General features: G+C 61.4%; 52 protein-coding genes and 4 tRNA genes (1 of these 56 running past the window's edge). 10 read left to right on the forward strand and 46 right to left on the reverse strand.

The window, feature by feature from the left end; genetic code table 11:
- Positions 1–179: integrase core domain-containing protein (locus MHX52_RS02620; RefSeq protein ID WP_239316564.1), on the forward strand; the 179-nt coding region annotated here is incomplete at its 5' end.
- Positions 180–295: 116 nt separating this feature from the next.
- Here MHX52_RS02620 and rpsQ read toward each other — a convergent pair.
- From rpsQ to rpsJ, 11 genes are read right to left on the reverse strand one after another with little or no spacing between them, the layout of a single operon-like run.
- Positions 296–589: a 30S ribosomal protein S17 gene (gene rpsQ, locus MHX52_RS02625; protein ID WP_239316430.1), complete on the reverse strand. Its 294-nt coding sequence runs from the start codon at positions 587–589 to the stop codon at positions 296–298.
- Positions 586–819 (reverse strand): 50S ribosomal protein L29, encoded by a 234-nt coding sequence (gene rpmC, locus MHX52_RS02630; RefSeq protein WP_005291954.1) that lies wholly within the window; start codon positions 817–819, stop codon positions 586–588. The genes rpsQ and rpmC overlap by 4 nt, the downstream gene beginning before the upstream one ends.
- On the reverse strand, positions 819–1,235 hold the full coding sequence (rplP, locus tag MHX52_RS02635; RefSeq protein ID WP_005291957.1) for a 50S ribosomal protein L16: 417 nt from the start codon (positions 1,233–1,235) through the stop codon (positions 819–821). Before rplP ends, rpmC begins: the two co-directional genes overlap by 1 nt.
- A 5-nt stretch (positions 1,236–1,240) precedes the next feature.
- Positions 1,241–1,984, reverse strand: coding sequence for a 30S ribosomal protein S3 (gene rpsC, locus MHX52_RS02640; RefSeq protein ID WP_005291959.1), 744 nt, complete (start codon positions 1,982–1,984; stop codon positions 1,241–1,243).
- Entirely contained in the window at positions 1,984–2,346 is a 363-nt protein-coding gene (gene rplV, locus MHX52_RS02645) for a 50S ribosomal protein L22 (RefSeq protein WP_005291960.1), read from the reverse strand. Before rplV ends, rpsC begins: the two co-directional genes overlap by 1 nt.
- A gap of 2 nt (positions 2,347–2,348) precedes the next feature.
- Complete coding sequence (gene rpsS / locus MHX52_RS02650) at positions 2,349–2,627, reverse strand: 30S ribosomal protein S19 (RefSeq protein ID WP_005291963.1); 279 nt, start codon at positions 2,625–2,627, stop codon at positions 2,349–2,351.
- Between the two features lie 16 nt (positions 2,628–2,643).
- Positions 2,644–3,486 carry a 50S ribosomal protein L2 gene (gene rplB, locus MHX52_RS02655; RefSeq protein ID WP_049048976.1) on the reverse strand — a complete coding sequence of 281 codons (843 nt, stop codon included), beginning with the start codon at positions 3,484–3,486 and terminating at the stop codon, positions 2,644–2,646.
- A 38-nt stretch (positions 3,487–3,524) separates the two neighbouring features.
- On the reverse strand, positions 3,525–3,830 hold the full coding sequence (gene rplW / locus MHX52_RS02660) for a 50S ribosomal protein L23 (RefSeq protein WP_011274165.1): 306 nt from the start codon (positions 3,828–3,830) through the stop codon (positions 3,525–3,527).
- A complete protein-coding gene (rplD, locus tag MHX52_RS02665) occupies positions 3,827–4,480 on the reverse strand; it encodes a 50S ribosomal protein L4 (protein ID WP_011274166.1) in 654 nt (217 codons plus the stop codon). Before rplD ends, rplW begins: the two co-directional genes overlap by 4 nt.
- On the reverse strand, positions 4,477–5,133 hold the full coding sequence (rplC, locus tag MHX52_RS02670; protein ID WP_011274167.1) for a 50S ribosomal protein L3: 657 nt from the start codon (positions 5,131–5,133) through the stop codon (positions 4,477–4,479). Before rplC ends, rplD begins: the two co-directional genes overlap by 4 nt.
- A 46-nt stretch (positions 5,134–5,179) precedes the next feature.
- The gene (rpsJ, locus tag MHX52_RS02675) at positions 5,180–5,485 is read right to left on the reverse strand and encodes a 30S ribosomal protein S10 (RefSeq protein ID WP_010120790.1); all 306 of its coding nucleotides are present in this window, start codon (positions 5,483–5,485) and stop codon (positions 5,180–5,182) included.
- 756 nt (positions 5,486–6,241) lie between these two features.
- Here rpsJ and MHX52_RS02680 point away from each other — a divergent pair.
- Positions 6,242–6,589 carry a hypothetical protein gene (locus MHX52_RS02680; RefSeq protein ID WP_239316432.1) on the forward strand — a complete coding sequence of 116 codons (348 nt, stop codon included), beginning with the start codon at positions 6,242–6,244 and terminating at the stop codon, positions 6,587–6,589.
- Positions 6,590–7,348 (forward strand): GntR family transcriptional regulator, encoded by a 759-nt coding sequence (locus MHX52_RS02685; protein WP_239316434.1) that lies wholly within the window; start codon positions 6,590–6,592, stop codon positions 7,346–7,348. It begins immediately after the preceding gene.
- A 127-nt stretch (positions 7,349–7,475) separates the two neighbouring features.
- Here MHX52_RS02685 and tuf read toward each other — a convergent pair whose 3' ends face one another.
- The 4 genes from tuf to rpsL form a co-directional block, all read right to left on the reverse strand.
- Entirely contained in the window at positions 7,476–8,666 is a 1,191-nt protein-coding gene (gene tuf / locus MHX52_RS02690) for an elongation factor Tu (protein ID WP_035003019.1), read from the reverse strand.
- Between the two features lie 462 nt (positions 8,667–9,128).
- Positions 9,129–11,243, reverse strand: a complete 2,115-nt coding sequence (gene fusA / locus MHX52_RS02695) for an elongation factor G (protein WP_239316436.1) — start codon at positions 11,241–11,243, stop codon at positions 9,129–9,131.
- A gap of 244 nt (positions 11,244–11,487) precedes the next feature.
- The gene (gene rpsG, locus MHX52_RS02700; RefSeq protein WP_005291999.1) at positions 11,488–11,958 is read right to left on the reverse strand and encodes a 30S ribosomal protein S7; all 471 of its coding nucleotides are present in this window, start codon (positions 11,956–11,958) and stop codon (positions 11,488–11,490) included.
- Between the two features lie 3 nt (positions 11,959–11,961).
- The gene (rpsL, locus tag MHX52_RS02705) at positions 11,962–12,333 is read right to left on the reverse strand and encodes a 30S ribosomal protein S12 (protein ID WP_034986217.1); all 372 of its coding nucleotides are present in this window, start codon (positions 12,331–12,333) and stop codon (positions 11,962–11,964) included.
- Positions 12,334–12,716: 383 nt separating this feature from the next.
- Here rpsL and MHX52_RS02710 point away from each other — a divergent pair, with 383 nt between their 5' ends.
- Both MHX52_RS02710 and MHX52_RS02715 read left to right on the forward strand, forming a co-directional pair.
- Positions 12,717–13,727 carry a hypothetical protein gene (locus MHX52_RS02710; protein WP_239316438.1) on the forward strand — a complete coding sequence of 337 codons (1,011 nt, stop codon included), beginning with the start codon at positions 12,717–12,719 and terminating at the stop codon, positions 13,725–13,727.
- Between the two features lie 40 nt (positions 13,728–13,767).
- Positions 13,768–16,185 carry an ATP-dependent RNA helicase gene (locus MHX52_RS02715; RefSeq protein WP_239316440.1) on the forward strand — a complete coding sequence of 806 codons (2,418 nt, stop codon included), beginning with the start codon at positions 13,768–13,770 and terminating at the stop codon, positions 16,183–16,185.
- Here MHX52_RS02715 and MHX52_RS02720 read toward each other — a convergent pair.
- The 6 genes from MHX52_RS02720 to rplJ all read right to left on the reverse strand — a co-directional run bounded on the left by MHX52_RS02720 (position 16,182) and on the right by rplJ (position 26,687).
- A complete protein-coding gene (locus MHX52_RS02720; RefSeq protein ID WP_034986220.1) occupies positions 16,182–16,376 on the reverse strand; it encodes a DUF4236 domain-containing protein in 195 nt (64 codons plus the stop codon). The two genes, MHX52_RS02715 and MHX52_RS02720, sit on opposite strands and share 4 nt — an antisense overlap.
- Before the next feature lie 158 nt (positions 16,377–16,534).
- A complete protein-coding gene (locus tag MHX52_RS02725; RefSeq protein WP_049048963.1) occupies positions 16,535–20,506 on the reverse strand; it encodes a DNA-directed RNA polymerase subunit beta' in 3,972 nt (1,323 codons plus the stop codon).
- 134 nt (positions 20,507–20,640) lie between these two features.
- Positions 20,641–24,153, reverse strand: a complete 3,513-nt coding sequence (locus MHX52_RS02730; protein WP_239316442.1) for a DNA-directed RNA polymerase subunit beta — start codon at positions 24,151–24,153, stop codon at positions 20,641–20,643.
- A 289-nt stretch (positions 24,154–24,442) separates the two neighbouring features.
- Positions 24,443–25,495: a DUF3068 domain-containing protein gene (locus tag MHX52_RS02735; RefSeq protein ID WP_239316444.1), complete on the reverse strand. Its 1,053-nt coding sequence runs from the start codon at positions 25,493–25,495 to the stop codon at positions 24,443–24,445.
- 195 nt (positions 25,496–25,690) lie between these two features.
- Positions 25,691–26,077, reverse strand: a complete 387-nt coding sequence (gene rplL / locus MHX52_RS02740; RefSeq protein WP_005292020.1) for a 50S ribosomal protein L7/L12 — start codon at positions 26,075–26,077, stop codon at positions 25,691–25,693.
- A gap of 94 nt (positions 26,078–26,171) precedes the next feature.
- On the reverse strand, positions 26,172–26,687 hold the full coding sequence (gene rplJ / locus MHX52_RS02745) for a 50S ribosomal protein L10 (RefSeq protein ID WP_005292022.1): 516 nt from the start codon (positions 26,685–26,687) through the stop codon (positions 26,172–26,174).
- Positions 26,688–27,152: 465 nt separating this feature from the next.
- On the opposite strand from rplJ, the gene MHX52_RS02750 reads away from it, so the two are divergent.
- Positions 27,153–28,073, forward strand: a complete 921-nt coding sequence (locus MHX52_RS02750) for a triacylglycerol lipase (RefSeq protein WP_035003010.1) — start codon at positions 27,153–27,155, stop codon at positions 28,071–28,073.
- On the opposite strand, the gene MHX52_RS02755 is transcribed toward MHX52_RS02750, so the two are convergent.
- The 17 genes from MHX52_RS02755 to MHX52_RS02835 form a co-directional block, all read right to left on the reverse strand.
- Positions 28,070–30,751: a choice-of-anchor M domain-containing protein gene (locus MHX52_RS02755; protein ID WP_070488762.1), complete on the reverse strand. Its 2,682-nt coding sequence runs from the start codon at positions 30,749–30,751 to the stop codon at positions 28,070–28,072. The two genes, MHX52_RS02750 and MHX52_RS02755, sit on opposite strands and share 4 nt — an antisense overlap.
- Positions 30,744–31,622 carry an anchored repeat-type ABC transporter permease subunit gene (locus MHX52_RS02760; protein ID WP_070488765.1) on the reverse strand — a complete coding sequence of 293 codons (879 nt, stop codon included), beginning with the start codon at positions 31,620–31,622 and terminating at the stop codon, positions 30,744–30,746. The genes MHX52_RS02755 and MHX52_RS02760 overlap by 8 nt, the downstream gene beginning before the upstream one ends.
- Positions 31,619–32,338 carry an anchored repeat-type ABC transporter ATP-binding subunit gene (locus MHX52_RS02765; RefSeq protein ID WP_070488768.1) on the reverse strand — a complete coding sequence of 240 codons (720 nt, stop codon included), beginning with the start codon at positions 32,336–32,338 and terminating at the stop codon, positions 31,619–31,621. Before MHX52_RS02765 ends, MHX52_RS02760 begins: the two co-directional genes overlap by 4 nt.
- Positions 32,335–33,390, reverse strand: coding sequence for a choice-of-anchor M domain-containing protein (locus MHX52_RS02770; RefSeq protein ID WP_070488771.1), 1,056 nt, complete (start codon positions 33,388–33,390; stop codon positions 32,335–32,337). Before MHX52_RS02770 ends, MHX52_RS02765 begins: the two co-directional genes overlap by 4 nt.
- An 86-nt stretch (positions 33,391–33,476) precedes the next feature.
- Positions 33,477–34,982 (reverse strand): anchored repeat ABC transporter, substrate-binding protein, encoded by a 1,506-nt coding sequence (locus MHX52_RS02775; RefSeq protein WP_239316446.1) that lies wholly within the window; start codon positions 34,980–34,982, stop codon positions 33,477–33,479.
- A 62-nt stretch (positions 34,983–35,044) separates the two neighbouring features.
- The gene (locus MHX52_RS02780; RefSeq protein WP_239316448.1) at positions 35,045–36,814 is read right to left on the reverse strand and encodes a TIGR03773 family transporter-associated surface protein; all 1,770 of its coding nucleotides are present in this window, start codon (positions 36,812–36,814) and stop codon (positions 35,045–35,047) included.
- A 140-nt stretch (positions 36,815–36,954) separates the two neighbouring features.
- The gene (locus tag MHX52_RS02785) at positions 36,955–37,839 is read right to left on the reverse strand and encodes an NgoMIV family type II restriction endonuclease (protein ID WP_011274187.1); all 885 of its coding nucleotides are present in this window, start codon (positions 37,837–37,839) and stop codon (positions 36,955–36,957) included.
- Positions 37,836–38,861 carry a DNA cytosine methyltransferase gene (locus MHX52_RS02790; protein ID WP_011274188.1) on the reverse strand — a complete coding sequence of 342 codons (1,026 nt, stop codon included), beginning with the start codon at positions 38,859–38,861 and terminating at the stop codon, positions 37,836–37,838. Before MHX52_RS02790 ends, MHX52_RS02785 begins: the two co-directional genes overlap by 4 nt.
- Positions 38,862–39,061: 200 nt before the next feature.
- Positions 39,062–39,772 carry a 50S ribosomal protein L1 gene (rplA, locus tag MHX52_RS02795; protein ID WP_005292043.1) on the reverse strand — a complete coding sequence of 237 codons (711 nt, stop codon included), beginning with the start codon at positions 39,770–39,772 and terminating at the stop codon, positions 39,062–39,064.
- 85 nt (positions 39,773–39,857) lie between these two features.
- Positions 39,858–40,298: a 50S ribosomal protein L11 gene (gene rplK / locus MHX52_RS02800; RefSeq protein WP_034986238.1), complete on the reverse strand. Its 441-nt coding sequence runs from the start codon at positions 40,296–40,298 to the stop codon at positions 39,858–39,860.
- A gap of 155 nt (positions 40,299–40,453) precedes the next feature.
- Positions 40,454–41,404, reverse strand: a complete 951-nt coding sequence (gene nusG / locus MHX52_RS02805) for a transcription termination/antitermination protein NusG (protein WP_239316450.1) — start codon at positions 41,402–41,404, stop codon at positions 40,454–40,456.
- Positions 41,405–41,489: 85 nt separating this feature from the next.
- On the reverse strand, positions 41,490–41,834 hold the full coding sequence (secE, locus tag MHX52_RS02810; protein ID WP_239316452.1) for a preprotein translocase subunit SecE: 345 nt from the start codon (positions 41,832–41,834) through the stop codon (positions 41,490–41,492).
- A gap of 40 nt (positions 41,835–41,874) precedes the next feature.
- Positions 41,875–41,947 (reverse strand) — tRNA-Trp (locus MHX52_RS02815).
- A gap of 305 nt (positions 41,948–42,252) precedes the next feature.
- Positions 42,253–42,326, reverse strand: a tRNA-Met gene (locus tag MHX52_RS02820).
- A gap of 73 nt (positions 42,327–42,399) precedes the next feature.
- Positions 42,400–42,472 (reverse strand) — tRNA-Thr (locus tag MHX52_RS02825).
- A gap of 466 nt (positions 42,473–42,938) precedes the next feature.
- Positions 42,939–43,020 (reverse strand) — tRNA-Tyr (locus MHX52_RS02830).
- A gap of 123 nt (positions 43,021–43,143) precedes the next feature.
- Positions 43,144–44,154 carry a polyprenyl synthetase family protein gene (locus MHX52_RS02835; RefSeq protein ID WP_239316454.1) on the reverse strand — a complete coding sequence of 337 codons (1,011 nt, stop codon included), beginning with the start codon at positions 44,152–44,154 and terminating at the stop codon, positions 43,144–43,146.
- A 175-nt stretch (positions 44,155–44,329) separates the two neighbouring features.
- Between MHX52_RS02835 and MHX52_RS02840 the strand changes: the two genes are divergently transcribed.
- Positions 44,330–45,769: a geranylgeranyl reductase family protein gene (locus tag MHX52_RS02840; protein WP_239316456.1), complete on the forward strand. Its 1,440-nt coding sequence runs from the start codon at positions 44,330–44,332 to the stop codon at positions 45,767–45,769.
- Between the two features lie 34 nt (positions 45,770–45,803).
- On the opposite strand, the gene MHX52_RS02845 is transcribed toward MHX52_RS02840, so the two are convergent.
- The 5 genes from MHX52_RS02845 to MHX52_RS02865 all read right to left on the reverse strand — a co-directional run bounded on the left by MHX52_RS02845 (position 45,804) and on the right by MHX52_RS02865 (position 51,411).
- Positions 45,804–46,490 carry a demethylmenaquinone methyltransferase gene (locus MHX52_RS02845; protein WP_239316458.1) on the reverse strand — a complete coding sequence of 229 codons (687 nt, stop codon included), beginning with the start codon at positions 46,488–46,490 and terminating at the stop codon, positions 45,804–45,806.
- A gap of 28 nt (positions 46,491–46,518) precedes the next feature.
- Entirely contained in the window at positions 46,519–47,841 is a 1,323-nt protein-coding gene (locus MHX52_RS02850) for a glycosyltransferase family 1 protein (RefSeq protein ID WP_239316460.1), read from the reverse strand.
- Positions 47,842–47,933: 92 nt separating this feature from the next.
- On the reverse strand, positions 47,934–48,410 hold the full coding sequence (locus MHX52_RS02855) for a DUF3592 domain-containing protein (RefSeq protein WP_239316462.1): 477 nt from the start codon (positions 48,408–48,410) through the stop codon (positions 47,934–47,936).
- A complete protein-coding gene (menD, locus tag MHX52_RS02860) occupies positions 48,407–50,188 on the reverse strand; it encodes a 2-succinyl-5-enolpyruvyl-6-hydroxy-3-cyclohexene-1-carboxylic-acid synthase (RefSeq protein ID WP_239316565.1) in 1,782 nt (593 codons plus the stop codon). Before menD ends, MHX52_RS02855 begins: the two co-directional genes overlap by 4 nt.
- 104 nt (positions 50,189–50,292) lie before the next feature.
- Positions 50,293–51,411 (reverse strand): o-succinylbenzoate synthase, encoded by a 1,119-nt coding sequence (locus tag MHX52_RS02865; RefSeq protein WP_239316464.1) that lies wholly within the window; start codon positions 51,409–51,411, stop codon positions 50,293–50,295.
- A 44-nt stretch (positions 51,412–51,455) separates the two neighbouring features.
- On the opposite strand from MHX52_RS02865, the gene MHX52_RS02870 reads away from it, so the two are divergent.
- Positions 51,456–52,418, forward strand: a complete 963-nt coding sequence (locus MHX52_RS02870; RefSeq protein WP_239316466.1) for a 1,4-dihydroxy-2-naphthoyl-CoA synthase — start codon at positions 51,456–51,458, stop codon at positions 52,416–52,418.
- A gap of 657 nt (positions 52,419–53,075) precedes the next feature.
- On the opposite strand, the gene MHX52_RS02875 is transcribed toward MHX52_RS02870, so the two are convergent.
- From MHX52_RS02875 to MHX52_RS02885, 3 genes are all read right to left on the reverse strand, one after another.
- On the reverse strand, positions 53,076–54,353 hold the full coding sequence (locus tag MHX52_RS02875) for an ABC transporter permease (RefSeq protein ID WP_005292072.1): 1,278 nt from the start codon (positions 54,351–54,353) through the stop codon (positions 53,076–53,078).
- On the reverse strand, positions 54,346–55,137 hold the full coding sequence (locus tag MHX52_RS02880; protein ID WP_239316468.1) for an ATP-binding cassette domain-containing protein: 792 nt from the start codon (positions 55,135–55,137) through the stop codon (positions 54,346–54,348). Before MHX52_RS02880 ends, MHX52_RS02875 begins: the two co-directional genes overlap by 8 nt.
- A gap of 185 nt (positions 55,138–55,322) precedes the next feature.
- Positions 55,323–56,264, reverse strand: a complete 942-nt coding sequence (locus MHX52_RS02885; protein ID WP_239316470.1) for an RluA family pseudouridine synthase — start codon at positions 56,262–56,264, stop codon at positions 55,323–55,325.
- A gap of 81 nt (positions 56,265–56,345) precedes the next feature.
- On the opposite strand from MHX52_RS02885, the gene MHX52_RS02890 reads away from it, so the two are divergent.
- On the forward strand, positions 56,346–57,344 hold the full coding sequence (locus MHX52_RS02890) for a DoxX family protein (protein ID WP_239316472.1): 999 nt from the start codon (positions 56,346–56,348) through the stop codon (positions 57,342–57,344).
- A 205-nt stretch (positions 57,345–57,549) separates the two neighbouring features.
- A protein-coding gene (locus tag MHX52_RS02895; RefSeq protein WP_035002994.1) for a hypothetical protein crosses the window boundary here: on the forward strand, positions 57,550–57,671 show its 5' end (the start). It continues 235 nt past the right edge of the window; the window shows 122 of its 357 coding nt (coding positions 1–122); its start codon is at positions 57,550–57,552; its stop codon lies off the right edge, out of view.

Below are 57,671 nucleotides of genomic sequence, written 5' to 3' on the forward strand. Positions count from 1 at the left end.
TCTTTGGACACTTGAAGACAGAGATGTACCACGGTGAAGTCTTCGACACGGTCGCAGAGTTCAATCAAGCGATCGACGAGTACATCAGGTGGTACAACACCGAACGCATCCAACAACGACTAAAGGGCCTGACCCCGATGCAATATCGGAATCAGACCCTTGAACCCCTCACCGCCTAGAATTAAACCAGTCCAACTTTCGGGGGCTAGTTCAAAGTGCGGGAGGGGGTCTAGCGCTACAGCCGCCTAAGCAGCCGTAGCTGCCATAGCAGGCTGAGCTCTCAGAGCTGCTAGGACTAGCGAGCCTTCTCGATGACCTCGGTCAGGCGGAAGTGCTTGTCCTTGGACAGCGGGCGGGTCTCCTCGATGCGAACGCGGTCGCCTACGCCGGCGGTCTCGTTCTCATCGTGGACCTTCACGCGGGAGTTACGGCGCATGATCTTGCCGTACAGAGCGTGCTGCTTGCGGTCCTCAAGCTCGACCACAATGGTCTTGTTCATCTTGGTGGAAACAACGTATCCGGAGCGGACCTTGCGGGCGCCCTTTGCGTTGTCCACAGCTGCGTTGTCATTCACGGTTGCCTCACTCATGCTGCGTCACCACCTGGGTTGGTAGACAGCCCGAGCTCGCGCTCGCGCAGGACGGTGTAGATGCGGGCGATGTCGCGCTTGACAACACCCAGACGACGGTTGTTGGTCAGCTGGCCGGTCGCAGCCTGGAAGCGAAGGTTGAACAGTTCTTCCTTCGCCTCACGCAGGCGGGTGGTCAGCTCTTCGTTGTTGAGCTCGCGGAGCTCATGTGCCGGAGTTCCGGTAGCCATTAGAACTGATCCTCCTTCTTCACGATGCGAACCTTGCAGGGCAGCTTGTTACCAGCACGGCGCAGTGCCTCCAGGGCGACCTCTTCGTTCGGGTAAGAGGCCTCGAAGAGGATACGACCCGGCTTGATGTTGGCAACCCACTTCTCCACGGGGCCCTTACCGGAACCCATACGCACGCCGAGCGGCTTCTGGGTCAGCGGACGGTCCGGGAAGATGTTGATCCACACCTTGCCGCCACGCTTCATGTGGCGGTTAATGGCGATACGAGCGGACTCGATCTGACGGTTGGTGATGTAGGTCGGCTCCAGGGCCTGCAGGCCGTAGTCGCCGAACGTTACGCGGTTACCGCCCTTGGATACGCCACGACGGGTCGGGCGGTGCTGGCGACGGTACTTAACGCGCTTCGGGATAAGCATGTGTCTTAGCCCTCCTGCTTCTGCTCAGCGCGCTGGCGACGTGCGCCACCGCGACGTGGACGCTCACGACGACCGCGAGACGGGCGCTCGTCGCGTGCATTCATCAGGCTCTCGCGACGGCCGCCGACGACGTCACCCTTGTAGATCCACACCTTGACGCCGATGCGTCCGAAGGTGGTGTGGGCCTCGTAGGTGCCGTAGTCGATCTCAGCGCGGAGGGTGTGCAGCGGAACGCGACCCTCGTGGTAGCGCTCGGTGCGGCCCATCTCCGCGCCGCCCAGGCGACCGGAGCAAACAACCTTGATGCCCTTGACCTGTGGCTGGCGCATAGCGCCCTGGATTGCCTTGCGCATAGCGCGACGGAAGGCAACGCGGTTGGTCAGCTGCTCAGCGATGGACTGTGCCACCAGCTGTGCGTTGGCATCGATGTTCTTGACTTCGAGGATGTTCAGCTGAACCTGCTTGCCGGTGAGCTTCTCCAGCTGGCCGCGGATGCGGTCAGCCTCGGAGCCGCGGCGGCCAATCACAATGCCCGGGCGGGCAGTGTGGATGTCAACGCGAACCCGGTCGTGGGTGCGCTCGATGACAACGTTGGCGATGCCGGCGCGGTCAAGACCCTCGGACAGGAAGTCGCGGATCTTGATGTCCTCGGCGAGGTAGTCAGCGTACTGCTTGTCGGCGTACCAGCGGGAGCGCCACTCGGAAGTGATACCCAGCCGGAGGCCGTGGGGGTGGATTTTCTGGCCCACTACTGAGCACTTCCCTTCTGGCTCTCGACGACCACAGTGATGTGGCTGGTGCGCTTGCGGACGTGGAATGCACGACCCTGGGCGCGGGGGCGGAAACGGCGCATGGTCGGGCCCTCGTCGGCGTAAGCCTCAGAGACGACCAGCGTCTGCGGGTCCAAGCCGAAGTTGTTCTCGGCGTTGGCGGCGGCCGAAGCAACGACCTTCGCGACCGGCTCGGAAGCGGCCTGCGGAGCGTACTTCAGGATCGCCAGTGCGTCCTCGACGGACTTGCCACGGATCGTGTCGATCACGCGGCGTGCCTTCATCGGAGTGACGCGGACGAAACGCGCGGTAGCGCGTGCGGTGGTTACGGTGTCAGACATGATTATCGACGACCCTTCTTGTCGTCCTTGACGTGACCCTTGAAGGTCTTCGTAGGAGCGAACTCACCTAGCTTGTGACCGACCATGGAATCATCGATGAACACCGGCACGTGCTTGCGACCGTCGTGGACGGCGAAAGTGTGGCCGATGAAATCGGGGAGAATGGTCGAGCGACGGGACCACGTCTTGATGACGTTCTTGTTGCCCTTTTCGTTCTGAGCGTCCACCTTCGCAAGGAGGTGTTCGTCGACGAATGGGCCCTTCTTCAGGCTGCGTGGCATTCTCTACTACCTCCTCTTAGCGCTTCTTGTTCTTGTTGGAGCGACGACGGCGAACGATCATCCGGTCGCTGGGACGGTTCGGCTTGCGGGTGCGTCCCTCAGGCTGACCCCAAGGAGACACAGGGTGACGACCACCGGAGGTCTTACCCTCACCACCACCGTGCGGGTGGTCAACCGGGTTCATAACAACACCGCGGACGGTCGGGCGTACGCCCTTCCAGCGCATACGGCCGGCCTTGCCCCAGCGGATGTTGATCTGCTCCTGGTTGCCGACCTCGCCGATGGTGGCGCGGCAGCGAATGTCTACGCGACGGATCTCGGAAGACGGCATACGCAGAACTGCGTACTTACCTTCCTTACCCAGCAGCTGGATGGAGGCACCAGCGGAACGAGCCATCTTGGCGCCGCCGCCCGGCTTCAGCTCCACAGCGTGAATGGTGGTACCGGTCGGGATGTTACGCAGCGGCAGGTTGTTACCAACCTTGATGTCGGCGTTCGGGCCGGACTCCAGCAGCGCACCCTGCTTCAGGCCGCGGGGGGCGATGATGTAACGCTTCTCGCCATCGCGGTAGTGCAGCAGCGCAATGTTAGCGGTGCGGTTCGGGTCGTACTCGATGTGAGCGACCTTGGCGATCACGCCGTCCTTGTCGTTACGACGGAAGTCGATAACGCGGTAGCGGCGCTTGTGGCCACCACCCTTGTGACGGGTCGTGATGTGGCCGTGAACGTTACGGCCACCGGTCTTCGACAGCGGGCGCAGCAGAGACTTCTCGGGAGTCGAACGGGTAATTTCCGCGAACTCGGAGACAGAACTCTGGCGGCGACCCGGCGTAGTCGGCTTGTACTTACGAATAGCCATACTTTTGCTTCCTCTTTACCTTTCGGTGTCCGGCCGCCTTAGGCGGTCGCTCCACCGAAGATGTCGATCGGATCGCTGCCGGCGACCAGGGTCACCATGGCGCGCTTGGTTGCCTTGCGCTGGCCGTAGCCGGTGCGGGTGCGCTTACGCTTGCCCTCACGGTTAACGGTGTTAACGCTGGCGACCTTCACACCAAAGATCTGCTCGACGGCAATCTTGATTTGGGTCTTGTTAGAGCTGGGGTGAACCAGGAACGTGTAGACGTTCTGCTCCATCAGGCCGTAGGACTTCTCAGATACGACCGGGGCGATGATGATATCGCGAGGATCAGCTACAGTGCTCACTTTGCCTCCTCCTTGGTCTTATCAGCGGCGTTGATGAAAGCGTTCAGTGCCTCCACGGAGAACACAACGTCGTCCGCGTTCAGAACGTCGTAGGTGTTCAGCTGGTCGTTGACCAGGGTGTGCACCTGCGGCAGGTTGTTCACGGACTTCCATGCGGTGACGTCTTCGCGGGTCAGAACGACCAGCACGGACTTGCGGTCCGTCAGACGCTCGATGAAAGCGCGTGCAGCCTTGGTGGACGGGGTCTGGCCCGGGACCAGCTCCTCGACCACGTGGATGCGGTCGTGGCGCACGCGATCGGTCAGGGCGCCGCGCAGAGCGGCGGCCTTCATCTTCTTCGGGGTGCGCTGGGAGTAGTCACGCGGCTGCGGGCCGTGAACCGTGCCACCACCGGTGAAGTGGGGAGCGCGGATGGAGCCCTGACGTGCGCGACCGGTGCCCTTCTGGCGGAACGGCTTACGGCCACCGCCGGACACCATGCCACGAGTCTTCGTAGCGTGGGTACCCTGACGCTTTGCTGCGAGCTGAGCGGTAACGACCTGGTGCATCAGTGCGACGCTGGCCTCTGCATCGAAGATGGATGCGGGCAGCTCGACCGTGCCGTTGGTCTTACCGTCAGCGGTGTGGACATCAAGCTTTAGATTGCTCATGCGTGTGCACCGCCCTTCACTGCGGTCTTGACAACGACGAGGCCGCCGTTGACACCCGGAACTGCACCCTTGATCAGGAGCAGGTTGGACTCTGCGTCGACCTTGGCCAGCTTCAGGTTCTGCTGGGTAACGCGGTCGTTACCCATGCGGCCTGCCATGCGCTTGCCCTTGAACACGCGGCCGGGGGTGGCTGCCTGTCCGATGGAGCCCACGCGGCGGTGAGCGGCCTGGTTACCGTGAGCAGCACCCTGGCCGGCGAAGCCGTGGCGCTTCATGCCGCCGGCGTAGCCCTTGCCCTTGGTGGTGCCCGTCACGTCGACGAACTTGACATCGTTGAAGATGTCTACGGTGACGTCCTGGCCAACCTCGTAGCTGGATGCGTCTGCAACGCGGATCTCAGCAACGTGGCGGCGCGGAGTCACGCCAGCCTTCTTGAAGTGACCTGCTGCAGGCTTGTTTACCTTGCGCGGGTCGATCTCGCCGAAGGCGATCTGTACGGCCTCGTAGCCGTCGGTTTCCTTGGAACGCACCTGGGTTACGACACAGGGCCCAGCCTCGACGACGGTAACCGGTACAACACGGTTTTCCTCGTCGAAGATCTGAGTCATGCCGAGCTTCTTGCCCAGGATGCCCTTGATCTCAATATCACTCATAGTTTCTCTTCCGCTGCCGTTTCAGTAGTTCAGACTCGTTTGCCGCTTACTGAATGTTGACGTCGACGCTGGCCGGAAGATCGATGCGCATGAGGGCGTCAACGGTCTTCGGGGTTGGGTCGAGAATGTCGATCAGACGCTTGTGCGTACGCATCTCAAAGTGCTCGCGCGAGTCCTTGTACTTGTGCGGAGAGCGGATGACGCAGTACACGTTCTTTTCAGTTGGCAGTGGCACTGGGCCGACAACACGAGCGCCGGTACGGGTAACCGTCTCGACGATCTTCTTGGCAGAAGCGTCGATAGCCTCGTGATCGTAGGCCTTGAGCCTAATGCGGATCTTCTGTCCCGCCACGCTTGTCCTCTTCCTTCAAAGCGCTTCCCTGCTATTTAAAACAGCTGGTAGTCACGCTTCTTATCTGTCTTAGTCTTAACGCTGTCCGGCCTTGGGGCCTGGTCCAGTCGCCAGTGTCGCTTGTGTCTTACATTTACTTGTTTGTGCCATCGACGGATAGCGGGTCATTCGGTTTTAATGAACACACGCCATACGCACTTGGTTTATCAAGTGATGTAACAACACCCGGTTCCCGCCCCTTGCTCGCTCCATGGCCGGATTCGTTTTACCGAGGCCTTATATACGAAATATATGGAGTACAAGCTTGGAAACGTGTTCCGCGCCTTGTCGGAAGGGAATCCCTTCGCTTACTGCCGCTGTTCATTTACCATGCCCCATCCTCCGGCACCCGCGGTCGGGCGTGTCGCCTTTCCGCTTTTTAAGTACCGCACAGCAAAGCAGCCCCGCTGTGCTCCTTTCGGATCACTTTCGCGAGGTTCTTCACCGACGATGGATCATGCTCACTTCACCATCGACACCTTCTTGGTTCAGCCTCGCTGCTGCGCTGCTGGCCTCATGTGCCGTGTTAAAGCAACGTCAAGTATTCAACCACACCGGGCGCGCCGAAACCAAATCACTTCTGTCTTTTTCTTTTTGACGCCCCTACGCGCCGGTTACCTTTTACTTCCGTAGCCTTTTGAGCACTAGAATCGCCACGTAAGTCCAGACTTCACGTGCATGGCCTCGAGGCGGCGTCATAAATAAGGAGAGACAGCCATGAGCGACTACCGCAACAACCCCGAATACCAGCGGCAACGGCGCGCCCTGGTGCGGAAACACCACCCCGACGCGGGAGGGACGGATGCCGAGCTGATTGACGCTCTGCGCGCCCTCGACGAGGCCTGGGACCGGCGCGCACGCCTACGCCGCCAAGTCCGCGAGCACCGGCCCAGCTTCATCCCCGAGGACAAGGCCGAGCAGGCGATGGACGTGGCCGAACAAGCCATGGGCGTGGCCGAGAACTTCGCCCGCAGCGCCGGACGCTTAGCCGGCAACCTCCGCCACACGCTGCTACACAAGCTGCCGCAGGAGTTCCGGCGCGGCTACCGCGAGGGAGACAAGTAGATGTCCACCCGCTACGAGCAGATCGCCCGAGAACTGCGCGAAGACATCCGCAACGGGCGCTTCCAGGTAGGCGAGCCCATCCCCAGCGAAAGAACCCTGGCCGACCGTTTCGACGTCGCTCCCGGCACCATGCGCCAGGCGCTGAATCAGCTAGTTGACGAAGGCACCCTCAGCTCTAAGCGGGGTGCGCGGAAGGTCGTGCTGCGCATGCCCGCCCGCTTCCCCGAGATTTCGAAGTTCCGCAGTTTCGCCCAGTGGGCCTACGGGCGCGGTCGCACCCCGGGCGGTCACGTGATCCACCAGGAATGGGTGGAACAGACTGATAAGGATGCCGAGCTGCTGCGCGTGCCCGCCGGCGAGAAAGTTTTGAAGGTTCTGCGAGTGCGCACCATCGACGGCTCCCCCATCATGCTGGAGCGCACCCGCTACCCCGCCTGGGTCGGCGCCAAGGTCGAGCCGATGGATCCCACCTGCCCGTCTGTGACCAACGAGCTGGCCTCCCGCCACAACATTCATTTCTTCGCCGCCGACAACGTGTTCTCCGCCGCTAAGGCCGGGGAAGTTGATGCGCGGTGGCTGCCCCTCGAGGCTGGCGATCCTGTTCTGGTACACCGGCGCCTGTCGCGCGATGCGAAGGGTACGCCGTTGGAGATGAGTGAGGATCGCTATATTGCGGACGCCCTCAGTATCGCCGTGCCCACGTCTGGCAAGAACAACGTGCTCAGCTGGACTACGTTGAATCGCTTCCCCTGGGGATAGTTCCAGGACCGGTCCGGGGGCTAGCTCTCCAGGACATGCAGAAGGCCCCGGACTCCTTGAAGGAGCCCGGGGCCTTGAACCGTTTAGCGCCTAAAGCGCTAAGCGGTGATCATGTGAGTAGTTAAAACTACTTGTTGATCTTGGTAACGCGACCAGCGCCAACGGTGCGGCCACCCTCACGGATAGCGAAGCGCAGGCCCTCGTCCATAGCAACCGGCTGGATCAGGGTGACGGACATGTCAACGTTGTCGCCCGGCATAACCATCTCGGTGCCCTCCGGCAGCTTCACAACACCGGTAACGTCGGTGGTGCGGAAGTAGAACTGCGGACGGTAGTTGTCGAAGAACGGGGTGTGGCGGCCGCCCTCGTCCTTGGACAGAACGTAGACGGAGCCCTCGAACTCGGTGTGCGGGGTGTAAGCGCCCGGCTTAGCAACGATCTGACCACGCTCAACATCTTCGCGCTTCAGGCCACGCAGCAGCAGTGCGGCGTTGTCGCCAGCCTCTGCGGTGTCCAGCAGCTTGTTGAACATCTCGATGGAGGTAACGGTGGTCTTGGTGGACTTCTCGCGGATGCCCAGGATCTCGACCTCGTCGTTCAGGTTCAGGACGCCACGCTCAACACGGCCGGTAACAACGGTACCGCGGCCGGTAATGGTGAAGATGTCCTCAACCGGCATCAGGAACGGCTTGTCGGTCTCGCGCTCCGGATCCGGGATGGAGTTGTCGCAAGCCTCCATGAGCTCCAGGATCTGCTTAGCCCACTTCTCGTCGCCCTCCAGGGCCTTCAGTGCGGAGATGTGAACAACAGGTGCTTCCTCGTCGAAGTCCTGCTCAGCCAGCAGCTCGCGGACCTCCATCTCGACGAGCTCCAGCAGCTCCTCATCGTCAACCATGTCGCACTTGTTCAGTGCAACCAGGATGTACGGAACGCCAACCTGGCGAGCCAGCAGAACGTGCTCACGGGTCTGCGGCATCGGGCCATCGGTTGCAGCAACAACCAGGATGGCGCCGTCCATCTGAGCAGCACCGGTGATCATGTTCTTGATGTAGTCAGCGTGGCCCGGAGCGTCAACGTGAGCGTAGTGGCGCTTCTCGGTCTCGTACTCAACGTGGGAGATGTTGATCGTGATGCCACGCTCCTTCTCCTCCGGCGCCTTATCGATGGCGTCGAAAGCGAAGGACTTGTTGGCCTCGGGGAATGCGTCAGCCAGAACCTTGGTGATCGCGGCAGTGGTGGTGGTCTTGCCGTGGTCGACGTGACCAATGGTGCCGATGTTTACGTGCGGCTTGGAACGCTCGAACTTAGCCTTCGCCACTTTGTGTCCTCCTGGACTGCTCGGTGGCTACGACTCTCGCAGCCACATTAACTTTTATTGCCAACCAGTTGCTTCCCCGCAGTTTACGGGTCGCCCACTGGCTAGTTTTCTTACTTCTTGCCGAATATCAGATTATCCGTGTAACGAACATCTTCGCCTCGACTTTGTGCTTCGAGGCCAGTCGCGCTACACGCGAACTGGGTAACGGCCAGCACACCGCATCCTACGTCACTTTTGCCATCTAGAAAAATTTGCCTCTGGGAGCAAACCTAAAACCCCACGAACATTGGGGTAATCAAGTTTTCTATGTGGTTGTTTATTGACGCAGGGCTACGCCGTGCTGACCCCTACCCCGCAAGGCCCTTGGGCCCGTAGTGCCCCGCGACAGGCGCCCGGGGTGGTGGGCGCCCGAGGGGGCGTCACAAAGCTAAAGGAACCTTGCTTGGGGTCTTGCTTTAAGGATTAAGCGTTGCCGCCAGTGCGCTCCGCGATGATCTCGGATGCGACGTTGGTCGGAACCTCGCCGTAAGAGTCGAAGATCATGGAGAAGTTCGCACGACCGGCGGTGCGGGAACGCAGGTCGCCGATGTAGCCGAACATCTCGGACAGCGGCACCTTAGCCTTGACAAGCTTGGCGCCGGCGCGGTCGTCCATGGAGGAAACCTGGCCACGGCGGGAGTTGATGTCGCCGATGACGTCGCCCATGTACTCCTCAGGGGTGATGACCTCAACGGCCATCAGCGGCTCCAGCAGAACCGGCTTTGCCTTGGCAACAGCTTCCTTCAGTGCCTGGGAACCAGCCAGCTTGAAGGCCATCTCGGAGGAGTCAACCTCGTGGTAAGCACCATCCAGCAGGGTGGCCTTGATGTTCACCAGCGGGAAGCCAGCCAGGTAGCCGTACTGCATAGCGTCCTGGATACCGGCATCGACAGACGGGATGTACTCCTTCGGCACGCGGCCACCGGTGACCTCGTTGACGAACTCGTAGGTCTGGTCGGAGCCCTCTTCCGGCTCGTAAGGCTCGAGCGCGATGATGACGCGCGCGAACTGACCGGAACCACCAGTCTGCTTCTTGTGGGTGTACTCCAGCTTCTCGACCGGCTTGCGGATGGTCTCGCGGTAAGCAACCTGCGGGTTACCAATGTTCGCCTCGACCTTGAACTCGCGGCGCATGCGGTCAACCAGAACGTCCAGGTGCAGCTCGCCCATACCGCCGATAACGGTCTGGCCGGTCTCCTCGTCCAGCTTGACGGTGAAGGTCGGGTCCTCTTCCGCCAGCTTCTGAATGGCGGTACCCAGCTTCTCCTGGTCGGACTTGGTCTTCGGCTCGATGGCCACCTCGATCACCGGATCCGGGAAGTCCATGGACTCCAGGATGACCGGATCCTGCGCGTCACACAGAGTGTCGCCGGTGGTCGTGTCCTTCAGACCGATGAAGGCGTAGATGTGACCAGCGGATGCGCGATCCACCGGCTGCTCCTTGTTGGAGTGCATCTGGAACAGCTTACCGACGCGCTCCTTCTTGTCCTTGGTGGAGTTCGTGATCTGTGCACCGGACTCCACGGAACCGGAGTACACGCGAACATAGGTCAGCTTGCCGAAGAACGGGTGAACGGCAACCTTGAACGCCAGAGCAGAGAACGGCTCGTCCTTGGACGGCTTACGCAGCTTCTCGGTCTCCGCATCCTTCGGATCGTGGCCGACGATGGAGCCGACATCCATCGGGTTCGGCAGGAAGTCGATCACAGCGTCCAGCATCGGCTGGATGCCCTTGTTCTTGTAGGCGGAGCCACAGTAAACCGGGTAGACCTCAGAGTTGATGGTCAGCTTACGGATCTGTGCCTTCAGCTCGTCGACGGTGATTTCCTCACCGGCGAAGTAGCGCTCCATCAGCTCTTCATCAGACTCAGCAACGGTCTCGATGAGCTTCTCGCGGTACTCCTCAGCCTTCTCCTTCAGATCCTCCGGGATCTCCTCGTAGGTCGGCTCGGTACCGATCTCGACCTTGCCGCGCCAGGTCAGGGCGCGCATGTTCAGCAGGTCGACGATGCCGTCGAAATCATCCTCGGCACCGATCGGCAGCGCCATCACCAGCGGCTTTGCACCCAGGCGGTCGATGATGGTCTGCACGGTGTAGTAGAAGTCCGCACCCAGCTTGTCCATCTTGTTGACGAAGCAGATACGCGGAACGTCGTACTTGGTTGCCTGGCGCCAGACCTGCTCGGACTGCGGCTCCACGCCCTCCTTGGCGTCGAACACAGCAACAGCACCGTCCAGAACACGCAGGGAACGCTCCACCTCAACGGTGAAGTCCACGTGACCCGGGGTGTCGATGATGTTGATCTGGTTGCCTTCCCAGAAACAGGTGGTCGCGGCGGAAGTAATGGTAATTCCGCGCTCCTTCTCCTGCTCCATCCAGTCCATCGTGGAGGCGCCATCGTGGGTCTCACCAACCTTACGGTTGATGCCGGTGTAGAAAAGGATGCGCTCCGTGGTGGTGGTCTTACCAGCATCGATGTGCGCCATGATGCCGATGTTGCGGACCTTCTTCAGGTCGGTCAACGCTTCAAGTGCCACTGGGTTACCCCGCTCATTTCGTTGTTGAGCGACTTGGCCGGAACTTCCATGTTGTTCACATTGTTGTTCTTCAAGTGCTTTAAAAAGCCCCGCAAGCCGCAGGCGATTATGTACTCGTTCTATTGTGCCAGCTTTGTGCCGTCACGTCGCGTCGAGGGTTTATTGACGCCCTCACGCGGTCAATAAAAACTATAGCCCCACTACCCCGATATGAAGTTTGGGCGGTGAGGCTATAGAGCCGCTGCTACCAGCGGTAGTGGGCGAAGGCGCGGTTGGCCTCTGCCATCTTGTGAGTGTCTTCGCGACGCTTCACGGATGCACCCAGGCCGTTGGATGCGTCCAGGATCTCGTTGGCGAGACGCTCGGTCATAGTGTTCTCACGACGCTGACGGGTGAAGGTCACCAGCCAACGCAGTGCCAGAGTGGTGGAACGGCCGGGGCGAACCTCAACCGGAACCTGGTAGGTAGCGCCACCAACACGGCGGGAGCGAACCTCAAGAGCCGGCTTGACGTTGTCGAGAGCCTTCTTCAGGGTGAGGATCGGATCGGTGCCGGTCTTCTCGCGGCACTGCTCCAGTGCGCCATAGACGATGCGCTCTGCGGTGGACTTCTTACCGTCAAGGAGAACCTTGTTCACCAGCTGGGAGACGAGAACGTCGCCGTAAACTGGATCCTTGACTAGCTGTCGGGAAGGTGCTGGACCCTTACGTGGCATTGTTTACTTCTCCTTCTTAGCGCCGTAGCGGGAACGTGCCTGCTTGCGGTCCTTGACACCCTGGGTGTCGAGGGAACCACGCACGATCTTGTAACGAACACCCGGGAGGTCCTTCACACGACCACCGCGGACGAGCACCATGGAGTGCTCCTGCAGGTTGTGACCCTCACCCGGGATGTAGGCGGAAACCTCAATACCGGAGGTCAGGCGAACACGGGCAACCTTACGCAGTGCGGAGTTCGGCTTCTTCGGGGTGGTGGTGTACACGCGGGTGCACACGCCACGGCGCTGCGGGGAGCCCTTCAGGGCTGCCGTGGCAACCTCGGACTTCTTGCTGTGGCGGCCCTTGCGGACCAGCTGCTGAATAGTTGGCATAGATGAACTTTCTTTCGGTTCTTTTCGGTGCAGTAGTGCAGTTTGTAGCTTGAGGATCTCAAAAGGATCTGCACACACGAAAAATAAGGGGCTCTTCCTTACGGGGCCTCTTCCGTGGTGTATCACCCCACGCAATAACGTGGAGATCCCTGCATCGCACCCCAGCTGCACAACCGGCCTGCGCTAACTCGGTTAGCTAGTGGCCGTCACTGCACCAGCGGAGACAATACAATCTACGCCGGTCAGATTACAGCACGGTGCGCGAGAAACCAAAATGAGGCTGGATTTCGAAAATAAGGATCCGGCGACCGCCGTTCATGTTAGATTTAGTTTTGCCACAGAAACCTCTGTATGGCGTTCCTTCTAACTTTAAGGATGGCCCGATGAAGAGCCTTCGCATTAACCGCGGTGTTGTCGCCGGCGCAGCCGCAATATCCCTTCTACTCTCGGCTACCGGTGTAGCCGCTCCTTCTCTGCTACCACAGGCAACTGCGCAGTCCACCAGTAAGAACTTGTCGCTGAAATGCACTTACAACGCACTCGGCGAGAAGACGGCTGAGACTAGCAACACAGTAACTGTCGATATGCCTAATGAAGTTGAGACTGGAAAAGACATTCCGGTGAACGTTACAACCGGTGAGACAAAGATCTCCAACTTCCTGTTTGGGGCGGTTAAGAGTGTCAATGCGAAAGACAGCACTGTGCGTCTGCAAGTTTCTCCAAATGCAGAACTTGTCGGGTCTCCACAGGGAGTGACCCTAGCAAATGGCGTTCTGAGCATATCGAACGTTCTCTCTGCGTCGAAGACTAGTAAGAATGAAATCACAGTCACCGCGAAGCCAGTTGCCTTCTCGCTACGTTCCAAGGATGGGCAGAAGGTCACCATTGGCGCCCCGGACAACATCATCAGCCTGACCATGGGTACTAGTTCTGGTCTGGCGCCTACGGTGCCAACTAACTGTATGACCACTCCCGTGCAGCTGAATGAAACCAACGTTAAGGCAGCTCCTGCCCCGGAACCAGAGCCGAACCCCGAACCGAATCCGAAGCCTCAACCAGATCCGGAGCCGAACCCCGAACCAAATCCAGAGCCTCAACCAGATCCAGAGCCGAACCCCGAACCAAATCCGGAAGACCCAGGTAAGCCGGAGGATCCCCAGCCGAAGCCGGAGGATCCAAACAAGCCGGAGCCGGAGGATCCAGGCAAGCCAGAAGACCCAGGGTCGTCGCCTAGCGGCTCTTCCAAGGAAGGCATTCTTTCCTTCTTCCAGAAGATTTTCGGCATCGACAAGTCGGATGAGGGAAAGGAAACCCAGAAGACTTTCTGGCTCTCCCTCTTCGGAGCCGGGGTTCTGGGAGTCCTGATTTCTTGCGTGATGAAGTTCTTCCACTAGAACCAGAGCGAAGACATCGGGATGGCCTACAATCATCCCGATGTTTCCTCCCCCTTTCGACCTAGCAATCATCGGCGACGGCCTGCCCGCCGCCGAGCTTCTACCGCGCATCCCGGAGCGCGGCCCACTGGTGGTGGAAGCACCCCCTGGTACTGGTAAGACAACCCTCGTTCCGCCTGCACTGTCCAGCATCCTGCAGTCCCAAGCAGGCACGGCTCCCGAAGCCGACGAAGCTGCACCGCCGAAAGTTCTGGTCACCGCGCCTCGCCGCGTGGCCGTCCGCGCCGCCGCCCGGCGCCTCGCCCACCTCGACGGCTCCCGCGTAGGCGACCGCGTCGGCTACAGCATCCGTGGAGAACACCACCCCGGCTCCCTGGTGGAATTCGTCACTCCCGGTGTGCTTCTCAACCGCCTCCTGGCCGACCCCGCACTCGAAGGCGTGGGCGCGGTACTCATCGACGAAGTCCACGAGCGCCAACTGGATTCTGACCTCGTGCTCGCCATGTGCCAGGAAGTCGCACTGCTGCGCGAAGGCGACCCCGCCGGGGAGCTCTACCTCTGCGCAATGTCCGCTACCGTCGACACGCAGAAGCTCGCCGACTATATGGGCGCCCAGGTCGTCTCCACCCCAGCGGTCACCCATCCGCTCGAGGTCACATACCACCCGCATCCCGAGCGCGCCCAGGGCTCGCCCGCGTTCTACCGGCACGTCGCGAACCTCGCCCTGCAGGCTCACTCGCACCATCTTGATTCCGGCCATCCTGACCACCGCACGCTGGTCTTCGTGCCCGGCCGCAAGGAGATCGACTGGGTGAGCTCTCACCTGCCCGATTCCGCCCCGCTCCACGGCGGCCTGAACTCACGCGAACAGGATTCCGCCCTGACCGGCTGCTCACCCATCGTCGTCGCTACCTCCATCGCCGAGTCTTCCCTGACCGTCCCCGGCGTGCACGCGGTCGTCGACGCTGGTCTTTCCCGTACTCCCCGCCGCGATCAAGCTCGCGGAATGACGGGTCTGGTCACCACCTCCACCTCCAAAGCCAGCGCCGATCAGCGTGCCGGCCGTGCCGGTCGCCTCGGCCCTGGACAGGTCTATCGCGCCTACTCCGCAGCCGACTATTCCCACTTCGCACCGGACATCACCCCGGAGGTTCTCTCGTCGGACCTCGTCGCCGCCGCCCTGACCCTCGCTGCTTGGGGTTCGCCCGATATTTCTCTTCTCGACGCCCCTCCGGCCGCGACCCTCACCGAAGCCAACCGGGAGCTGCACGCCTTGGGCGCGCTGGACGGGAACGGCGCGATCACCGCGACGGGTCAAAAGCTCGCGCGCATTCCCGCCGACCCGCGCCTCGGGGCGGCACTGCTGGCGCACGGCTCAGGCGCTGCCGAGGTTGTTGCCGCGCTGTCGATTGGCCTGCAGGGGGACCTCGCCGAGGCGAAGCCGCAGGCCTCCGAGGTGCGCCGCTTCGCGCGGATGGTGGACGACCGTGGCCCGGCCACTCCCGGCGAGGTTGTAGCCTCCGCATACCCCGACCGCGTTGCAAAGCTAGTGGATAGCGGCAGCCGCAGCGCTGGCAGCGCCAGAGGTAGCGGCGAGGATGTCGAGTATCTGCTGGCCTCCGGCACCCGCGCCACCCTCGCGCCGGAGCTGCGCCGACCGCTCGGCGGCTCCGAATGGCTGGCAGTGGCGGAGGTCCAGCTGGGCCGCACTCCCCTGATCCGCGCAGCCGCCCGGCTAGGCGAACCGGACCTAACGCAAGTACGGGAGGACGTCACCGCGCGCATCGCCGACGGTAAGCTCCGCGCGCGGCGCACCTGCCACCTCGGAGCCATCGAGCTATCCAGCACCCCAGTCTCCATAAACCAGCTGGGTGCAGAAGAGAGAACCCAGGCCATCGCGGCCTTGGCGGCCAAGGGGCTTGGGTGGCTACAGATGACGGAGGGGGCGTCAAGAATAAAAGAAAGAGTCGACTACCTCCGTGAGCAGCTCGGCGAACCGTGGCCGGACCTGGCGGCAGGCGACTACACGCCCGAGGCCGAGCGGGTCGTGGCGGGCGAAAGGATCGCCGACATCAACGCTTACCAGGCGATCATGCGCCAACTGCCGTGGCCCGAGGCAGGGCAGATGGACGAGCTCGCACCGGAACGACTGGAAGTACCCAGCGGATCAGCTCCGAAGGTTCACTACGAAACAGGGCGGCCGATTGTGCGCGTCAAGCTGCAGGAATGCTTTGGCCTGGCGGACTCCCCCACCATCGCAGGGAAAAAAGTTCTGTTCCACCTACTATCGCCAGCGGGCCGCGAGCTGGCCGTCACCGACGATCTGAAGAGCTTCTGGGATGGCCCCTACCAGGGCGTGCGTAAGGACATGCGCGGGCGTTATCCGAAGCACCCGTGGCCCGAGGATCCGTGGTCGGCGACGGCGACGAAGAAGACAAAGCGGGCGCTGGGTAATTAACGGCGCTTGCTGCCGAAGGTCTTAGTGAAGTTCAGACCGCGGATCGGGGTACGGATTGTCACGGACTGGCGGCCATCAGCGCGCTGCGTAATGCGCATCGGCCCAACGCGGGTGGATCCACCTACGCCCCCGGAAGAGGTGTTAATGCGGAACGGACCGAAGTTCTTGGAATTGCGAAACATCATACCCATGCAGCACATCATAGAGCACCGCATGCCATAGACACGCAAAAGCGGGCGCCGCCCGCAGTACGAGGTCTTTAAGCAAAAGACCTCTAGTACAAGGGGAAGCGCCCGCTAAAGGCTGCTGGCCGCCCGCCAGTTGCGGGCAACCATGCAGCAGATCCGAACTACATCAGATCAATGTCGTCCAGCGGCACGGCAGCGCCGGTGAACTCGCCGTAAGTGTCGTCGGCGTAGAAGCCATCACCGAAGGAGGACGGCAGGGAGTAAGCCGCTGCGCGGGCCTCCTCCGTCGGCTCCACGCTGATGTTGCGGTAGCGGGAAATACCCGTACCGGCCGGGATCAGCTTACCGATGATCACGTTCTCCTTCAGGCCGATCAGCTTGTCAGAACGCTTGTTGATAGCAGCGTCCGTGAGCACGCGAGTGGTCTCCTGGAACGAGGCGGCGGACAGCCAGGACTCGGTGGCCAGGGAGGCCTTCGTGATACCCATGATCTCGGCGCGAACCTCTACCGGACGGCCGCCGGTCTTGACGGCCTCCTTGGAAGCAGCCACTGCGTCTGCGTGGTCCACCAGGGAGCCCGGCAGGAACTCGGTCGAGCCGGAGTCGATGACGGTCACGCGGCGCAGCATCTGGCGCACGATGATCTCGATGTGCTTGTCGTGGATGGCCACACCCTGATCGCGGTAGACCTTCTGGACCTCGTTGATCAGGTGCTGCTGCACGCCACGGCGGCCCATCACGCGCAGAACCTCGTGCGGGTCGGCAGCGCCCTTCAGCAGCTGCTGGCCCATCTTCACGTGGTCGCCGTCGCGGATCGGGCGCTCCACGCCACCGGTGCCCAGCGTTGCCAGGCCCTGGCGCTTGGAGAGCTTCTCGTAGACCACATCGTCGGAGCCGTCGTCCGGCTCGATGGTCAGGGTGAAGAAGTTGTCGTCGTCCTCGATGCGGACCTTGCCGTCCACCGACGCAATCGGGGACTTCGCCTTCGGCACGCGGGCCTCGAACAGCTCCTGAACACGCGGCAGACCACCGGTAATGTCGCCACCGACACCACCCAGGTGGAACGTACGCATCGTCAGCTGGGTACCCGGCTCACCAATGGACTGGGCGGCGACGATACCAACGGCCTCGCCGATCTCCACCTTCTTGCCGGTCGCCATGGAACGGCCGTAGCAGGTGGAGCACACGCCGGTGTTGGTAGCACAGGTCATCACGGAGCGGACCTTTACTTCCTCCACGCCGGCCTCGAGGAGAGCCTGCAGCTCGCCCTCGCCAACGACATTGCCCTCGGCGACGATAACGGTGCCGTCGGAGGCGGTGGCGTCACTAGCCAGGTAACGACCCAGAACAGACGTTTCGACGAAGTCCGCCGCGGTGTAGTTACCGGTCGGCTTGCCCTCGGCGTCCAGAACCGGAACGGCCACCGGCATGACAGCGCCCTGCTTGGTGCCACAGTCGTCCTCGCGCACGATGACGTCCTGCGCCACGTCCACCAGACGACGGGTCAGGTAACCCGAGTCGGCGGTACGCAGTGCCGTATCGGCCAGACCCTTACGGGAACCGTGGGAGTTGTTGAAGTACTCGAGCACGGACAGGCCCTCGCGGAAGGAGGTCTTGATCGGGCGGGTGATGTACTCACCGCGCGAGTTCGTAACCATGCCCTTCATGCCGGCCAGGGTCCAGATCTGACGCATGTTACCGGCAGCACCCGACTTCACGATCATCGGAATCGGGTTGTCATCCGGGTACAGGTCCTCGACGGACTGACCAACGTAGTCGGTGGCTTCCTTCCACAGGTCAACCAGGGACTGGTAACGCTCGGCCTCGTTGATCTTGCCGCGTGCCATCTTCTTCTCGATAACGCGGGCCTTGGCCTCGTAGTTATCCAGGACTTCCTGCTTGTTCGGCAGAACCAGCACGTCGTGCATGGTGATGGTCACACCGGAGCGGGTTGCCCAGTAGAAGCCGGCATCCTTCAGCTTGTCCACCGTCTGCGCCACGGTGATCATCGGGTACTTCGCCGCGAGATCGTTAATGACGGAAGCCTGTGGCTTCTTCGCCATGACGCCCTCTACGTATGGGTAGTTCCACGGCAGCAGCTCGTTGAACAGCACGCGACCCAGGGTGGTCTCCGCCAGCCAGGTCTGGCCTCGCTGCCAACCATCCGGGAACAGTTCGGCCTCGATCTCCGCGGTCGGGCGCAGGTGGCTGATACGCACGTGGATCGGAGCCTGCAGGCCCAGCACGCCACGGTCGTAAGCCATGATCGCCTCGGCCAGGGAAGAGTACACGCCCTGCGCCGGACCCTCCTCGGTGGCCGGTGCGTAGGCACCCTGGCCGCCGAACTCCTCCGGCTTCTTCAGCAGGGTCAGGTAGTACAGGCCGGTCACCATGTCCAGACGCGGCATAGCCAGCGGCTTACCGGATGCCGGGGACAGAATGTTGTTGGAAGCCAGCATCAGGATGCGGGCCTCGGCCTGCGCCTCTGCGGACAGCGGCAGGTGAACAGCCATCTGGTCACCGTCGAAGTCCGCGTTGAAGGCCTCACAGGCCAGCGGGTGCAGCTGGATGGCCTTACCCTCGACCAGGATCGGCTCGAAGGCCTGAATACCCAGGCGGTGCAGGGTGGGTGCACGGTTCAGCATCACCGGGTGCTCGGCGATGGCCTCTTCCAGCACGTCCCACACCTCGGGGCGCTGGCGCTCCACCATGCGCTTGGCGGACTTGATGTTCTGCGCGTAGGACTTCTCCACCAGGCGCTTCATCACGAACGGCTTGAACAGCTCCAGGGCCATCAGCTTCGGCAGACCACACTGGTGCAGCTTCAGCTGCGGACCAACGATAATCACGGAACGGCCGGAGTAGTCCACACGCTTACCCAGCAGGTTCTGGCGGAAGCGGCCCTGCTTGCCCTTCAGCAGGTCAGACAGGGACTTCAGCGGACGGTTGCCCGGGCCGGTAACCGGACGGCCGCGACGACCGTTGTCGAACAGTGCGTCGACGGACTCCTGCAGCATGCGCTTCTCGTTGTTCACGATGATCTCGGGCGCGCCGAGGTCCAGCATGCGCTTCAGGCGGTTGTTGCGGTTGATTACGCGGCGGTACAGGTCGTTCAGGTCGGAGGTCGCAAAGCGGCCACCGTCCAGCTGCACCATCGGGCGCAGCTCCGGCGGGATAACCGGGATGCAGTCCAGAACCATGCCTGCCGGGTCGTTGCCGGAACGCAGGAACGCGGCGACGACCTTCAGGCGCTTCAGAGCGCGCAGCTTCTTCTGACCCTTGCCGTCACGGATGACCTCGCGCAGGGACTCGGCCTCGGCCTCGAGGTCGAAGCTACGGATCAGGGTCTGGATAGCCTCTGCGCCCATGCCGCCGGTGAAGTAATCCTCGTAACGGTCGACCAGCTCGTTGTAGATGTTCTCATCCACGATCATCTGCTTCGGAGCCAGCTTGACGAAGGTGTTCCAGATCTCGTCCAGGCGGTCGATCTCACGCTCGGCGCGCTCGCGGATGTGGCGCATCTCGCGATCGGCTGCGTTCTGGACCTTCTTCTTGGCGTCACTCTTGGCGCCGGCTGCCTCCAGCTCCGCCAGGTCGTCCTCGAGAGTCTTGGCACGGTCAGCCAGCTCCGCGTCGCGCTCCTGCTCGACTTCCTTCTTCTCCAGCAGCATCTCTGCCTCGAGGGTGGACTGGTCGTTGTGGCGACCCTCCTCGTCCACAGAGGTGATGATGTTGGCAGCGAAGTAAATGATCTTTTCCAGATCCTTCGGAGCCAGATCCAGCAGGTAGCCCAGGCGAGAGGGCACGCCCTTGAAGTACCAGATGTGGGTGACGGGCGCGGCCAGCTCGATGTGGCCCATGCGCTCACGGCGAACCTTGGACTTGGTCACCTCAACGCCACAGCGCTCACAGATGATGCCCTTGTAGCGCACGCGCTTGTACTTGCCACAGCCACACTCCCAGTCGCGGGTGGGGCCGAAAATGCGCTCGCAGAACAGGCCGTCCTTCTCCGGCTTCAGGGTGCGGTAGTTAATGGTTTCAGGCTTCTTGACCTCGCCACGGGACCAGCGACGAATGTCGTCCGCAGTCGCTAGGCCGATGCGAAGCTCATCGAAAAAGTTGACGTCCAGCACGTGGACTTCCTTTCCCCTCCTCTTTCCGGAGGGCTTTGGGTAGTTACGGCGCCTGAAGCTGTGTTGTTTGTCGGGCTCAGGCGCCGAAAATACGGCGAATGTACGAAAGTCAGATGTTTAGGGTCGTCAACGCCCTAGCTGACGTCCATGTCAGCATCCGGACGCTCGTCACGGGACAGGTTGATGCCCAGAGCCGCGTTAGCGTTCTCCAGTTCATCGTCATCGTCGGAGGACAGCTCCATCGGGGTGCCGTCGGCGGCCAGAACCTCAACGTTCAGGCACAGCGACTGCAGCTCCTTCAGAAGGACCTTGAAGGACTCCGGGATACCAGGATCCGGAATGTTCTCGCCCTTCACGATCGCCTCGTACACCTTCACACGACCAACCACGTCGTCGGACTTGATGGTCAGGAGCTCCTGCAGGGTGTAGGCGGCACCGTATGCCTGCATTGCCCACACCTCCATCTCACCGAAGCGCTGGCCACCGAACTGTGCCTTACCACCCAGCGGCTGCTGGGTAATCATGGAGTAAGGACCAGTGGAACGAGCGTGGATCTTCTCGTCGACCAGGTGGTGCAGCTTCAGCATGTACATGTAGCCCACTGCAACCGGGTACGGGAAGGGCTCGCCGGAGCGGCCGTCGATCAGGTTGGACTTACCGAAGTCGTCGACCTGGCGCTCGCCGTCGCGGTTCGGCAGCGAGGAACGCAGCAGGCCGGACAGCTCCGCGTTGGAAGCACCGTCGAACACTGGGGTGGCGGTCAGGGAGTCCGCCGGAATCTCGTACAGCTCCTCCGGCAGGGTCTCCAGCATCTTCTGGATCTTCGGATCCTCAGAGTCGGTATCGACCTTCCAACCGGACTTAGCCAGCCAGCCCAGGTGCACCTCGAGGACCTGACCAATGTTCATACGGCGCGGCACGCCGTGGGTGTTCAGGATGATGTCGATCGGAGTACCGTCCGGCAGGAACGGCATGTCCTCCTGCGGCAGGATCTTACCGACGACACCCTTGTTGCCGTGGCGGCCGGCGAGCTTATCGCCGTCCTGGATCTTGCGCTTCTGGGCAACGTAGACGCGAACCATCTCGTTCACACCTGCGGCCAGGTCGTCGTCATCCTCACGGGAGAACACGCGAACGCCGATGACCTTACCGGTCTCGCCGTGGGGCACCTTCATGGAGGTATCGCGGACCTCGCGGGCCTTCTCGCCAAAGATGGCGCGGAGTAGGCGCTCTTCCGGAGTCAGCTCGGTTTCACCCTTCGGGGTGACCTTACCGACCAGGATGTCGCCGTCGCGGACGTCCGCGCCGATACGGACGATACCGCGTTCGTCCAGGTCAGCCAGGACATCCTCGCCCACGTTAGGAATGTCGCGGGTGATCTCCTCCGGACCCAGCTTGGTGTCGCGGGCGTCAATCTCGTACTCCTCGATGTGGATCGAGGTCAGAACGTCCTCCTCAACCATGCGCTGGTTCAGGATGATGGCGTCCTCGTAGTTGTGGCCTTCCCACGGCATGAAGGCAACCAGCAGGTTCTTGCCCAGCGCCATCTCGCCGTGGTCGGTTCCCGGGCCGTCGGCCAGAACCTGGCCGGCCTCAACGCGGTCGCCCTCGTCCACCAGCGGAGTCTGGTTGTAGCAGGTGCCCTGGTTGGTGCGCTCGAACTTGCGCAGCATGAAGGTATCGCGCACACCCTCGTCATCCATGACGGTGATGTAGTCGGCGGAGACGTACTCGACCACGCCTGCCTTCGGCGCGATGATCATGTCGCCGGCGTCATAAGCAGCGCGCAGCTCCATACCGGTGCCCACGAAAGGAGCCTCGGAGCGCAGCAGCGGCACAGCCTGACGCTGCATGTTGGCACCCATCAGTGCACGGTTAGCATCGTCGTGCTCAAGGAACGGAATCATAGCGGTTGCCACGGAAACCATCTGTCGCGGCGACACGTCCATGTAGTCCACCTCGGTGTACGGGACGACCTCCACGTCGCCGCCGCGCAGGCGAACCTCAATGCGCTCCTCGGTGAACCGGTGATTCTCGTCGAACGGGGTGTTCGCCTGAGCAATCACGTGGCGGTCCTCTTCGTCCGCAGTGAAGTAGTAAACCTCGTCGGTGATCTGCCCGTCCACAACCTTGCGGTACGGGGTCTCGATGAAGCCGAACGGGTTCACGCGAGCGTAGGAGGACAGGGAACCGATCAGACCGATGTTCGGGCCCTCAGGAGTCTCGATCGGGCACATGCGGCCGTAGTGAGACGGGTGAACGTCGCGAACCTCCAGGCCAGCGCGCTCACGGGACAGGCCGCCCGGACCCAGCGCAGACAGGCGGCGCTTGTGGGTCAGGCCGGACAGGGAGTTGTTCTGGTCCAGGAACTGGGACAGCTGGGAGGTGCCGAAGAACTCGCGGATAGCCGCAGAGACCGGGCGAACGTTGATCAGGGAGGTCGGGGTGATGGACTCCGCATCCTGGGTGGTCATGCGCTCACGCACAACGCGCTCCATGCGGGACAGACCCACGCGCACCTGGTTCTGGATCAGCTCGCCGACGGTACGCAGACGACGGTTGCCGAAGTGGTCGATGTCGTCGGTATCGATCGGGATCTCGGTGCCGTCCGGGGAGGTCATGGACTTCTCACCGGCGTGCAGGCGCACCAGGTACTCGATGGTGGTCAGGATGTCCTCTTCCGTGAGGGTCATCACGCCATCGGTGTCGCCACCCAGGCCCAGCTTGCGGTTGACCTTGTAGCGGCCGACCTTAGCCAGGTCGTAGCGCTTCGCCTTGAAGAAGGAGTTCTCCAGCAGAGCCTGCGCGGAGTCGCGCGTCGGGGACTCACCCGGGCGCTGCTTGCGGTAGATCTCCAGCAGGGCCTCGTCGGTGTTGTCCACGCCGTCCTTTTCGAGGGTGGACATCATCAGCTCGGAGAAACCGAAGCGATCGGTGATCTCCTGCGTGGTCAGGCCCAGGGCCTTCAGCAGCACGGTGACCGGCTGGCGACGCTTGCGGTCGATGCGCACGCCGACGGTGTCGCGCTTGTCCACGTCAAACTCGAGCCATGCACCGCGGGAAGGAATCACCTTCACGGAGTGCAGGGGACGCTCGGTGGAGGCGTCGATGGAGGCGTCGAAGTACACGCCCGGGGAACGGACGAGCTGGGAGACAACGACACGCTCCGTGCCGTTGATGATGAACGTGCCCTTGTCGGTCATCATCGGGAAGTCACCGATGAAGACCGTCTGGGACTTGATCTCACCAGACATGGAGTTGGTGAATTCCGCGGTCACGTACAGCGGTGCCGCGTAGTTGATGTCCTTATCCTTCGCCTCGTCGATGGTGGACTTCACGTCATCGAAGCGGGGCTCGGACAGGGTGAGGGACATGTTCTCGGAGTAGTCCTCGATCGGAGAAAGCTCCTCGAGAATCTCCTCGAGTCCGCTCATGATGCGGACGTCCTCCCCTGCCTCTGCTTGGGCGCGGGCACGCCACTCAGGCGTGCCAACGAGCCAAGCGAAGGACTCTCGTTGGAGGTCAAGAAGGCCTGGAACCTCAATCGGAGCGTCGATCTTCGCAAAGCTGTGTCGCTGCGGAGCTCCGGGAATTCCGGCCACTGAGCTGGTCTGGCGGGAGACTGCCAAGATGGGTCCTTCCAGCACAACATCGGTCGGGCGCTACGTGGTGGAGCTGTAGTGCGCGGCCGTGATTGTGTGTGTACGGTCTCGTGATGGTCGATTTAGTTGGATTTTCCCTGCCAAACTATCCCCACGCAGAAACGACTAAACGACCTTGTCAAATGGCCTTTTTGGCTCGTTTGGCAAAGTCTGCTTCATGCGTAATGTCTTCACATCACTTCTGCGTAGCTTTGTAGTCGTTTCGTTGTAGCCGATAGCTCAACAAATCAAATCCAGCGCAACGAACTATCCTATAGCATCGCTGCACGAATGTCTAGGCTTCCTCCACCTGACTCTCAGGCTCCCCCGCCCGACGCTCAGCCCTACGCTCGGCCCTGCGCTTGGCACGTCGCCACAGGACCAACACCACGGATGCTGCTGCCACAATAACACCCGCGACAATCAATGCAACCCCCCATTTATCGGTGTGGCGCTGCCCGCTGACCTCCATGGCCTGATCCAGCATGGACTGCGTCACCCGCTGCGGGGTCTTGCCGTGGAACTGCAGCAGGTTCTGTACGTCCTTGCCGGAGTCGTCGCGGTACGTGTCCTTCACGTTCTCCTCCACACTCACCAGCAGGCCGGACTTCGGCTCTACCGTCAGCTCGCGCCAGCCTTCGTGGAACAGCTGAGCGCGCTGCGGCTTGCCATCCTCCCCTTCAACGGTGATGGTGTTGCGCACTCCCGCATACTCCTTGGCCACGGAGGTTGCCGGGATCTCCTGACGGAAGACGTACAGCTCGTGCTCGCGCCCGTCAGCGGTGGTGACATTGCGGGTGCCGGTGAACTCCGCAGGCAGCGCGCGACGTAGCGTCATATCGAAATAGTCGTAAGAGCGCTGCTCAGTACCCTGCGGGAACTTGGCCCAGTAACCGGCGATCTCGCCGTCGGTAGCCGGGGTGGCGGGCGTGTCCGAGACCTTCGCATTACCCTTCGCCTCGCCCGTACGGCGATCCACGGTAAAGCTCCAGACCTGCGCGTCCAGCAGCGATTCCAGGTCGTCCTCCACGTCCGTGCGGGCGGTGGTCACACCGACGCGCGCACTGGCTTCCTCATCGCTGGCGGGCTCCTCGAGCGTGATCTTGAACTGGCGGTTGACCGGCGCCGTCACGTCCTCTTTACCGTCCAGCCCTTGGTAGTTCGGGCCGATGACCGCCGCGGGGTCGTTCAGGGTAAGCGTTGTCGCGGCCAGGTCTAGAGGCACGGCCTTGTCGTTCGATACAACCTTTGGGAGCATGACGCCCACAGTGATCAGCGCTACGCCAATCAGCGCACCGAGCGCACCCAGGATGTAGAGGCCTTTGCCGGAGCCCTTTTTATTCGTCACTTCTCTGCCACCATCTGCGATTAGATCAGTTTTAGCTACCCGTGCGCCCGGAGAACTGGGCACACGATTCGATATTCGTCACTTAAGCGTAGCAAGACAACAAAAAACCGCCGGAAATCACGAAATGTGATTCCCAGCGGCTTTGATTTGCCTGCACATTCGGCACTAGACCGAAGCGCGGGAAGTAAGGCGAGCTTACTTGAGGGAGACCTTTGCGCCAGCCTCTTCCAGCTTGGTCTTAGCAGCCTCAGCGTCGTCCTTGGAAGCACCCTCCAGCAGAGCCTTCGGAGCACCCTCAACCAGCTCCTTGGCCTCCTTCAGGCCCAGGCCGGAGACGATCTCGCGGACAACCTTAATAACGCCGATCTTCTTAGCGCCTGCGTCCTCCAGAACGACGTCGAACTCGTCCTTCTCCTCAGCAGCAGCGCCACCCTCAGCGCCCGGAGCGGCTGCAACAGCAGCAACCGGAGCAGCAGCGGTGACGTCGAAGACCTCTTCGAATTCCTTAACGAACTCAGACAGTTCGATGAGGGTCATTTCCTTGAAAGCCTCGATGAGCTCGTCCTTGGTGAGCTTAGCCATGATGGCATCCTTTCGTAGTTGCGCCGGTGGGCCGAAAAGTGTTGGCGACCCGGCCGGCAGAATGTTTTATGTCTTATGTATGAGCGAAGGGAACCTACTGTTCCTTCTTCTCCTGCAGTGCAGCGGCCAGGCGTGCAACCTGGGATGCTGGTGCGTTGAACAGGCCTGCGGCCTTTGCCAAGGAACCCTGCATGGCACCGGCCAGCTTGGCCAGCGTGGTTTCGCGATTGTCCAGCTCGGCGATTGCCTCAACCTGAGCTGCATCAATCGTGGCACCGTCCATGTAGCCACCCTTGATCACGAAGTTCTTGTGATCCTTGCCGAAGTCCTTCATGGCCTTCGCAGCGTCCACGGCCTCGCCGTTGACGAATGCGATTGCGGTAGGACCGGTCAGCAGGGACTCATCAAGCTCAATGCCGGCTTCGCGTGCAGCCAGCTTGATCATGGTGTTCTTGGCGACGGAGTAGGTAACGTCCGAACCCAGTGCGCGACGCAGCTCGGTGGTCTCAGCCACGGACAGGCCACGGTACTCGGTCAACAGAGTGGACTGTGCCTGCTCGAAGCGTGCCTTGAGCTCTTCCAGCGAAGCGGTGTTCTTCGGATTAGCCATACTCTCGCCTCCTTCCTGATGTTTACGGTGTACGTTTTTGCAGTACGTCCACCGACGATCATTGTTGAAGGGCAACACTGTACATAAACGACAAAGCGCCTCGCGTTTCCGGCGTTTTACGCAAGAAGCACAAGGCGCATTCGTAGGATCCCCGGCTTTCTAGGGCTGGAATCCGATCCGAACGTCTAATCGTGTTACCTGCGTGGGCCGTCATCTATGACGATGATCCTTCAATCTCCTGCCCACTCTCCCCTGTTAAGGTTCGCGCGGACGGTGATGACCGACGGTCTTCGGTGAAAACTTGACGTTGCTGATCTCGTTGTTGATCTAGTCAAACTTCCTCGAAGGAGGTTACACCCCTGCCTCCCCTTCCTCCAAATCGCTGTTTTTTTCTGACGCCACCCTGCGCGAGAAATTATTTCGTTTCCAAAACTGGGGCTGCGGATTTGATTAGCCTTGGGGTTCATGGACGCATTCATCCCGAAGTTCCTATCCAGCCTGCGACGCGACAATCCACTGCCGGAGGGCGTCAATAAGTTCGACACACCGCTAGAAGGCAAGACACCGACGGTGCTGATCCACGGTACGTGGCTCAACGCATATAACACGTGGGACTACGTGGCCAAGCACCTCATTGCGGCAGGTCACCCGGTGTTCGCCGTGAACTACGGCAAGGATCGCTCCGCCTTCACGGGCAAGGCCCCGGGCGTGTACGCCAACAACTTCCTGCGCACCTCCCAGAAGGAGGTTGCGGCCTTCATCGACGAGGTGATCGAGCGCACGGGCGCGAAGAAGGTGAACCTGGTCGGCCACTCGCAGGGCGTGGCGCAGGCGCGGCTGTACCTTTCCGATTCCGGCGGCGCCGACCGGGCGGATGTGGCGCGCAACAAGGTGGATCGCCTGGTGGGCGTGGGCCCTGCGCACCACGGCACCACCCTGTCCGGCATCTCGACCCTGGGCGACAAAATCGACCCGAATAACAAGCTCGCGGGGTTCCTGGAGAAGTTCCTGGGTGGCGCAGCGATCGACCAGCGCTTCGGCAGCGAGTTTGGTGAGCACCTGAATCGCGATGGGGATACCACCCCGGGCGTGGACTACACGATGATCACCGCGAAGTACGACGGTATTGCCACTCCTCGTTTGAAGCAGGTGATGGTCGCCGGGGAGGGCGCGCGGGTGCGAAACCTGAGCGTGCAGGACAACAACCCGCTGGATCTTTCCGGCCACCTGGCGATGCTGTACTCGCCGCGTGTGGTCGATCTGATTCTGGAGGCCCTGGAACCGGGAGAAGACGGCCCGGCTACTTACCGCGCCGCCCATCCGCTGAAGCGCGGAGTGGTGCTTCCTATGATGGGCGAGTTCCGGCTGCCGGGGCGGCGAGCTTAGCGAGACTCCTCACCGTCCCAAACCTCTTCGTCTGCGATGCCCTCTGCATAGGCTTGCTCAGCACGGTCGCGACTGATTTCCCGGTAGGCCTGCAGCAGTTGCAGGGTATGGGCACGCTGCATGTTGCGGGCCGCAACAAAGAAGAGCAAGGCTCCGCCGAGTAGCCCCATCAGGCCGAGCCCCAGTAGGAAGCCGGTCGTCCAGCCACCGCCGGTAAGGGAATCTATAAAGGACTCTACGGCGGTTTTCTCGGTGTCTACGTTCTGCGCATCATTCGTGTTTGCAGCCCCGTCTGCATTCTGCTGCCCTTGGGCGGCGTTGATGCGATGGATGCCACCGGCACCGCCTGCTTCGCCTTCCACAGCCTCGGCCTCGGCTTCTATTTCGCCACCGTCTGCGACCGCAGCACCAGCAGAAGCTCCGTCCGCGGTGTCAGCAGAACCTGCATCCGCGGCGCCAGCAGAAGCGCCACCATTTGCTAACGCAGCGCCGCCGGCAGACCCAGATGAACTGTCGGAGCTACTCGAGCCGGCAGAACCACTGGAACCAGCCCCCGTGGATTCGGCTCCACTAGCCGTGCCGTGGTTATCCGATGCGGCGCTGGTACCGGAGGGTGCTGCACCAGAACTCTTGCCGGCAGAGTTGTTGCTAGCGGCGCCGGCCGCCGTGGAATCTCCGGTGCCGGCACCACCAGCCGCCCCGGTGGAAGGATTCTGCTGTGCCTTGCGGTTTCCGCGCAGCGCCTCGATGCCACCGACGATCTCGTCCATGTACTTGCCGAGCTTCGCGTTTTCGCTGTCTAGGTGCTTCTGAAACTCCTGGAGTTCCTCCAGGCCAGACTTCCCACTGCCCGTATCGTCCCCGCACGAATCCTTGATGACGAAGAAGGTCTCTAGCTCCTTATCGAACTTCTTGCCGTCCACAGCAGTGCCCTGGTAGCGGAAGACTACGCGGTACGCGCCCGGCTTGGTGAAGAGGAACTGCTGATGGTCGTGCGCCCCAACCGCATAGCTGACCTTGTGCTCACGGTGCTCGGAATCCAGACGCAGGCTGACACTACCCAACCCATTGTCCGACAGAGTCACCATGCGACCGGGACCTTCAAAGTCCTTGATGGTCACGTCCACGCCCTGCTTAGCCGAGTTCAGGTGCTCGGTGGAAAAGCCCAGCCACGGGACGTTCGGGTTCTCCCGCTGTGCCTGCGGAAGTGCGTATGCGGTCTCCCCCAGTTCCTCCTGGTAATCCTGCGGGACTCCAACCTTGGCCTTCGGGCTGTTGACTAGGAAAATGAAGCTGCCGGACTCGCGCTCCTGCACATTCGCGGGATCGGATCCGTCCTTCAGGAAGGTGTGCGGATCCGCGTCAGATTCGTCCGAGGTTCCCACGCCCATGTCCATGTGGCCCTTAGGAATCACGGCGCGCTCTGTCCCCTGCCCTTCACCGAAGGCATCGTTGACCTCGCTACGGACCTCGTCGTCGGAGATTTCCTCAGGGGCTTCGCACGTCGGCGCTGGCTTGTCGGTGCCATCGCTCGGATCTTCCTCGTCACCCGGCGTCTCGTTTTCGCCTGGCGTTTCATTCTCGCCTGGCTGCTCGGGGTCTTCGGGCTGCTCAGGGTCTCCAGGTTGCTCGGGTTGCTCGGGTTGCTCGGGCTCTTCAGGTTGATCTTGATCACCAGGATTGCCCGGCTCCAGCGGCGCGATCGGACTCTTGATCTCGTTCAACCCAGTGGTCGTGCCCTCCGGCAGCCCCACCTGCTTATCGCTGCCGACCAGCCAGTTGATGGTGCGCGCTGCGGACTTGACGGTAGAGCCGTCCTTCTTCTTGACGTCCCACTGCATCGTCAGCTGATACAGCCCCGGCTTAGAGAAGGTCCAACCGAAGTGTCCGTGCCCGCCGACCTCGTAGTCGTAGTCCTTCAAACCGCCCTTGGTGGACAGCACGCGCTCCGGGGTAGGCGTACCGGAGTTGTGGAAGAAAACCTCCATGTCGCCGGGGCCGGAGAACTTCTTCATATGGAAATGGAGATTTGGCTCGGCGAAATCCTTTGGCACCTCGATCTCGTGTGCCGGGTCAAAAGCACCCAGGCCCGCCCAGATCGGACGCCATTGGTTAGTGAAGTCCGCGTTCTGCGGGGCATGCCACAGCACCGTGCCGGGCTTGCCTAGGAAGGACAGCGCCTTCTTGTTCGGCACCTTGATGCGGGAGGCTTCCTTGCCATCAATCGCGTCGGGCGCCAGTCGCAGACAGACGTCATCGGCGGGCACGGGCTGCTGCCCATCGACGACCATCACGTCGGGCTTGCCCTTGTTATAGGTGCCGTACACCGCATCCACGTGCGCGTTGTACAGCAGTTTTCTGCCCGCACACACGTGAGCTTTCCCGGTTGCCCGATCCTTAACGTCCTTGCCGACGGTCGGTCCGTCGCTGGTCGTTCCAGGCTTATGCCCTGTCGGTGTTGCTTGCGCTCGCTGCAACACCTCGGCGGTGCGGTGGTCACTGGTAAGTGGTGACGCCGCATTCCAGGCGCCGGCCACCACCGTTAGCACCAGCACACCCAATACCGCCAGGGTGGACTTGGCAGCCCACATCATCCGATCGGCCCTATTCTGACTGCGCTTAAGCTCAGCTAGCTGCTGCTCGGCCAGCTGCTGGAAAAGTTCATGCTTTTTATGCATCAGTAGCTACCACCTGTGAGGGGTTGTTGGATTGTCGGGCGGCGCGAATGGGCGTCGCCACAAAGAAAGAAAGAAGGAAAACAACGGTGAGAACCAGGACGATCGTGGCGCCCGTAGGCACATCGATCGCCCAAGACACGTACACGCCGAGGAAGGAACCGACCATGCCGATCACGGCGCTCAGCGCCATCATTACGACCAGTCGGTCGGTCCAGAGTCGCGCTGCCGCGGCCGGAGTGATCAGCAGCGCGAGCACTAGAATGTTGCCGACGGTGCGGACAGACATCACCACGGCAGCGGTGACGGCGAGGTAGAGGATCACGTCGATCAGCAGCACGCGGATGCCCATGGCGGCGGCGGTTTCGCGGTCGACGGAGACCGCCACGATCTCCTTGTGCAGCGCCGCCACGGCCAGGATCACGACCGCGCCGACGACAGCGCTGAAGATGATGTCGGAATTGGATACGCCCGTGATCGAGCCGAAAAGGAAGCTATTTAGGCTGGCCGTATAGCCCTGCACCTTCGAGATCACCACCAGGCCCAGGGCGAAGGCGGCGGCGAAGAAAATGCCGATGATCGTGTCTTCCTTCACACGCCTACGCTGCGAGAATAGGGCGATCAGAAGGGCCACCACGGCGCCGGCCAACGCCCCACCGGCGATCACGGAGAACTGCAAGGCGAAGGCAATGGCCAGGCCCGGGAACACGGCATGCGCCACCGCATCGCCGATGAACGCCATGCCTCGCAATACCACGTGGGTGCCGATCACACCGCATACCAGGGCGGAGAGAACAGCCACCAGCAGTGCCTTCGGCAGGAAGGCCAGGGCGGGGTTCGTCAGGTCGGCGAGGAACTGGGAAAAGGAAATCACGATACCAACCCCACTCCCCGCAACAGCGGCGAATCCGGGCGAACGTCGAAAGTCTCCATCCACGGTTCGGGGTTCTGCAGCTGGTCCGGGGCGCCGTCGGCGACCACGCGACCGTTCAGCAGCACCACACGATCGCAGACGTGCACCGCCTGCGCCAGATCGTGGGTCACCATCAGGATGCTCATGCCATCGGCTGCCAGGGACTGCAGGATCTCCACCAGCGACTCGATGCTGGGGAAATCCATGCCCGTGAAGGGCTCGTCCAGCAACAGCAGCGTGGGCTCCACAGCTAGGGCGCGCGCCACCAGCACGCGCTGGCGCTGCCCACCGGAGAGCTGACCGATGGGACGGTCCGCCAAGTGCTGAAGGTTCACGCGCTTTAACGCATGCGCAGTGGCCGCAAAGTCTGCCCGGCGCGACCGACGGAACGGACCAATCAGCCCCGCGCGACCGTTCCGCACGGTGTGGCGAACGTCGATGGGATAGTCCCACGCGAACTCGTGGCGCTGGGGAACATAGCCCACGCTCGCGGCCTTGACACTTCCCTTGGTCCGCGGGATGAGCCCCAAGATGCTGCGCATCAGGGTGGTCTTGCCTGCTCCGTTGGGGCCGAGTAGCCCTATTAGCTCACCGGGGTGCGCCTCGAGGTTCACATCGGTCAGGATCTGGCGCCCGGACAGCCGGACACTCAGATCCGCGATCTGCAGTGCGGTCACTTCAGCTGACCCCACAGTTCATCCTCGATCCGCTTGCGCTCCTTGGCGCCCTTGCGCAGGGAGAGGAAACCGAAAGCCAGCAGTGCGACGACAACCACGCCAATTCCGCCCAGGATCCACGGCAGGGCGGAGTTGCCGCCCTCGGAGCCTTCGCCGGAGCTGTTGGCATTCGCATCTGCGGCGTTGGCGGAATTGTTGGGGTTGGAACTGTTGGCGTCACCAGAAGAACCGGCAGCACCTGCCTTCGGCAGCTCACCCTCCCAGCTGGAGTTCTGCGCCTCGGAAGGGTCCACCCCCACGGCAAAGTTCAGCACCTTCGTGGTGGTCTTCTCGGAACCGTCCTTCAACTTCACCCGCACACCCATGGCCACTCGGTGCACTCCTGGCTCAGTGAATACCCAGTTGGCGTGGGTGTGCGTGTTCAGATCCACCCACAGGTCCTGCGGGGTGGGCTGCGCGGAGTTCCACAGCTCCTGGGGCTGTTCAAAGCCGCCGGCCTGCAAGAACATGCTCATCTGGCCGGGTCCCTGGTGGCCTAGGTACTCCATGGTTACACCACGGTTGGCTTGGGCGATCAGCGCCGGGGACTGAGTGTTCCATCCCAGCCACGGCACGCCCTGCACCTCGGTCTGCGGCAGTACCCACACCTCCTGGCCGGGCTGCGCGCCGGTGAACTCGTAGCCACCGTCGGCGGGCAGTTGCTGCTTGGCCTTGTCGGAGACGTCGAAGACCACGTCGTCCAGCACGCGCCAGATGGGCTTTTCTTCCGCGTCGTCGCGCAGCTGCACGTCTAGCTCGCCGCCGTCCAGACGCATGCCGAGGTCCGCGTGGCCGCGGGTAAACACGTGCGAGGTTCCCGCGGGAGCGTGCTGCTCTTTGTCCGTCACGGTCTGCTGTAGCGCCGGGTCTTGTGCCTGGCCTTGTGCTGGCTCCTGTGCCTGCGCCACTGCGACCGGCGGGGCCACCGGCACTCCCGCCACTACTACTCCCCCGGCCAGCAGTGCGGCGGCCGCGGGAGCTAGACAGGACTTCCTGATCCGTGTGTTTCGCATGTTCTGTTTGATCCTTTACTTTTGTTCTTCTGTTGTTCTGTTCTTCTCTTGTTCCTGAAAACGTCGTTCCCCTGCGCGCCAGTGGTCTATGCGCCACTCAGGCAGTTCGCCATCGATTCCGCATTGGTTCGCATCAGATCCACATACGTCGGCGCCGTGTCGTCGAGGGTGTCGCTGCGTATCTGGCACACACTCACGCCCAGCCGGTCGGCGATCTGTTGTAACTCGCGCGTACGCCCCGCCATCGTCGGCTCGATGAAGACCGCCGGGACCTGCAGGTTTTCCAGGGTGCGGGTCAGGCTGACGAGGTCCCGTGTGCTCGGCTCGATCTCTGGGTTCGGGGTGACGAAACCGGCGACATCCAGGCCGTAGGCGTCAGCAAAATAGGCGTAGCCGTCATGAGCCGTCACCAAGTGCCGGCGAGCCTCGGGAATAGTGCCGACCTGGCGCTTGATCTCCCGGTCAAGGCGGTCGAGCTCGTCCAGGTAGGTTCGCGCGTTCTGCTGGTAATCAGCGGCGTGCTCGGGATCTACGGCGATGAGCTTGTCGCGGATGACCTTCACATACGCCATCGCGTTCTTCGCGTTGTGCCACAGGTGCGGATCGAGCTCGCCGTGGACGTGCTTGCCTAGCACTGCTTGGGGCAAAAGGTAGGTCTCGTCGCCCGCCGAGCCGAGGAAGCGGAAGTTCGGGTCGCCCGGGATCGGCTGCAGCGTCTGGTTAGGCACGCTGACCACGGCATTCTTGGGGTCGAAGGTGCCACCGTCGCCGACGAGGTTGATGCTGTTGTCGTCGGCGTTTACCGCAATGTCGTAGTGCCCACTGTCTATCTTTTTGGACGCCCCGTCTTCCGTACCCACAGTGAAGCGCACAGTCTGGTCCGCGATGTGCTCTGGAGGTTTTCCCTCGTCCGGCACCAGGGATGCGCTCAAGTGCAGGGAGTACGTGCCGGGCTTGGAAAAGGACCAGCTCATGTGGGTGTGTGCGTCGACCGGCAGCGTAGCCGTATCACCCTCGTACCCGCGGGAGGCATCGAAGCCATCGCGGGAGTTGAAGAAGATCTCCGGCTGGCCGAAGGTGCCGGTAATGTATGCCGCCGCATCACCTGGCCCTTCCACGTCAGTCACGCTGAGGTGGACTTCGGAGTGCGCGGAGCCGCCGTGCCGGGCGCCGATCCCCTGGGCGCGCAGGCCCAACCAGACGGTATCGAGCGCCATGTTCTCCACCAACGGGATGACGGTGGCGCCTTGGTTGGCGGCCACATCGGCCAGGGCCACGACCTCCGTGCCGGGCAGCACTCCGTTATCCATGGTGCGCAGCACCGACTGCTGCTCCAGCAGAAGCCCGTTGTTGAACGCGATGTCCGCGTTTGCGAGGTTGCGCACATCCCGCAAAGTGAGCTCGTAGGTGTGCGGGTCTGCTGTGTTGGGGATCAGGGCGGTCACGCGGGCGGCATCGCCCGCGACATGGCGGGCGAGGTCGGCAATGATGGGCGTGGAGGCTACGACATCCGTGATGCCGTCATCCCTGCTGGGCAAGCTCGCGCCGCCAGCTGCAGCACAGCTGGCTAAGCCCGCAGAGAGCAGCACCATACTGACATTCGCGCACAGGGACTTGGCAAGCCCCCGCCGCGATGAAGCTACGTGCCCCATCCCTAAGACTTTGCGCCCGGGGACCGAGGGGGCGTCATCGAACGAAGAGACGCCACCGAATCGGCGGACAGAGAGTTCGTGCGCAGCATGTAGACCACGCCTGCGCCGAGCGCGATCAGACCCGCGCCCGCAATGGCCAGAGCCAGCATCGCAGAGGTCGATCCGGTATCAGCGAGAGAGCCGTCGGCGCCGGATGCAGCGCCGGCATCCCCACCGGCCGCGCTTCCGCCCGCACCTGCTGCGCCGGAACCGTCAGCTGCACCGGAGGCACAGTCGCCGTCAGTGGTGACACTCGCACCGAAATCGAAGTGGCCACTGTTAGCGTTGCCGCTGCCACCGACGGTGAACGTCAGCGTGGCGGGCGCGCTGATCTTCTTGCCCTGCTTGGTGGTGGCGATCTGGGTGATGCCAACCTTGTACGTGCCGGGCTTAGAGAACACCCAGTTCGGGTGCACGTGCGAGTTGCGCGGCACCACGTGAGCGCCGGATGCATTCCCGCCGCTGGCCTTGAACCATTCCTTGCCCACAACCTGGCCCAGGTTGCCTTGTTCGAAGACGTACATGCTGCCCGGTCCGCTGAAGGACGTCAGCTTGAAGGTGACATCCCCCTGAGTATTTGCCAGCAGGTCAGGGTGCATGGTGTTTACGCCCACCCACGGCACTCCGTTGGACTGGGTCGCACCAATCATCCAGGCGGTGCCGACTCCAACAGGGCCCAATGCCTGCGGAAGGTTGGTCTTCGCCGCGGAGCCGAGGCCGAAGTTCAGCGCGCTGGGGCTGGTCCACTTCGGTGGCTGCTGGCGGTCGTCCTTAATTTGCGGGCGGAGGGCAGGTTCGCCCTTCTTGCAGGTGGCCGAGCCTTGTGTTCCCGCGGAGCCGGTGGAACTGGCAGTACTGCTGGAAGAGCTGGACTTTCCTGCCGGGCTCGACTTACCCGTGGCGCCAGCCTTGCCCGCAGAACCGGCCTTGTTCCCAGTGCCGGCGCCAGCGGAACCACCGCCAGTAGCGCCGCCGCTGGCGTTACCACCGCTGTTCGAGTTGTCCGATGCCCCGGCGCCAGTGTCTGTGTCCTCGCCTCCGCACGGGGTGGCCCCCTCGGCGGGTTCGTCGGCGTTGGAATCCTGGTCGGACTTACCGACGACCCAGGTGTAGGTCTTCACTTCTGATTCAGCACCGTCAGCGGTGGCCTGCACCTGCATGGAGTAGCGGCCGGGGCGCTCGAAGCCCCAGTTGGCGTGGACGTGGCTGGGGTTAGCCTGGTTGATGCTGTTGCCGGACTTGACTTCTACCCCGTCGGAGAGCAACGGGGTGGCGCCGCCGTTGAAGGCCTGGCTCCACATGAACACTCGGCCCGGACCGCACACGCGATTGAAGTTGATCTTTACGCCCTGGTAGTGCGGTGCGACGCCCTGAGTGTCCCAGCCCGGCCAAATCAGGTCCTGCTCTTGAGTCTGAGGCAGGAAGTAGGTCGGCACACCGACCTCCGCCACATCTTTGGTGCGAGGTTCGTAGGCGTGCGCCCCAACTTCCAAGGTGACGTTGTTCGGATCGTGGGCCACGTGGGAACCGGTGGCATCCTCGGTCAGATCCAGTTTGAGGTTGCCTTTTCCTGAGGAGGTGACGTGGAAGGCGTCAATATGCCCTTGATTCAGGGTGACAGAATCGGCCTTTGCCTCAGGTAGGGTTTGCGAGCTGAGGTTGCCGATTCCGAGGAAGGCTGCGAAGCCTACGAGGAGGGCGGCTGAGAGAGCCGCGAGGGGTGATGTGCGCACCAGATTAAGTCCTTTAAAACACAATGAGTCTAGTTTTCATTAAGGACTATAGTGAAGTGGCAACCATTTTCAAACAATGGGTGTGGTAGCCCCTTCCCCACTACCCCACCCCTAAAAAGAAGAGGTAAGCACTCGAATGGTTAGACAGACATATCCAATGGAAGATCAGAGATGTCCCGAAGACGGTCTCCTGCAATTAGCGTATGCAACAGCTCGCAAGTGTCGTCATTACCAACAGCTTCCACTGCTTTCTTGAGCTCTGGTAGCGCGAAGTGGTAGGTCATATCAATATCCCCAGTACCTAAAGCCAGGCTGGCGATTCTTGTCACCAACGGCTCCCCCGTCACCGCAACAATATGCGGAGCACGCGCCTTCCTGTGCTCAATCAGGTTCAGAGCTTCCGCACGGGTGTTCTGCGCTCGATCGCTCCGCATCGTCCACTTGCACGACACAACAGCATGGACAATCTTGGCAGGATTCTCCCGATTACTTGCCCTCACAGGAGAACCCAAACCAGAATTACCGTCTACCAGAAACTCTCCCTCATTAAACTCGTCATCTGTCACGGGCTCACGCAGAACCAAGATGTCAGGAGAGATCGAATAGCTATTTCCGAGGGCAGCCCCCAATTCCGGATACCTGCGCACCAATTCGGCTAGATCTGCCAAGTGAGAGTACGGCTCACAGAGGAACAGATGTTCGCGCCGTCGAGAGCTTCCAACATTCTGAACCTCCCATGTTCCCGGACGCACCGACTGCATGTGCGTAAAAGTCTTCTTGATAAACTTAGCCACCGCACGTTCGAAGTCTGCACCCATAGACTGTCCCGCCTTCTTACGGGCAACGCTCGCACCTAGCTGATCAGCTAGATGAAGCGCAGTTTCTCGAGACGCATTACTACTACTGTCCGCATTTGAAGCAATCCTCCCTTTTGCTGCGTCAGCAATGGTCAAAACGCCTTCATCAATTAACTCTCGATGCAGCTCTTTACGAGCCCGAGTTATTAGCGATTCAGAGTGACTCACAGCCCTGCTCCCTCCAAGAGACTCATTTCTGGAACCACCGGCTCCGCCGGAACCATTCCGCTCAACGGATCCTGCCGCAAAGCCGCCACAATGCGATCACCAATCGCATGTGCCACTGGCGGCGGAAAGGCATTGCCTACTTGCTTCCACGCTGCGGTCTTGCCACCTTCCCATTTCCACTCAGAAGGGAATCCTTGAATCACAGCGCCCATACGTACAGTTAGCCGTGGCATTTCCGCACCATGCCCAACCGGGAAATCCGGCCCTGGCGCCTCATGCGCAATGCTTGTACCCCTCACACCGAGCCTCTTCCACCCTTCACGGGCGCGTGATGGACCCACATCTGGACCACCATGTTTCTTCGAGCCACCAACGAGCGTCGGTCCAATATCGTTTGCCCGCTTTGCCCATGCATCGGCACCCGGCCACCCATTCTCAGCCATAAGCGAATGAAGCGCCTCACCAACGGTTACTCGCGTGTCTAGAGGTTCAGGCCAGGCAAAGTAGTCCGCATATGGTTCCCTCAAAGCAACCAGAACGAAGCGAGGCCGCAGTTGGGGGACTCCAAAATCTGCTGCGGTAACAACCTCCCAGAAGGTGCGGTAACCCAGCTCTTCCAGCTCAGCGACCAGCTCATTTCTATATCGCGCAAATCTAGGCTGCGCTAACCCGCGGACATTCTCCAGCATGAGCGCCTTTGGACGCGACTGCGCGGTCAGCTCGAGCGCCCTCGGGAACAAATCTCTCTCGTCATCTTGCCCAAGCTGTTTACCAGCAATCGAGAAGGGCGGACATGGAACTCCCCCTGCCAGCAGATCGAGGTCATCCGCAAAAGGGGAAATGTCGAAATCTAGTACATCACCATGAACAATATTCCAAGCTGGCCGGTTCGCACGAAGAGTACTGACAGCATGACCATCGAGCTCGACTACCGCACGGTGAATAAAACCGGCAGCCTCCAACCCGAGCGCCTGGCCTCCAGCCCCAGCGCAGATCTCAACCGAAGTAAGCGGTGTTTGCATGGCTTGAACATACCACGCCCCGATGACACAACTAGAATCCTCAAAACCGGCTGTTTCTATAGTTGACCTGCGAAAACGGAAGAAACTCAACATCTTCTGGCGTCAAAAATAGAACATATACTCTATTAAGTAAAAAACACCCTCGCCGCCCGAAGGCAACGAGGGTGCGGAAAACCTAGAAGGAACCTAGGAAACGAGACTTAAGCCTCTTCGGTGAAGTCCTTCACGATGGTGTTGTCCACCGGAACGCCGGGGCCGTTGGTGGATGACATGGTGACCTTCTTGAAGTAGCGGCCCTTGGAGGAGGAAGGCTTCAGACGCAGCAGCTCGTCGATCAGAGCGCCGTAGTTCTCAGCCAGCTGCTTCTCGGTGAAGGAAGCCTTGCCCAGGATGGCGTGCAGGTTAGCAGCCTTGTCCACGCGGAAGGAGATCTTACCGCCCTTGATCTCGGCGACAGCCTTAGCAACGTCAGTGGTGACGGTGCCGGTCTTCGGGTTCGGCATCAGGCCACGGGGGCCCAGGACGCGAGCCACACGACCAACCTTGGCCATCTGATCCGGGGTAGCGATCGCAGCGTCGAAGTCGGTCCAGCCGCCCTGGATCTTCTCGATCAGCTCGGCGGTGCCAACGACGTCAGCGCCAGCCTCTTCAGCGGCGGTAGCGTTCGGGCCCTCGGCGAAGACGACAACGCGAACTTCCTTACCCGTGCCGTTCGGCAGGGAAACGGTGCCGCGGACCAGCTGGTCGGCCTTGCGCGGGTCAACGCCCAGGCGGATAGCAACGTCGACGGTAGCGTCGAAGTTCTTGGAGGAGGTCTCCTTGACAGCCTTAGCGGCTGCCAGCGGGGTGTACAGGCGGCCAGCGTCGATCTTCTCCGCTGCCGCGCGGTATGCCTTAGAGGTCTTGCTCATAGTGAATCCAATCTTTAGTTTCGTTGGAGTTGTGGTGCAGGCCAAGCAAGCAGCCTTACCACGGTTTGTGAATCCGGTTAGGGAATTACTTCTGCGGAGCGTCCTTGACGGTGATGCCCATGGAGCGAGCAGTACCGGCGATGATGGCAGCGCCAGCCTCAACGTCGTTAGCGTTCAGGTCTTCCTTCTTGGTGGTTGCAATCTCCTTGCACTGATCCCAAGTAACGGAGCCGACCTTGTCGGTGTGCGGAACGCCGGAGCCCTTCTGAATGCCCGCGGCCTTCAGCAGCAGCTTCGCTGCCGGCGGGGTCTTCAGCTTGAAGTCGAAGGAGCGGTCTTCGTAGACGGTGATCTCAACCGGAACGATGTTGCCGCGCTGAGCCTCGGTAGCAGCGTTGTACGCCTTGGTGAACTCAACAATGTTCACGCCGTGCGCACCCAGAGCCGGGCCAACCGGCGGTGCCGGAGTAGCCTGACCAGCCTGGATCTGCAGCTTAATAAGGCCAGTAACCTTCTTCTTAGCCATCTTAAAACCTACTTTCTGTTATCAACACGATCCCGTAGCACAGGTAAGCACGGGATAATCGCATCGACCGGATGCCGGGATTTCACCAGCCACCGGAAATGGAAAAACTTGCGTGTCGCGCCGTGAACATAAGCCCACGGACAACCTGCATAACTCTAGTTCAGCTTCTCTACCTGATCAAATTCCAGCTCAACCGGGGTCTCACGGCCGAAGATGGAGACCATGGCCTTCAGGCGGTTGTTCTCGGTATCGATCTCGCTGATGGTTGCAGAGACGGAAGCGAACGGGCCGGACAGGATGGTGACGGACTCGCCCTCCTCGTAATCCACAACAACCTGCTCGCTGGCCGGCTTCGGCGGGGTGGCCACACCCGTTGCGGATACGTCCACACCGGTTGCTGCCTCTTCGCCATCCTCGGATTCCTGCGGCTTCGCAGTCTCCGGCGGCAGCAGGAACTTCGCAACCTCGCGGATCTTCACCGGGGTGGGCTTGCCCTCGTTGCCGACGAAGCTGGTCACGCCAGGGGTATCGCGGACAACGGACCAGGAGGCGTCATCCAGAGACATACGCACCAGCACGTAGCCCGGCAGCAGCTTGCGCTTCACCAGCTTGCGCTTGCCGTCGCGTAGCTCCACAACTTCCTCGATAGGCACGACAACCTCGTGGATCTGCTCGTCCACGCCCAGGGTCTGGGCGCGCATCTCCAGGTTGGTCTTCACCTTGTTCTCGTAGCCGGAGTAGCACTGGATGATGTACCACTCGCCCGGCAGCTTCTTCAGCGCACGCATGAACTGGCGCAGGCGAGCCTTGTAGGCGGCCATCGCAGCGTCTTCTGCGGACTGCTCGGCCTCGCCTTCTGTCCCCTCGCCACCCTCGGCTGCTGCGGAAGCCTCGGAGGCCTCAGCGCCGTCGGCGCTTGCCGTTTCTTCGGCCCCTTCGGTGGTTGGTGCTGCGGCGTCCTCATTAGTGACGCCCTCAGCCTCAGCACCCGCAGCGTCCTGGTGTGCCTCAGCAACAGCCTGCTGTACGTCTTCTTGAGCGGCTGCAGCCAGGCTCTCTGCGCTGACGGCCTCGCCGTTCTGGTTGTTCTGGTTCTCTTCGGTCATGGAAGCACCCTCCATCATTAAAAATCCGCCTATCGCCGGGCGGCGAAGGCGGTATATAAGTTGATGTTCGCTAGCTTAACACAAGTTAGCGCATAATCTGTCGCAGACCCCAGCTGGCGGCCCAGTCGGTGCCGGCCACGAGGGCGCAGACGAAGATCAGGAACAGCAGGACGATGACGGTGTAGTTCACCATCTCGCGACCCGTGGGCCAGATGACCTTGCCCATTTCGGAGATCACGCCGCGGATGTAGTCCATGATGGCGCTAAAGGGGTTCTTGCGGGTCTTTACAACTTCCGGAGCCTTGGAGTTGGAGTTCGCGACCGCGCGGGACGTGGTGGCCTGTCCGGCCACCTGACGCTTGCCGGACGGACGAAGGCTGCCGCCAGTGCCGGGTTCACCGGCCGCGGTCTTTTTGCTCTCGTCGCTCACGTCTAAGTTCTCCTTAAAGGTACCTGCAAGGAAGATCGTGCAGGGGCGACAGGACTTGAACCTGCAACCTGCGGTTTTGGAGACCGCTGCTCTGCCAATTGAGCCACGCCCCTATCGAAGTTCTGGTTCACGAGTGTACGCGACCAGACCAACATAGGTGAAGCAACATCCTGATAGCGGGGAAATACAGTGCCCATCTGCTGGACTTGCAGCTTCCACGCCACACATTCAGTGCAACGTTCAAAAACAATAGCAGGATAACGACCGCGCGACCAAATAGGGCGCGGGTGCTGGGGCTTGCGGAGTCGGGACACGCAGGTTTAGGGCAGGCGGTTTAAGGCGAGACACAGAACGTAGCGCCAGCAAAAGCAAAACCACCCGGCGACTTACATCACCGGGTGGTCTTGATCTTATTTTGTAGCGGTGGAGGGACTCGATCCCTCGACCTCACGATTATGAGTCGTGCGCTCTAACCAGCTGAGCTACACCGCCATCGTCGCCACTTTGCTACGGACCGCCAACGGTCTGTGTCTAACGTCGCGTGACGGGGCGCATAAAATGACAGAGCCCCCTGACGGAATCGAACCGTCGACCTTTTCCTTACCATGGAAACGCTCTGCCGACTGAGCTAAGGGGGCATCACTTCATTAACGCAGCGGATTTGTTTTAACCGCATCGCTTGAAGCCTGAGTTAGCTTAACCACCCGGCGATACTTTACACAAATCGGCAGTTCAGGGGCGGGTTTTATAGCTTCCAATCACTCTGCATTCCAACGTCTTCAATGCGCTTAGGCCAGCCTCTCGCCAACTTAGCCTCCAGCCCCTCAACAGCCCACTGAATGTCGCTATCCGTTGGGTTGAGTGTCGCTAGAACGGGAATTCGTTAGTGCACATCGTTCTCACCTTCACATACACACAGGTCAGAGAGTTGACCTATGCACGGTCTTGCAAGACTTGGTGACGTTTTCCCGATCTAACGACATCCCACCGTGCAGCCTCCCCGCTGCCTCATGCCCAACTCTCGCACCGCGAACAGCAAAACCCGGTGGCCACCTCCCGCATCGGGAAGCAACCACCGGGTTGTTGTTTTGCCATTTGGCGCTGTGCCAGATGATGGATTCGAACCAACGAAGGCAGAGCCGGCGGATTTACAGTCCGCTCCCTTTGGCCGCTCGGGCAATCTGGCATACACCATTCGGTGCGCTGGTAACTCTACTACGAGTAGCCCCAACTTATGCAAATCGCCAGCTCAAGCAGCCCACCGGAAGCGACTCTGCGCGCCCCGCAAGCTCCGAGGCCACTCCGACAGCTATCCCAGGCGCTCCAAGGCGAAGTCCATCAAGTGGCGCAGCGCCTGAGTCACCTGGTTCTCGGGCAGCTTGGCCAGCTCATCCTCGCCGTACTGACGGTAGCGCTGCACGACTTCAAAGGACTTCTCGCGGCCTTCGGAGCCACGGATAAGCTCCAGCGCCTCGTCCACCAGGGCGTCCTCCGTAACCGGTCCGGTGAGGATCTCGCGCAGTCGCGCCCCTGTGGCGTCATCCTGCTGCATTGCATAAAGAACCGGCAGGGTGAACACGCCCTCGCGCAAGTCCGTGCCAGGCTGCTTGCCGGAAACCTCCGGGTCAGCCCAAATGTCGATGATGTCGTCGACGATCTGGAAGATCTGGCCGACGTTGCGGCCGAAGCGGAACAGTGCCTCGCGGTGCTCCTCGGATGCGCCACTGTGCAGCGCGCCGAGCCAGCCAGCAGAGGCGATGAGCACACCCGTCTTCTCCTGAATGACGGTCAGGTAGTGCTCGATCTCGTCCTCCCCATCGCGGGCGCCAATGGTCTCCCGCATCTGGCCGGTCACCAGCTCCTGGAAGGTCTCCGCGAAGTGCTGCACCGTCTGGGCGCCGAGCGTTGCCATTATTTCGCTGGCGATGGCGAATAGGTAGTCGCCCGCCAGAATCGCCACGGAGTTGTTCCAGCGCTTGTTCGCGGATTCCGCACCGCGGCGCTGGTCGGACTCGTCCATCACGTCGTCGTGGTACAGCGTTGCGAGGTGGGTCAGTTCCACCACGGCAGCTGCCTCGTTTACTTCCTGCGCGGTTGGCTTCTCACCGTAATGAGCCGCCAGCAGGGCAAACATCACGCGGAAGCGCTTGCCGCCTGCCTCGAAAAGGTGGCTGATCTTGTCGGTGAGGAAGGATTCGCCAACCGACAGCCGATCCTTCAGCAGCTGTTCAACCTGCTGCATCGACTGGCCCAAGGCCTCGTTTAGTTGCGCGTCCCCCACGTCAGGGAGCGCCGGTTTACGGGGTGTGGCACTTGGCATGTCCGTGGTCAGCCTCGACTTTTCCTCTTGAACTGCGCATGTGGTGTTTCACATGCGGTCTTTTACATGTCTACCGACACTTTAGTCGATTAACGTGGCAGTGTTTAACGCACGTGCGATCTACGCCTCGACCTCCCCGCCAGCCCTTCCCCACCCCGTGGAACAATGGGTGTCGATGAATCCCCCCGCTTCTGAAACTTTCAACGCTGGCCCCCTCGGCATCGAGTGCGATCTCGCCGTCATCGGAGCAGGCCCGGCTGGTTCCGCCGCTGCTTTTCACGCCGCCCGCGCCGGCCTGGACGTGGTGATGGTGGACATGGCCGACGTGCCGGGTTCTGTGCCGGGCACTGCACCCAGCCTCCTCCCGGTCGGCCGCGATAAGACCTGCGGCGATGGCCTCACCCCACGCGCCGTCGCCTCCCTGGAGTCGATGGGCGCGCTCCACCTCCTCGACGGCGCCCCGTACATTCGAGGGCTCAAGCTGCACGGCTTCGGCGGTTCCATCACCGCGCCGTGGCCTTCAGGAAACTTCCCGCAACGCGGCTCGGCCATCCCCCGCACGCGCCTGGATGCCGCCCTCGCCGGAATCGCTATCGCTGCGGGTGCTCGTTTTATCCAAGCGAAGATTAATGACGCCACCTCGGCTCCAGTGACCCAGCAACTCAGCGAGGTCGCGGGCACTCGCACCGGTGAGGGCGTGCAAGGTTCATCCGCGCCTGTGAAGATCCGTGCGCGCTTCTTCGTCCTGGCCGAGGGCGTTCGCAGCGGCATTGCCCGCAAGCTGGGCGTGCAGTGGGATAAGGGGCTGGTCCACGGCATTGCGGCCCGCAGTTACATCAGCACCCCCTTCGGCGACGAGCCGTGGATCCACTCGCACTTGGAGCTCAACGACGCTTCCGGAACCGCCCAGCCGGGCTACGGGTGGGTGTTCCCCCTGGGCAATCCGGCCGAAGGAGCGGATCGCGGCCCGGCTGAAGGCATCGGCAAAGCGAACCTCGGCTGCGGAGTGCTGGCCACCACCAAGCGCCCCGCCAAGGTAAACACCAAGAAGCTGCTGCGCGACTACGCGCGCCAAGTCAGCGGCGAATGGGCCATCGAGGGAGAGCCGGAATCCATCACCTCCGCCCTCCTGCCGATGGGCGGAGCCGTCAGCCGCGTGGCTGGCCCCAACTGGGCCGCCATCGGAGACACCGCCGCCTTAGTCAATCCGCTGAACGGCGAAGGCATCGACTACGCCTTGGAATCCGCCGAGTTGCTGGTCCGGTTGTTGGTTGATCAGTGGGGCGGGCCGGAGAAGTGGGCGTCCAAAATAAAGAGCCACAATGGTGCCGGCATGGAGCCAGAATGGACGGACCAGCTGCAGAAACACTACGGCGAGGCGTTCGGGCTGGCGCGGCGGCTGGCGGTGGTTTTGACGATGCCGGGGCTAATGAGCGCACTCGGACCGCTGGGCATGCGCGGGCCGCTGGCGAACCGCGTGATGGGAGTGGCGACGCGCCTGATGGGGAACCTCGTGAGTCCAGCTGACCGCGACGTGGCGGCCAGGTTGTGGCGGGGTGCAGGAAGGGTTGTAAACCTCGCACCGATTGACGAGCCCTTCGCGGCGCGGAAGTAGCCGCCGTTGCTGGCCGCACGCGGATAAGTTCCAGTTAGTCGCGGATCGCGCTATGGAGCGCCACGATTCCGCCGGTGAGGTTCTGCCAGCCGACCTCTCGCCAACCGCAGTCGCGAATCTCCGCGGCGAGTTCCTCCTGGTCAGGCCAGGCGCGGATAGATTCGGCGAGGTACTCGTAGGCATCCGCGTTAGAGCTAACCACCTTGGCGACCTTCGGCAGGGCGCGCATCAGGTATTCCTTGTAGACCGTCTTGAAGATCGGGACGACGGGGGTGGAGAACTCCGCGACAGCGAGCTTGCCGCCCGGCTTCGTCACTCGCGCCATTTCGCGCAGGCCGGCACGGAAATCCACGATGTTGCGCAGACCGTAGTTGATCGTCACCGCGTCGAAGGTCGCGTCGGCGAACGGCAGGTTCGTTCCGTCCGCGCACACCATCGGCACATTGCGGTGGGAGCCGGCGGCGAGCATGCCGAAGGAGAAGTCGCAGGCGATGCAGGTGGCACCCGTGCGGGCGAACTCTTCGGTGGATACGCCCGTGCCTGCGGCGAGATCGAGCACCAGGTCGCCGGGCTTCAAGTCGAGGCGCTTGCGGGTATGGATGCGCCAATAGCGATCCTGCCCGAAGCTCAACACCGTGTTGGTGAGGTCGTAGTTCTTGCCTACCGCGTCGAACATCGACGCGACTTCATGCGGCTTCTTTTCCAAACTTGCCCGAGACACGACTCACATCTTAGCGCGGGCGCTTCGCCTACTTCGCGGCGGGCTCGGCGCTGACCTGCGGGGCAGACTCGGCCGAAGTCTCAACGGTGGCCTGGGCGGTGGTCTCCTCGGTGGTCTCCTCAGCTGCGGGACGGGGCACTTCGCGCACCCCCGTGAAGTCGCGCTGCGAACCCTTGCGCGGGGCCGCCTTGCCACCCTGTGCGATGGCCTGGCGGTAGTAGCCGAGCAGCTGGTCGCACAGGCTGGACCAGCTCTTGTTCTGCACGCCCTCAAAGGCGTTGTCGCGGTAGGTATCCACGTCCCCGGCCAGGATGGTGTCCACCGCTTCGACCAGCTCGGCCTCGAAGTTCTCGACGTTCAGCAGATAGCCGTTGTGGCCCGGCTTGATCAGGTCGATAGGGCCACCGGCAGCCGGGCCGATGGTCGCCACGCGGGAAGCCTGGGCTTCCTGAATCGCCTGGCAGAACGTCTCGTACTGCCCGGTATGCACGAAGATGTCCAGGCTGGCGAAGGCATGAGCCAGGTCCTCGCCGTACAGCCCGCCGGTGAACACTGCGGTGGGCATCCGAGACTTGAGGTCATCCATCTCCGGGCCGTCGCCGACGATCACCAGCTGCACGTCGTCCCGACCGTTCAGGGCAGCCATGCGCTCCACGGACTTCTCGGCAGCCAGGCGGCCGACAAAGCCAACGATGGTACGGCGGCCCTCCAGGTCGGTGGCGTCGCCAGCGTTGCCACGCTTCTTCTCGCCTTCCAACAGCCACTCGCGACGCAGCTCGTCAGAACGCTTGGAGGGGTGGAAGCGCTCCGTATCCACGCCGCGGCCCCAGTGCGCCACGCCCCGCACCCCGTTCTCTTCCAACTCACGCATCGTCACGGAGCTCGGGGCAAGCGTCATGGCGCACATGTTGTGCATGACGCGCACCCAGCGCCACGCCATCTTGGACAGGAACTTCATCTTGTAGTTGTTGGCGAAGCCCGCGACGTCGGTCTGGAAAATTGCCACGCAAGGCAGCTTCAGTGCCCGCGCTGCCACGGCACCCGCGCCGCCGAGCACGAAGGGGCTGGCCAGGTGAACCACGTCGGGCTGGAACTTCTTCAGCTCCGTGTACACGCTCGGCATCGGCACGCCGATCGGCAGGGAGTTAATGCCCGGCACGTCTACGGCGGGCACGCGGGCGATGCGGTAGCCCTCGTAGGTCGCAATTTCCTCCTGCCCATTCGTTGCCCCCGGGGCAATTACTAGCGCTTCGTGCCCGTTGGCACGCAGGTGCTCCAGCACTCGAAGCACGGAATTAACCACGCCGTTTACGTTCGGCAGAAAGCTCTCGGCAACAATTGCAACTCGCATACCCTTCAGCTTCCCTTTTGTAGTTCACGCCCGCGTTTCGTCTGGGTAAAAACATTAACAAGTCTAGGGAAACAAAAGGTTACTTTCGCTACTCAAAGTTTGTTTTTCTTCTGCCAGCGTCGGATCAGCAGCATCAGCATGGCGCACACGCCCAGCCCCACAGCCATGGACGACAGCGCTGGCAGGAAAGCCAACGTCCATCCCCTCCCCTGCACCTTCACGTTCTCGGGGTCGCTGACCTGGTATTCCACCCGCACGTTCTGCCCCTCCACCAGGCCAGAAGGGTACTTTAGTCCCTCCTCGGGCTGCTGGAAGTTGCCGTCTGCGTCGCGGAAGCGCACGGTGGTCCGCAGCGTCTGCACCGAGACCACCTCCGCCGTCGCTTCGGCTTTATCCCGCGAGATCGCAAAGTCATCCATCGCAGAGGTCACGATCATCCCGCCGCACACCAGCATCGCCAGCCCTGCCAGGGCAATAACGGCTTGCTTCGCGCGCCGCAGTCTGCGCGCCGTGCGGATTTGTTTCGGGGTGAGCGTGTCGTTCCTCGCGCGATCTATTGTGCGGTTCATCGTGTGCCCGCAATTCTTTTTTCTATTTCTTGACGCCCACGCCTGCTCACCTTTACTTCCAGCACCGTGATCCCGCTTCCGCCGATCTCGGCGTGCTCGTCGATGGCTGCGGCGAGCTCTTCCACGCTGGTAGCCAGCTTGTGTTCCACTCCGAACCCGGCGCAGAGCTCCGCGAAGTCCAGGTCCAGTGGCGTGCCGAAGACCCGCTCGAAGGCGGCGGTGCCGTCGGCGAAGGTGCGCAAGCTCTCGGCCCCGGGCTCAAGAGTTTCAAAGATCCCGCCGCCGCTATCGTTGGTCAGCACGATCAGCAGGTTGTCGGGGCGCGGCTCGAGCGGTCCGATGTTCAGCCCGCCGAGGTCGTGAGCGAATGTCAGGTCGCCCATCACCGCAATGGTGCGCGGCGCGCGGATCGCGGTCGGGTCGGCGTGGGCGTGCGCCATCGCCGCGCCCACGGCGGTGGAGATGGTTCCGTCGATCCCCGCCGCCCCACGGTTGGCGATCGCCTGCACTCCGTCGAAGGGCAGCCCGGCGCGGGAGGCATCCCGCACCGCCGTAGACGCCCCTAGTACCAGGAGGTCCCCGTCGCGCAGGGCGTCCGCAACAACGGCCACAGCATGTACAGCGGTGAACGGTTCGTGCTCGGCCAACCCGTCGCGCACCTGATTCACGCCCATGTCGCTGATGGCGTGGGCGACCTGCAGCCAGCTTTCCGGCTGCTCGCCGCGCGGTCGGACGGTGCTGCCGACCTCGTCTACGTTGTCGAAAACGTCGGTGATGTTGCGGGTGTCGCTGAGGGCGATGACGTTGATGTCCTTGTTGGCCAGAAGCTTTGTGACGCCACGGTGGAGGGTTGGCCGGCCGATCACCACGATCTGTTCCGGGGTGGTGACCGCCGAGTGTTCGCCGTCGCTGACGACCTGGGTGCTGAACATGTCTACGGCCGCGCTGTGCACGGGGAAGTCGGGTGCAGGTGCGACGGGTTCCGCGATGGTCGGCACGTCCGCAAGTTCGTCCATGATCGAACGCGCCCAGGCAGTATCCGTCACCGATCCCGCGATGACGAGCGTGCGGCGCGACAGATCTACGTCTACCTGGCCATAGGGCAGCTTCCGAGGACCGCGGGTGGGCTGGCTGGGAGCGTGCGAGTCGTGCGCACCCTCGGTCGTTGCCGCATCTTCAGCGGCGTCTTCAGCGGCGGCGATTTCGCCCGCCCACAGCGATAGCTCGTCCAGCGTCGGTGGCACAAGCGGTTCCCGTAGCGGCACGTCCAGGTGGGCTCCGCCGCCGTCGATGGGGTCCGTTGCTGCAGCGATTAGCTTGCGCACCAGGTCGCGGAGCTCCCCTGCGGCACCTGCAGCGGCGCCTTCCAGCGCCAGTTCGCCAGTGTTCAGGGTGCATACGGAATGGGTGCCGAAGATCTCCGCCTGGTCGATGGTCTGGTTCGCCCCCGAGCCCAGCATAGAGAGCGGCCGGTTCGCCGAGAGCACAACCAGCGGCACGCCGGAAAGCGTGGCCTCCACCATCGCCGGCAGGCAGTTGGCCACGGCCGTCCCGGAAGTCATGACGACCGGCACCGGCTGGCGCGATACCTTCGCCAGCCCCAGTGCCAGGAAAGCTGCCGAACGCTCATCGGTGCGGACGTGCAGGCGCACCCGCCCGACCCTTTCCGCTTCCACGAACGCCAGGTTCAGCGGCGAGTTCCGCGAGCCGGGGCACAACACCGCCTCCCGCACACCACTGCGGATCAGCTGGTCAACCAGCACCAACCCCGCGCGCACTGCAACGGGGCTGGGCAGCGCGGCGGAGTGTACTGCAGAGCCTTGAGTCGGATCCTGAGCCGGATCCTGGGAAGAACTATCAGCGTTAGTCACAGTTCCACAATCTACCTTCCGCCCTCTAGGTAGCTATAAGCCGCACGCAGGCGGTCCAGCCACCAATCGCGCCGCTCGCCGGTAAGGCGGAACTCCGCCAGCCGGTCGGCATCGGGGGTTACAGCGCCGGTGTGCATGCGACCATCGACAATCCGCCGTTCTGCGAGGTCGCGTTCAAAGAGCGTGCCGGTAGCCAGCCCGGCGGCGTTGGGTTCGGCGACCATGCCATCGTCATCGATGTGCACCAGGCTGGCGGCGGCCTGCAAACCCGCGCCGAGGCCAACCGCGGTATCCAGGGCCGAACTCACCGTGATGGATACGCCGCGTTGCGCGACCTCGCTGGCCACCCGGCGGAGCTGATCCACGCCCCCGAGCGGCGGCACCTTGAGCACGGCCACGTCGCACGCCCCCGCGTCGGTAACCTCCTTGACCGCTGTGATCGGATCCGCGCTCTTACGGATGGCCTCGTCGGCAGCAACGCGCACAAACACTCCCCGCCGCATGAGGCTCTGGCGCACCTCCGCCAGCTCGGCGACGGTGCGGCAGGGCTGCTCCACATAATCCAGCGGACCGTCGGCGACGAGGGTTTCCACGACCTCCAGAGCTTGCTGGACGGTCCAGCCACCATTGGCGTCCATGCGGATCCTCGGGGCACGAACCCCCTGGTCCGCATACCACTGCCGAACTGCACGGACGCGCTGAACATCTTGGCGCATGCTGGCGGCCGGGTCGTTGGCCAGGGCGTTCTTCTCTGCAACCTTGACCTTCACAGTGGTGCAGCCCGGGTAGCGTGCCATAAGCTCGCCGATGATCCCCGGCTGGTCGTCTACGTCCACTGCGGGGATGGTGGCGTTGACGGCCACCCACTCATTGACGGGGGCTGAACCGCTAGTTCCATAGCCGTACTGGATCGCCGAACGCAGCCACAGGGAGGCCTCGGCCGGTTCGTATTCCGGAAAAGGGGCGAACTCGGCCCACTGGGACGGGGCGTCAATAAGAAGGGCCTCACGTACAGTCACGCCACGGAAGGGCACCCGCATCGGCAGGGCAACCACGTCGGCGCGCTCGAGTAACTCGGCGAGCGACGGCAGCGGAAAAGACAGGTGGGAAGATGCGGCGGAATGGTTCATGCTTCCTACCTTGCCAAAAGCGGCCGGCCGATAGAATGGCGGGCATGACTGATTCCAGCAACAACCCCTTCAAACCCGAGCTGTGGCGCCCGGTAGATGCGCCGGGTGTAAACAACTTCACGGACATCACCTACCACCGCCTTGTTGGCGAAGGCCGCGCCAACGGCATCGTCCGCATCGCCTTCGCCCGCCCCGAGGTCCGCAACGCCTTCCGCCCGCACACCGTCGACGAGCTGTACCGGGCGCTGGACCACGCGCGCCGCACCCCGGACGTGGGCACAATCCTGCTGACCGGCAACGGGCCTTCCCCGAAGGACGGCGGCTGGGCGTTTTGCTCCGGCGGTGACCAGCGCATCCGTGGCCGTTCCGGTTATCAGTACGCCACCAGCCACGATTCGGACGTCGCCGCCGCCGGCGCAGAGGGAGTGGACGAGGCTCGCGCGAAGGTGGAGGGCGGCCGTCTGCACATCCTGGAGGTGCAGCGCCTGATCCGCACGATGCCGAAGGTCGTGATCTGCCTGGTCAACGGCTGGGCCGCCGGTGGCGGGCACAGCCTGCACGTGGTGTGCGACCTAACCCTGGCCTCCCGCGAGCACGCTAAGTTCAAGCAGACGGACGCCGACGTCGGCTCCTTCGACGCAGGCTATGGCTCCGCCTACCTGGCCAAGCAGGTGGGCCAGAAGTTTGCCCGCGAGATCTTCTTCCTCGGCGAGGCCATCGACGCTGAAACGATGCACCAGATGGGAGCCGTCAACCGTGTGGTGGACCACGCGGATCTGGAGGACACCGCCATCGAATGGGGCCGCAAGATCAACACCAAGTCCCCCACAGCACAGCGCATGCTGAAGTTCGCCTTCAACCTAACCGACGATGGGTTGATGGGCCAGCAGGTCTTCGCGGGTGAGGCTACGCGCCTGGCCTACATGACCGACGAGGCCGTAGAAGGCAAGGATGCCTTCCTAGAAAAGCGCGAGCCGAACTGGGACGACTTCCCGTACTACTACTAACTAAGACAGTCCGGGGCTCTCTAAGACAAGTCTTCTTTGACAATTCTGCGCCCTTGGCGAAGCCCGCCTGTCGTCCAATGACTCAGGACGCACAGCACCAAAGCAAGAACTGAAGTGAGTACGACATGCGGCTCCGTGGGCGCGGGTATCAGCCGAGAGTCCCCTAGAGGGACTAAAGAACGGTAGGCAGGCATAAACCCCTGGATTGCGATACAAGCCGCATAGAAGCCCAGGGAGCTAACTCCCGCCCAGTAGGGACCAATCCACGGTGATAGCCCCAGAGTCACCGATGCTACAAGGGTGCTGCTCGTCAGAATCATCAACACTACGACGTTGGCAGGGTAAATTCTCAATAGCTGCCCCATTGCCACCGCCGCCACAAGCCATATACTCACGAAGGTCACGCACAGAGAAAACAATGCAACCCCTCGTACACGTGAGGAACTGCCTTCCCATTGAGCACTTAGAGGTTCAATCAGAACTGCCACCACAGTACTCAAAAGTAAGAAGACCAACTCCACGTAGAGCACGTATTTAGGCTCATATACCGTGTCCCAGTTCACTTGAAATCCACCATCGCCAACCAAGACAACTGCAAACACTGCCAGGAGGGAGGCGCCCACAACCCAACCCAGCCTTCGGGTCTGCCAACCGTACTTAAGAAGCTGCATTGGTACCGCCAGAATAACTGCAGGTACTCAGTTCTTTACTGTGTTCCTGCACGATCATTTCCATCTGAACGTCATTAAACTGTCGCTCTTTAGGATGGTCTGGTTCGCTACTAAAAGTTTCACGGGCCGTGACTGGAACCCTAGACAACAGCCAGTCGTTAACTTCGAAAGAAGTGTTGACAGCAGACTCGGAGGATTCCGGTCCACACACTAGAACTCCGGAAATAGCTTCGATCAATAAAGCACCAAAACGAGATCCTTGACCAGGCTTAAGCTCTACAATTCCAACGCCATAAGGCAAAGGCTTCGCTGTATCGACCAGGGACGAATCTTTCATTTCATAGAAACCCGCCCTCGACCTCCCTACAACATCATCGACTGCATTGAGCGAGGTTCTAATTCTTGCTAATTCGGGCTGGTTCTCCTCGTGTACACACACTGTGCGCTCACCAACTACTTCACAGACCTGTTTTTCTCTGGCAGAGGCAGAATACTCAAAAACCTCCACGGGGCCGGCAGGCGAAACCAAAGCGATGATAAACACAGCGATAGGGGCAGCCAAGGACATAGTCACTCTAGAAATGACACCCCGAGACCTCGTAGCGCCAGCACTATAGAGAGCAAGAACCAAAATCACTATAAAGACAAGCCCCAACAGTAATTGCCGGTTCAGCCAACTATCTGAATAAATGAAACTAGGTAGCTTCTCAGCCGGAAGTATCGGAATAAACCGCAAGGTCGAAAATCCATTAACTGCAGACATGGGAAGCACAGCGAGAAGGGCAACCGCAATCAGGGATACTTTCAGATCAGCAGCCAAGTAGCCAATGACATGACCAAGAAACACCGAAAATACAATCGATCCTAAGATGGCCAGGTATAGTTTAAACTCCGGTGTTCCACCCCCAGCTGTTGCAATAGCAAAGCTGAAGCAGATAAGCAGTACGGCAACAACGCTAAATATAGACACCGCTAACCACGTTAATGTTGTCCAGATAGACTGCCCGTAAGGGCTAACTCGAGTTCCTGCCATAGTGCTTATCCGCCCCGGAGAGTGCCCGAGGACCTGCAGCACCGCAGCTATCCCGCCTACAAGTGGCATCACGACGACAAGTGAGTTCGACAAGTTCGACTCAATAAGACCCCACTGCTGATAGGGAGCCTTCAACAGCTCAAGTTGAAAGAGGACTTCCGTTAAGGTAATTACACAGGCACCCGCAAGCATGATCCAACCGAGGGAAGACCGAGCATACAATCTAATCATGCTTCGGATCCTCCCCATTCTGGGATCGCAGACTCTGAACCAAGTCCGAGTACCCAGCTTCAAACTCAGTTCCATATCGAAGGTCATCGCTGGTAGCCAGCCCCTCTCCCATACCCTCGAGCGACCCGGAGTACAGGAGCTGCCCCTCTGCTATGACCCATACATCATCAGCCAGATACCGAAGATCTTCCATATGGTGGGTAGAAATAAGGACGAGCCTGTCATCGCTAGCAGCGTCGGCAATGCATTTCCGCATTAGCATTCTCGATTCCGGATCCAACCCCGTAGTGGGCTCGTCGAGAATCATTACCTCCGGCTCGTGTACAAGGACGCACGCGAGTCCAAGCCGTTGCCGTTGTCCACCCGAGAGCGCACCAGCCTTCAGCACTTGCTGCTCATTCAGACGAACAACATCAAGCGAATTTTCCACAGCACGATTAAGTTGCTTCCCCGTTAGACCATTAACCCATCCAACATATTCAACAGTGTCTTTGACACACATCCCGGGAACAAACGTGAAACGCTGCGGTAAGTAGCCAATAGAAGAGTTTCTCTGATACTCATCCATCGTTTTCCGCCCATGCTCTGTCACCAGGCAGACTGAACCCTTCGGGGATTTCAACCGACCAGTGACAATATTCAGCAAGGTACTCTTACCGGAACCATTCGGCCCCAAGATACCCGTGACACCTTCATTAAAAGTTCCGGTAATGGAGCACAACACTGGCTTCTTACCAAGGATCTTCCTATACGAGAAGCTCAGTTCTTCTATTGACAGTTTCATGCGTCGGAACTCAACCTCATAGGAAAGTTAGCAACGCACACCGCGATCTCCTTGCCTCTTATCAACATCGGGGCAGCAACTCCACCCTCAAAGGCATTAAATCCCAACAAGGCTGAGGCATCAATAAGATAATTAAATTTAACCACTTTTGGGGGCAAAATTGATTGGGCAAGAACACCCCTCCACTAGCCGCGCAGCTTATTCCACGCCGGGGGCATCGGGGCGTGCACATCCAGCACCTCGCCATCCGGCAGCGGCACCACCAGCCTGCAGGCGTGCAGCATCAGCATCCGCACCCCCTTCTCCCCGGCCGCCCGGTTAGCGGCGGGGTTCCCGTAGCGAGAGTCCCCGATGATCGGGTGGCCCAGGTGCTGCAGGTGAACGCGGATCTGGTGCTTGCGCCCTGTCAGCAGCTGCACCTCCACAAGGGTGCCCGCAGTTCCCCACGGTTTCTTCACCCACATCTTCGTTTCCGCCCGCTGCCCGGCGCGACGGTCCACTACCGTGGCCGCCCCGGTTTTGCGCAGTGGCACCTCTATCCGTTGCGGCTGCCTGCCGGTCCCTTTCACCCCACCGGCAACCACCGCCAGGTAGTAGCGCTGGATGTCCTCCCCGCCGGTACGCAGGAGCTCCTGCAGGTGCCGCAGCATCTTCGAGTTCTTGGCTACTATCAGTAGCCCGGAGGTTTCCTTATCAAGCCGGTGCGCCAGCTCTAGTTCCTTTTCCTTCGGCCGTAACACGCGCAGCGCCTCGATCACCCCAGCCTTGACCCCGCTGCCCACGTGCACGGCGATGTTGGCGGGCTTATTCACAACGAGCAGGTCGTCATCCTCAAACACGATGTGCCGGGACAGCCTGCGGGCCAGTTGTTCCGCCGCCTTGCGATCCCCCGCGGGTGGTGGCTTCGCCCTAGCAACCTCCAGGGCGGGCAACCGAACCTTGTCGCCGGCAACGGTGCGCTGGTCGGGTTTGCACTTGGCGCCGTTGACGGTGATCTGCTTGGTGCGCATCAGGCGGAACAGCACCGTGGCGGGTACGCCCTTGACCTGCGAGCGGATGTATTTATCCAGGCGGCGATCCGCCTGCGAGTCGCTCACGATCAGGGTCTGAGGTTCGGAATGATTCATGGTGGCTCTGGCCTCTATCTGTAGCAGATTGACCTGCCACAAGCCCGGCCATGCCACCGCTAAGTTGGTAGCGTTAGCGACATGAATATTTTTAAAGATGTTTGCATCACGATTTCCCGCATCCTCGTGGGCATCGTGCTGATCGCCCACGGTTGGCAGAAGTACGATTCCTGGACTATCGACGGCACGGCACAATCCTTCGAGTCCATGAGCGTGCCGTGGCCAAACGCTTCCGCGCAGATCGCCACCTACTTCGAGCTCGCCGCGGGCGTGCTGCTGATCCTCGGCCTGCTGGTTCGGATCGTCGGCCCGCTGCTGTTTATCCAAATGGCCTTCGCTTTTGGCTTCGCTCACTGGGGCAAGGGTGTCTTCGTCGCCGATGGCGGCTGGGAGCTCGTCGGGGTTCTGGGCGCGGCGGGCCTCGCCCTGGCCGCATCCGGCTCGGGTCGCTTTAGCTTGGACTATCTCTTTATGACGCCCGTACGTGCCCGCAAGGAACGTAAGGAGAAGGCAGCGCAGGAGGCCAACGGTAGCTATACTCCCGCAGCCGCGCCTGCCGGAGCGGCTGGAGCCCCGAACGCAACTCCGAATGCAGCTCCGAATACTGGCCAGAGCCCGTACGGCAGCTATGGGTCTACCAACCAGGGTTCCAACTTCCAGGGTTCCAACTTCCAGGGTTCCAACTATCAGAGTTCTAATTTCCAGAGCTCGCCCGCGCAGGTTCCCAACAACCAGGGTTCCAACTTCTGGGGCAACAACCAGGGCAATAAGTCCCAGAACAGTAAACCCTGGAACAATCGAGGAAACGACGGCTACGCTGGCTACACCATCGGTGGCACGGACAACGCTGGCAGTGCTGGCGCCGCTGGCGTTGCCGGTGGCGCCGGTGGCGCCGGTGCGGCGGGCATGACGAACGGCAGCGACGCTGATGCCCCTACCACCCAGTGGAACAGCGACCAGAGCGGTGGCCCCTCCAGCAACAACAGCTTTGGCGGCTTCTCCAGCTCCGGTTCAGATTCCGGCTCGGACAGCGGCTCCAGCGGTGGAGACGGCGACGGAGATGGCGGCGGTGGCGACTAAAGGCCACAGGCCACCCACGCCCTGCATCTGAGCAGCACACACTACCCCGCAGGAGGGCAGAAACCCTCCCCTGCGGGGTTTTGTTTTTGAGTTCTCTAAACCCAAATAAGGTGGGTAGAAAAAATGCTTGACTTTTCCAACAATTGTTGATTACCCTATGTTTTAATATTACAAATCCACAGATTTTAAGGAAGGAGAGCGCATTATGTTCAACCCATTTAGTCAGCTCCGAGCAAAGCTCTGGACGACCGACACCACCGAGGGGCCTGATCCGGCAGCCCCCGATGCGGCCGATGTCGCCGATGCGCTCCCCCTCCCCGAGGAGTA

The organism is Corynebacterium sp. ACRQJ (genome assembly GCF_022346045.1).
Taxonomy (GTDB): domain Bacteria; phylum Actinomycetota; class Actinomycetes; order Mycobacteriales; family Mycobacteriaceae; genus Corynebacterium; species Corynebacterium evansiae.

What these genes read in the sequence shown, in the direction of transcription:
- rpsQ (WP_239316430.1), bottom strand. Translation starts at nt 589, where the DNA reads ATGAGTGAGGCAACCGTGAATGACAACGCAGCTGTGGACAACGCAAAG.
- rpmC (WP_005291954.1), bottom strand. Translation starts at nt 819, where the DNA reads ATGGCTACCGGAACTCCGGCACATGAGCTCCGCGAGCTCAACAACGAA.
- rplP (WP_005291957.1), bottom strand. Translation starts at nt 1,235, where the DNA reads ATGCTTATCCCGAAGCGCGTTAAGTACCGTCGCCAGCACCGCCCGACC.
- rplV (WP_005291960.1), bottom strand. Translation starts at nt 2,346, where the DNA reads ATGTCTGACACCGTAACCACCGCACGCGCTACCGCGCGTTTCGTCCGC.
- rpsS (WP_005291963.1), bottom strand. Translation starts at nt 2,627, where the DNA reads ATGCCACGCAGCCTGAAGAAGGGCCCATTCGTCGACGAACACCTCCTT.
- rplB (WP_049048976.1), bottom strand. Translation starts at nt 3,486, where the DNA reads ATGGCTATTCGTAAGTACAAGCCGACTACGCCGGGTCGCCGCCAGAGT.
- rplD (WP_011274166.1), bottom strand. Translation starts at nt 4,480, where the DNA reads ATGAGCAATCTAAAGCTTGATGTCCACACCGCTGACGGTAAGACCAAC.
- rplC (WP_011274167.1), bottom strand. Translation starts at nt 5,133, where the DNA reads ATGAGTGATATTGAGATCAAGGGCATCCTGGGCAAGAAGCTCGGCATG.
- MHX52_RS02680 (WP_239316432.1), top strand. Translation starts at nt 6,242, where the DNA reads ATGAGCGACTACCGCAACAACCCCGAATACCAGCGGCAACGGCGCGCC.
- MHX52_RS02685 (WP_239316434.1), top strand. Translation starts at nt 6,590, where the DNA reads ATGTCCACCCGCTACGAGCAGATCGCCCGAGAACTGCGCGAAGACATC.
- rpsG (WP_005291999.1), bottom strand. Translation starts at nt 11,958, where the DNA reads ATGCCACGTAAGGGTCCAGCACCTTCCCGACAGCTAGTCAAGGATCCA.
- rpsL (WP_034986217.1), bottom strand. Translation starts at nt 12,333, where the DNA reads ATGCCAACTATTCAGCAGCTGGTCCGCAAGGGCCGCCACAGCAAGAAG.
- MHX52_RS02710 (WP_239316438.1), top strand. Translation starts at nt 12,717, where the DNA reads ATGAAGAGCCTTCGCATTAACCGCGGTGTTGTCGCCGGCGCAGCCGCA.
- MHX52_RS02715 (WP_239316440.1), top strand. Translation starts at nt 13,768, where the DNA reads ATGTTTCCTCCCCCTTTCGACCTAGCAATCATCGGCGACGGCCTGCCC.
- MHX52_RS02720 (WP_034986220.1), bottom strand. Translation starts at nt 16,376, where the DNA reads ATGGGTATGATGTTTCGCAATTCCAAGAACTTCGGTCCGTTCCGCATT.
- rplL (WP_005292020.1), bottom strand. Translation starts at nt 26,077, where the DNA reads ATGGCTAAGCTCACCAAGGACGAGCTCATCGAGGCTTTCAAGGAAATG.
- rplJ (WP_005292022.1), bottom strand. Translation starts at nt 26,687, where the DNA reads ATGGCTAATCCGAAGAACACCGCTTCGCTGGAAGAGCTCAAGGCACGC.
- MHX52_RS02750 (WP_035003010.1), top strand. Translation starts at nt 27,153, where the DNA reads ATGGACGCATTCATCCCGAAGTTCCTATCCAGCCTGCGACGCGACAAT.
- MHX52_RS02755 (WP_070488762.1), bottom strand. Translation starts at nt 30,751, where the DNA reads ATGCATAAAAAGCATGAACTTTTCCAGCAGCTGGCCGAGCAGCAGCTA.
- MHX52_RS02770 (WP_070488771.1), bottom strand. Translation starts at nt 33,390, where the DNA reads ATGCGAAACACACGGATCAGGAAGTCCTGTCTAGCTCCCGCGGCCGCC.
- MHX52_RS02775 (WP_239316446.1), bottom strand. Translation starts at nt 34,982, where the DNA reads ATGGTGCTGCTCTCTGCGGGCTTAGCCAGCTGTGCTGCAGCTGGCGGC.
- MHX52_RS02790 (WP_011274188.1), bottom strand. Translation starts at nt 38,861, where the DNA reads ATGCAAACACCGCTTACTTCGGTTGAGATCTGCGCTGGGGCTGGAGGC.
- rplA (WP_005292043.1), bottom strand. Translation starts at nt 39,772, where the DNA reads ATGAGCAAGACCTCTAAGGCATACCGCGCGGCAGCGGAGAAGATCGAC.
- rplK (WP_034986238.1), bottom strand. Translation starts at nt 40,298, where the DNA reads ATGGCTAAGAAGAAGGTTACTGGCCTTATTAAGCTGCAGATCCAGGCT.
- nusG (WP_239316450.1), bottom strand. Translation starts at nt 41,404, where the DNA reads ATGACCGAAGAGAACCAGAACAACCAGAACGGCGAGGCCGTCAGCGCA.
- MHX52_RS02835 (WP_239316454.1), bottom strand. Translation starts at nt 44,154, where the DNA reads ATGCCAAGTGCCACACCCCGTAAACCGGCGCTCCCTGACGTGGGGGAC.
- MHX52_RS02840 (WP_239316456.1), top strand. Translation starts at nt 44,330, where the DNA reads ATGAATCCCCCCGCTTCTGAAACTTTCAACGCTGGCCCCCTCGGCATC.
- MHX52_RS02850 (WP_239316460.1), bottom strand. Translation starts at nt 47,841, where the DNA reads ATGCGAGTTGCAATTGTTGCCGAGAGCTTTCTGCCGAACGTAAACGGC.
- MHX52_RS02855 (WP_239316462.1), bottom strand. Translation starts at nt 48,410, where the DNA reads ATGAACCGCACAATAGATCGCGCGAGGAACGACACGCTCACCCCGAAA.
- MHX52_RS02865 (WP_239316464.1), bottom strand. Translation starts at nt 51,411, where the DNA reads ATGAACCATTCCGCCGCATCTTCCCACCTGTCTTTTCCGCTGCCGTCG.
- MHX52_RS02870 (WP_239316466.1), top strand. Translation starts at nt 51,456, where the DNA reads ATGACTGATTCCAGCAACAACCCCTTCAAACCCGAGCTGTGGCGCCCG.
- MHX52_RS02875 (WP_005292072.1), bottom strand. Translation starts at nt 54,353, where the DNA reads ATGATTAGATTGTATGCTCGGTCTTCCCTCGGTTGGATCATGCTTGCG.
- MHX52_RS02880 (WP_239316468.1), bottom strand. Translation starts at nt 55,137, where the DNA reads ATGAAACTGTCAATAGAAGAACTGAGCTTCTCGTATAGGAAGATCCTT.
- MHX52_RS02885 (WP_239316470.1), bottom strand. Translation starts at nt 56,264, where the DNA reads ATGAATCATTCCGAACCTCAGACCCTGATCGTGAGCGACTCGCAGGCG.
- MHX52_RS02890 (WP_239316472.1), top strand. Translation starts at nt 56,346, where the DNA reads ATGAATATTTTTAAAGATGTTTGCATCACGATTTCCCGCATCCTCGTG.